Here is a 57,126-nt window from a genome sequence, read left to right on the forward strand (position 1 = left end):
AACAGGCAGGGCAGTTTGTATTACCGGCCCGAAGGGAGCGAAGTTATCCCCGCTGCGTGAAGCCGAGACCACAGAAGTATGGAGTTAAAAAAACCAATAAAAACAATGCCAGTCAGGCTTAACTGACAGGCATTACCCGAACGGGAGCTTTTTTTGTGCCTGAACAAGGTGCTCTGCTTATTACTCTTCGGTGAGCGATCTGACGCTCAGCACGGGGGCGGCATCTATTTCATCGGCATTCATCATGACGGAGATCCGCTGTAGTGAAGAGAGCAGCAGACTTTGCTCCCAGGCTTCGAGAGCATGAAATCGCTGGACGAAACGCTCCTGCAGTGGTGTCGGTGCCTGGGCCAGTAGCACACGACCGGCATCAGTCAGGGTGGCATGCACTTTGCGTTTGTCGGTCTCGCTGCGAATACGCTGCACCAGCTGACGGTTTTCCAGCCGATCCATGATGGTGGTGGCGGTGGCCTGGCTCATATTGGTGTGATCTGCCAGTTGCCGCATGGAGATCTGCCCCAGCTCATTTATTCCTTTGAGCAATAACAGTTGGGGTGAGGTGAGGCCAGCTTCTTTGATCAAGCGCTTGGAGTGCATATCGATAGCTCGAATAATCTGGCGCAGCGCAACCAGCACTTCATCATGTTTTTCCATGGGTTCTGAATCATTGCGGGGATTGAAAGGAGCAAAATTTTGCTCCTGACCGATCAAAAGGTCAATGTCGTTATTACTCTAATGGTTTATGTTCAAAGTAATTTTGTGTTAGGTTAGCCGACTCTTCGCAGTGTTAGACCTGACATTTTAGGAATAGACCATGATGAACGAGCTTGATATGAAGACCCTGGTTAATGGGTTGAAAATAGTAAGAGTTCGCTATGAACTGCCAGATACCTCGGCTTTTGTACGCTATCAACCCGCTTATGAAGAAGATCCCAACACCCTGAAGGTACACCACTATGATGGTGAACTGCCGCTCTCCTGTAGTGAGACGGGTCATTTCAACCTAAAGGAGTTGGTGAACGAATTGCGCTATGCCTATGTGCTGGTTCACCTCTTTCCTGACGAGAGTGCGATGAACTTCTACCTGACCGGTCTTGATACCGGACTGGCCCAACTGGAGTTTATCGGTGGCTCTTATGACTTCAACCGGCTCTGGATCACCAGTGGCATCTCCAATGTCGGCGTGCCGATGGCCATTTTCCTCGGCAAGCGCCACGCAGTGAATGGCCAGCCTTCGGTCACCCTGGTGGATCATCGTGAGCTGGCCACCGGCAAGCTGGTCTATCGCGCCATTGGTGGTGCCGGTGATCATGTGGGTGAAGAGTTTTTCAACAACGACTAAGGAGGCCCGATGATAGCAACCAAGGGGCTACTGAAAGGCCTCAACCCCACAATGGCCATGACGGCCCTCACCGTGATCACTCTGTTTCTGCTGTTTGGCGTATTTGTTCCCGAGACCGCTGCGACCTGGTTCACCGGTGCCAAGGACCAGATTATTGCCGGGTTCAAGTGGTACTACATTTTGCTGGTCGCCCTGTTCCTGTTCTTCGCTATCTACCTGATGTTCAGCCGTTTTGGCAGCATCCGGTTGGGTGACGACGACCAGGTACCGGAGTTCGGTTACTTTGCCTGGTTCTCCATGCTCTTTAGTGCCGGTATGGGGATTGGTCTGGTGTTCTGGAGCATTGCCGAGCCAATGAACCACCTGCAGGGCAATCCCTTTATCACCGAAGGAATGACCCCGGAAGCAGCCCAGGTTGCCATGCGCCTCACCTTCTTTCATTGGGGGCTGCACCCTTGGGCCATCTATGTGATCGTTGGCCTGTCGCTGGCCTTCTTCAGTTATCGCCGCAAGTTACCACTGGCGATCCGCTCGGTGCTCTACCCGATCCTCGGCGATCGCATTTACGGCTTCTGGGGCCATGCAGCCGACGTACTGGCGGTGTTTGGTACTGTATTCGGGGTGGCTACTTCCCTTGGCCTTGGCGTGGCACAGATGAATACCGGTCTGAATCAGATGTTTGGCATGGCGGTATCGCAGTCGAACCAGCTTTGGTTGATTGGCGGGATCAGTCTTATCGCCACTCTGTCGGCGGTCTCTGGTGTGGGGCGCGGGGTCAAGCTGCTCTCCGAGCTCAACATCTGGCTGAGCGTGTTCGTCCTGGCGCTCTTTCTGGTGCTGGGGCCCACAATTTATATCCTCAACTCCTATGTGCAGAACATTGGTGATTACCTGCAAAACATCGTCAAATTGAGCTTCTGGACCAACTCAGAAGCCAACGGCACCTCGGCCTGGCAGTCGAGCTGGACGGCGTTTTACTGGGGCTGGTGGATCGCCTGGGCGCCGTTTGTCGGCATGTTTATCGCCCGTATCTCCAAGGGGCGAACCATTCGTGAGTTCGTGCTCGGCGTGTTGTTGGTGCCTTCATTGCTCGGCATGTTCTGGCTTACCGTATTCGGCGGTACGGCGATGAATCTGGAGCTGTTTGGCGGTGGCGGTGTGGTCGCTGCGGTTAATCAGGATGTCACCCTGGCGCTCTATCAGACGGTGGAGTTGCTGCACTGGGGGACCTTGGGCTGGATTGCCAAAGGGGTGCTGACCTTGCTGATTTGTACCTACTTCATTACCTCCAGTGACTCGGGCACCCTGGTCATCACCACCTTGCTCTCCATTGGCGATCAGGATCCACCTGTGTTGCATCGGGCAATCTGGGGTTTGGGGCAGGGGCTGGTCGCGGCCATTTTGCTGCTCTCTGGTGGATTGGCGGCCCTGCAGGCGGCCAGTATTATCGCCGCGTTGCCTTTTTCGGTGATCATGCTGGCGATGTGTTACTCGCTGATGTTGGGGCTCAAGCAGGAGAGCCAGCGCCAGTTTGAGTACCGCCAGAATCTGAAGCGCCACGATGGCTCATCCCATATGAGCCTGCTGGATCGCATTGGTCCGGCATAACGGCAGCACCAAGGGGCGCCTCTTCATATGTAAACGTGAGATGTAAACCTGGATGCAAAACGGCCGCCCTGGCGATGCTCTCCTTGCGGAGCTCATCATCAGGGCGGCCGTCTGTTATGGGGCCGATGTTACTCTTCGATAAAGGTCCACTCATCCTTGACCCGACTGATGGCGTCGGTGCGTTTTTTGGCCAGCTGCTCCTTGATCTCTTCCCCTTTAAAACCGGCGGCCACTATCTCTTTCACCGGCACCGCTTGAGCGGCGGCCAGCGCCTCGGCCACATAATCGGGTTCGGCGTAGACCCGCTCCTCAAAACCGGTGCGACCATGGAAGTCGGCGCGGCAGGTATCAAGTAACTGCGCAAAACGCTCGGGGCGACGCCAGGCATCAGCCTTGTCGAACACCTTGAGCAGGGTGGCTGGCTTGAGTTCGAACGCGATATGGAGCTGGGTGTGCAGATCGCTTACCAGCAGCGCCAAATCCCGGCACTCGTTGGGTACCCGGAACCGCTCGCACAAGGCGCGGATCAGTGGCAGCCCCTTCTGGCCGTGACCATGATGGCTTGGCCAGAACTCTTTGGGGGTGATCCCCTTGCCAAGGTCGTGGCAGAGGGCGGCAAAGCGCACCGTCAGCTCGGGGGAGATCCGGCACGCCTGCTCCAGCACCATCAGGGTGTGGATGCCGGTGTCGATCTCCGGGTGCCACTTGGCCGGGGCGGGGACGCCAAACAGGGCATCAATCTCGGGGAACAGCGCCTTGAGGGCGCCGCATTGGCGCAACACCTCGAAGAAGATCTGCGGGGTCGGTCCCAACAGCACTTTTTCCAGCTCCTTCCAGACCCGCTCCGGGGTGAGGTGGGCCAGCTCGCCAGCGGCCGTCATCTCGCTCATCAGGGTGAAGGTTTGTGGCGCGATGGCAAAGCCCTGAGCGTGGAAGCGGGCGGCGAAGCGCGCTACCCGCAGGATGCGCAACGGGTCTTCGGCAAAGGCGGGGGAGACGTGGCGTAGCAGCCGTTTTTCCAAATCCTCAATACCACCGTAGGGATCATGGAGCTGGCCCTGATCATCCTCGGCGATGGCGTTGATGGTGAGGTCCCGGCGCAGCAGATCTTGCTCCAGGGTCACATCGGGGGCTGCATGACAGACAAAACCGGTGTAGCCCTGCCCCTGTTTGCGTTCGGTGCGGGCGAGGGCATACTCCTGCTGGGTTTTGGGGTGGAGAAACACCGGAAAGTCGCGACCGACCTGGGTAAACCCCAGCGCCAGCATCTGCTCCACGGTGGCGCCGACCACCAGATGATCCCTGTCGCCCTGCGGCAATCCCAGCAGGCGATCCCGCACTGCGCCCCCAACCAGATAAGTCTGCAAACCGTCTCTCCCGTCATCAATCGTGGGGCCGAGTATATCGTCTTTGTTACCGCTTTGCTGCTTGACCACCACCAGCCGCGCGGCTTTGACTTGGGCGTGACGAGGCCGTACGCTGCCGCCCCAGACAGCTGGCTCTGTGCTGTGGGATGGTGTTATTCCCGCGCTGGCCAGATGAGCCGAAGGAACCGCAGAGTTCCCCTTATATCAACGACATGAGAACAACGTGAATCAATCAACCTTCGCAAGCCGGGTGCTGGAGTGGTATCAGCTCCATGGCCGCAAGAGTCTGCCCTGGCAGCAGGAGAAGACCCCTTATCGGGTCTGGGTCTCGGAGATCATGCTGCAGCAGACCCAGGTCGCCACAGTCATCCCCTATTACCAGCGTTTTATGGCGCGCTTCCCCGATGTGGTGGCGCTGGCTGATGCCCCCGTCGACGAGGTGCTGCACCACTGGACCGGCCTTGGCTACTACGCTCGGGCCCGTAATTTGCACAAAGCGGCCCAGCAGATCTGCGATCACCACCATGGCCTCTTTCCCGAGCAGTTTGACGAGGTGATGGCCTTGCCGGGCATTGGCCGCTCCACCGCCGGCGCCGTGCTGTCGCTCTCCCTCGGACAGCCCCACGCCATTCTTGATGGCAATGTGAAGCGGGTGCTCACCCGCTGGTTGGCGCTGCCGGGCTGGCCCGGCCAGAAGCAGGTAGAAAACGAGCTGTGGGAGATCGCCATCCGGTTAACTCCCAAGCTGGGCGTGGCGCACTACAACCAGGCGATGATGGATATCGGCGCCACCATCTGCACTCGCAGCAAGCCCGCCTGCGATCGCTGTCCGGTGCGGGCCGATTGCCAGGGCTTGTCGCAAGGCAACCCCACCGCCTACCCCAACAGCAAGCCCAAGAAGAGTATTCCGGCCCGCGACGGCATCATGCTGCTGATCCGCCATGGCGATGAGCTGTTGCTGGAGAAGCGGCCGCCACAGGGGATTTGGGGCGGGCTCTACTGCTTCCCGCAGGTGGCCTCGCTAGCCGAGGTGGACGGTCTGCTGGCAAGTCTGGGGCTGGCGCACCACGGTTATCGGGAACTGGCCGGTTTTCGCCACACTTTCAGCCATTTCCACCTCGATATTCAGCCTTTGCTGATCGAGATAGATAGCGCACCGGCGCTGCGGCTCATGGAAGGCGATCACCGACTCTGGTATAACTTACGCCATCCTGCCGAGGTAGGGTTGGCGGCCGCCACTGCCCGTCTGCTCGCCTATCCAGAGTTACAACAATAGAGGTCAACATGAGCCGTACTGTATTTTGCCAACGTCTGAAAAAAGAGGGCCCGGGCCTGGATTTTCAACTCTATCCCGGTGAGCTCGGCAAGCGTATTTTTGACAACGTCAGCAAGGAAGCCTGGGCCGAATGGCAGAAGAAGCAGGTGATGCTGATCAACGAGAAGAAGCTCAACATGATGAATCTTGAGCATCGTCAGTTGCTGGAAAAAGAGATGGTCAGCTACCTGTTTGATGCCGGTGAAGTAGAGATCGACGGTTATACCCCTCCCAGCCAGTAAGCCGTGCAGCTGTGATACATGTGAACAGGGGCAGGCATTGCCCCATGTGACTGTTGGCGATGATACTTCTTCCAGTTTGCAATAAATGAATGATGGGCGGCGTGTCCGCCCGTTTTGAGGATCTTATGGGCCGAATTTTTTGGCTGCTGTGTACCTTGTTGTTTCTCTCTGCCTGTTCGTCTTCTCCCAAGCCCAACGGGAGCGAGGGTGAGGATCTGGTCAACGGCAAGGACATTCGCGGTTTTGAACACATGATTAGCGCACTCTCCCATAACGTGAACGAAATATGGGGGCGGGAGGCGCTGTTTGCCGGCAAGTTTGACTATGTCAAATACACGGATCAGTACAAAAGCCGGGCGCATATCGACTTTTCCAGTGGTCATATCATGGTGGAGACGGTATCCAGTGTCGATCCGCGGGCTCATTTACGCCGCGCCATCATTGAGACCTTGCTGACACCGGATGACCCGGCGGAAGTGGATCTCTACTCTGACCGTGAAATCGTCCCCGGTGGCGAGCCGTTCCTTTATGGTCAGGTGCTGGACAATCTGGGTCAGCCGATCCGTTTTGACTGGCGTGCCGAGCGTTATGCCGACTACCTGCTTAGTACGGCAATGAAAAAGCGTACCTTGGGGATCCGCACCATCTTCTTCGTGGATATTCCGATGGTGGCAAACCATGAGGATAAGCGGGGCTACAAGTATGCAAGCATCATTCGTGATGCATCCCGTAAATATAAGGTGCCCGAGAGCCTGATCTATGCGGTGATCAAAACAGAGAGCAGCTTCAACCCCTATGCGGTGAGCCACGCTAACGCTTATGGCTTGATGCAGGTCATTCCTGCCACAGCAGGACGAGATGTCTACCAGCGGGTCAAGGGCAAGAGTGGTCAACCAACCCGGGAGAACTTGTTTAATCCGGCCTACAACATTGATGTCGGCACCGCTTATCTACATTTGCTGCAGACGGTCTATCTGGTGGATATCGAGGATCCCCGTTCCCGTCGCTATGCGGTGATTTCAGCCTACAACGGTGGTGCTGGCGGGGTGCTCAACACCTTCTCGCGGGATCGCAAGGCTGCGCCTGGCAAGATAAACCGGCTCTCGCCAGAAGCTGTCTACCAGGTGCTGACCGAGCAGCACCCGAAAGCAGAAGCGCGGCGTTATCTTTACAAGGTTGATCAGGCCGAGAAAGGCTTCAAACGCTCCTATGTTGGACGTGCCGGTTAACCAGAGCCAATGCAAAAGGGCGCTTGATATCAAGCGCCCTTTTTACGTCTGGCCTAATTGCAGGTTGTTGCGCCTTATTTGGCGATAAAGCCGCCCTTGGTCTGCGGGGCCGCGCCCACTTTATCCAGGGTTTTCACTTCCACTTCGGTCTTGTTCCAGCTGTGGTCCACTTCACCACGGATGCGGATCAGATCATCCGGGCCCACTTCGGTACCGCGCCACACATCCTGATCCACTTCGACCTCCACTTCACCACTGGCATCGCGGAACAGGTAGTTTTCGCCGCCAAGATGCTTGACCAGTTTTCCTTCCAGCGTGGCCCAGCTGTCATCGGCCAGATCTTTCAGTTGAGCGACGGAGACCTTGTTCTGCTCTTGCGGGCCGGTATAGGCCGCCATGGCAAAAGAGGAGACAGACATCAGGGTCAACAGTCCGATTACGCTTGCGCTTGCCTTGTTCATTTCATACTCCTGTCGTTGGTATGAGGGCATTGTGCCGCGCGGGACGTGAAACAAGCGTGAAAGCGAGTAGGGAATGTGATTGTCTGTTTTGTGAGCGCAAGCGATTTCATCGGTGATGGAACATGTGTGATTTCATCTGGAACTGTAATCTGTCGCCTTCACCAGAAGTCAGTGGTGGCAGACTCTTCCCATGCTTGTCGCCATTCGAGGGGAAGTCCGCAGGTCTCACCTGCTTAATCGAAGAGCATAACAATATGAAAAAATGGCTTGTTTGTTTATTGGGGTTAATGGCATTGACCGCGCAAGCGGCGGAGGGACGCCAGCCTTTTTCCCGGGTTGTGATGTTTGGTGACAGCCTCTCCGACACCGGCAAGATGTACAAGAAGATGCGGGGATATCTCCCCTCCAGCCCACCCTACTTCAACGGGCGCTTCAGCAATGGCCCGGTGTGGCTGGAGCAGCTGGATGACGAGCGTTTTCCCGGTCTGGTCGTGGTCAACGAGGCGGAAGGCGGTGCGACGGCGGTGGCCTATAACCATCTGGGCGCCCTGAACGGCTGGCTCGGTTTCTGGTCCTGGGATCCCAAATATCAGGTGATCAACAATCTCGATTACGAGATCGATCAGTTCCTGAAAAAGGACAAGTTCCGCCCCGATGATCTGGTGGTGATCTGGGTCGGTGCCAACGACTATCTGGCCTATGGCTGGAACACCGAGCGGGATGCTGATCGGGTGATCGATACCATCCGGCTGGCATCCAACCGGTTGGTGCTCAACGGCGCGCAGCAGATCCTGCTGTTTAACATCCCGGATCTGGGGCAGACCCCGTCAGCCCGCAGCATGAAGGTGGTGGAGAAAGTGCGCCATGTGGCCAGCTACCACAACCAGCGGCTGCAGAACCTCACCCGCGAGCTGGCCCCCCTTGGCATCGTGAAGCTGTTCGAAGTGGACAAGCAGTTTGACGAGATGATGCGCGATCCCCAGCTGTTCGGGCTGAGTGACACAGAACACGCCTGCTACGGTGGCGGCTATACGTGGAAGCCGTTCTCCGGCAGCGCCGCCGAGGTGGCTGCGACCCCGGCTTTGAGTGTCTCCGAAAGAGTGGCTATCGCTGGTAACCCGATCCTGGCGCAGGCGGTGGTAAGTGGGCAGGCAAAAGGGCGCGCAGCGACCCTCAACTGCGATGAGCATATGTTCTGGGATCAGGTGCATCCGACCAAGACGGTGCACAAGGTATTGAGCCAGCGTGTTGCTGACTTTATCGATCAGCACTACGAGTTTGTTCGTCACTGATATCGCTTCGGGCCAGCATGCTGCTGGCCCTTCTTCTATGTTGAGCTCTCATCTGTGCATCTTTTTGCGTCATACTCAGTTCAAATAACAAACATTTGTTGCTGTTTTTGTAACATGGTTGCGTTAGAGTGTTGTTTGTTAATTGATATCAGTGACTTGAAAATAGGCTAACGTTGATATGCTGCGATCGCTTTTGGGTGGTTGCACCTATAAGACGAGGTGATATCAATCAACCTCCTCCTACATAAAGTTGCAGAGGCTCAAACATGAAAAAATCATTGATTACCTTGCTAGTTACCGGCTTGCTGGCGGCCAATGCCCAGGCTGCCGGTCAAGACAACACCTGGTATGGCGGTGCCAAACTGGGTTGGTCCAATTTTTATGGCATTGATGAAAGCAACAGTTTTACCCTCGGTAATGAGACCAATGATGCCCTGGGGGCTGGTGTATTTGCCGGCTATCAGGTTAACAAGAACCTGGGTATCGAGTATGGCTTCGATTATCTGGGTAAATACAAATATGATGCCCGCTCTGCCACGGGGGCTGTATTTCAAGATGAAGTTCAGGCTCAGCTAATCCATTTGTCCTTGAAGCTGGGCTTCCCTGTAACTGATAGCCTTGACCTGTACGGACGTATCGGCGGCGGTTATGCTGCTGCTAACAGTGACCTGAAAGGGGGGGATGGCCGGTTCAACTTTGTCAGCGCTCTGGGTGCTGAATATGCCTTCAATCGTGATTGGGCCGCCCGTCTTGAATATCAATACACCACTCCGTACGGCAGCCGAGACAATACCGGGTTGCGTATGGACAATGGCCTGCTCTCTGTGGGCGCCGTCTATCGCTTTGGCCAGGTCGCGCCGGTTGCTGCTGTGCCTGCTCCTGTACCGGCACCCGAGCCGGTGATGGTTGAGAAGCAGTTCACCCTGAGCTCCGATGTGCTGTTCGACTTCAATAAAGCAACCCTCAAGCCGCAGGCCAGTCAGGCGCTGGATACCCTTTACAGCCAGATTGAAGAAGCGCGGCCCAAGGATGGTGTGGCAACCGTGATCGGGCATACCGACCGTATCGGCTCTGACGCCTACAACCAGAAATTGTCCGAGCAGCGTGCCCAGACCGTTGCCAACTATCTGGTTGGTAAAGGGATCCCGGCCGCCAAGATCAATGTGGAAGGGCGTGGTAAATCCTCACCGGTTACCGGCGACAGCTGTGTCAGCAAGTCCAAGCGTGAGCTGATTGTCTGCCTGGCACCGGATCGTCGCGTTGAAGTGAAGGTGGAAGGGGTTGCCGAGGCTCAGCAATAATCTGCTGAGCCAGCTCCTTACGGGGCGGTGACAAGGCCGCCTCGTTGTTCGTGAAATGCAAAAAGGCCAGTCAGATTATCTGACTGGCCTTTTCATTGAGCTGGGCAAGGCATTCGGGGGGCTGCTGGATCAGGACGGCAGCGGCATTACCCGATTACGACCGAGCTCCTTGGCCTTGTAGAGCAATTTATCGGTGCGCTCCACCAGACAGTCTGCGTTCTCTTGGCGATTAAACTCACCTACCCCGAATGACGCTGTGATGTGATCGATGCGGCGGCCCGATTTACGATCGAGGATCGACATCCGCTCGACGGCGCGGCGCATGCTCTCCGCCATCTGTCTGGCCAGGGCAAGAGTGCGATGGGGGACCAGCATGGCAAACTCCTCCCCGCCGATCCGATAAGCGCTAACACCCTCCTGACAGGCATCTCGCAGTCGCTTGCTAAACGCACGCAGTACCTGATCACCCAGCAGGTGGCCATATTCGTCATTGAAATTTTTGAAGCGGTCGATATCGGCGAGGATCAGCGAGAAAGGCTGCTGGCTGCGGATCAGTCCCTCAATCTCGAGATCGAAAGCACGCCGATTAAGCAGGGAGGTCAGTGCATCCTCATTGGCCAGCTTGCGGGTTTCGTTGAGTGCCTCGCGCAGCTCTTTGATCTCTTTTTCAGCATTACTGATCTGGTTGCGAAAGTGCATGGTCGACATCCGCACATCCCGTGATTCGCGCACCAGATCCCGCAGGATAGCCATGGTGTCTTCCAGGCTCAACCCTTGCTCATCGATCTGGCTGAGTCGGCCAAAACTCTTGTCGAGCATCTCCTGAAACATCCCGGTATCTGAGATGGCATCTTGCATGGAGTGACCGATTTCATTGGCCATGGCAGCCAGATTGAGCTTTATCGCCTCGATTTGTTTCTCATCCTGGTCGGCGAGATGCTGATGATAGAGCCGCTCACAGGTGACCAGAGAGCAGGTACCCTGCTGTTTGACGGCGAGATCAATGGCTTTATTTAGCTCGGGCATGCTGGCCGAGACATAGCTGTACCACAGGTGGTAATTGTCCGGCGTCGTGGGTATCTGGTACTTGATCATCAAGGGAACCGCCTGTTTGAGATAGGCGGCGGATTGGGCAAAAGTATCCTTACTCATGAGTTATTGGTCTCATCATGCCAGCAAACTTGATTCAGTATGACAGAGAGATTGGCCAAAAGGCAGTCGATGGATGCCATTCGCCCCCCCCTTCGATATAATGTCTGGGTTACTACCTACCCTAAGGCCTGCTTATGTCTCAAAAAGATCCTTTCCTCCAACGCGAGGCCGAAAAATACGAAAATCCCATCGCCAGTCGCGAGATGCTGCTGGAACTCATCAAGGGCCACGAAAAGCCCATGTCTCGGGAAGAGTTGGCCAAGGCCCTCAAGCTGACCGATGAAGAGCCGCTGGAAGCGTTGCGCCGTCGTCTGCGTGCCATGGAGCGTGATGGACAACTGGTATTCACTCGTAACCAATGCTACGCCTTGCCGGATCGTCTGAATCTGGTCAAAGGCACTGTACTTGGCCACAAAGATGGTTTCGGTTTTCTGCGCCCGGAAGGTGGTGGACCTGATCTCTTTTTGAACAACCGCGAGATGCAGCGCCTGATGCATGGCGACTATGTGCTGGTGCAACCGACCGAGATTGACCGCAAGGGTCGTCAGGAAGCGCGTCTGGTGCGTCTGCTCAAGTCCCGTGAGGCAGACATTGTCGGCCGTTACTTCGTCGAAAATGGCGTTGGTTTCGTGGTGCCGGATGACAGCCGTATCGGTCAGGACATCATCATCCCGGAAGGTGAGAATAAAGGTGCTCGCCAGAGCCAGGTGGTGGTGGTGCGCATCAATCAGCGCGCCACTTCCCGCAGCAATGCGGTCGGTTCTGTATTGGATGTGCTGGGCGAAAATATGGCACCTGGGATGGAGATTGAGATCGCCTTGCGTACTCACAGCATCCCGCATACCTGGCCTGAAGAGGTGACCAAAGAGGTTGCTGGCTTGGGCGAGCAGGTGCCAGAGAAAGCCAAAGAGGGTCGTATCGATCTGCGTGCATTGCCGCTGGTGACCATAGATGGTGAAGATGCCCGTGACTTCGATGATGCTGTCTTCTGTAAAGCCAAACGCAGTGGCGGCTGGCGCCTGTGGGTTGCCATTGCCGATGTCTCTGCGTATGTGAAGCCTGGCACAGCGCTGGATGCCGAAGCCTATCAGCGCGGCAACTCCGTCTATTTCCCCGAGTTCGTGGTGCCCATGTTGCCGGAGGTGCTCTCCAACGGTCTGTGCTCCCTGAACCCGCAAGTTGACCGTCTGTGCATGGTGTGCGAGATGACTATCTCCGCATCTGGCCGCATGTCCGGTTACAAGTTCTATGAAGCCGTGATGAACTCCCACGCGCGGTTGACTTACAGCAAGGTCGCCGCGATTTTGGATGGCGATGCGAAACTGCGTCAGCAATATGATCCGCTGGTGGGTCATATCGAAGAGCTCAACACGCTCTACAAGGCGCTCAAGCATGCCCGTCATCAGCGCGGTGCGGTGGAGTTCGAGAGCGAAGAGACTCGCTTTATCTTCAACGCCCAGCGCAAGATCGACCAGATAGTGCCACTGGTGCGTAACGACGCCCACAAGATCATCGAAGAGTGCATGATCCAGGCGAACGTGGCCGCGGCCCGTTACATCGAAAAGAACGAAGCCTCAGCCCTGTTCCGGGTGCACGATCGTCCGGGCGAAGAGCGCCTGACCGGTTTCCGTGACTTCCTGGCCGAGTTGGGCCTGGAGCTTAAGGGTGGCCTCGAGCCCGAGCCGAAGGACTTTGCCGAGCTGGCTGCCAAGTTTGAAGGGCGCCCTGACGCGGAATTGCTCTCCACCATGCTGCTGCGTTCCATGCGTCAGGCCATCTATCAGGCTGACAACATCGGCCACTTCGGGCTGGCATTGAAGTCCTACGCTCACTTCACCTCGCCGATCCGTCGCTACCCCGACCTGATCCTGCACCGCGCCATCAAGTATCAGACGGCCAAGGAGCAACAGGGCAACCTGCGCAACAAGTGGACCCCGAGCGGTGGTTATCACTACCAGCTGGAAGAAGTGGACCCGATGGGTGAGCACTGCTCCATGACCGAGCGTCGTGCCGACGATGCAACTCGCGATGTGGCCGACTGGCTCAAGTGCGAGTACATGCTGGATCATGTGGGTGACGAGTTCGATGGCGTGATTGCCAGCGTCACCGGTTTTGGCTTCTTTGTTCGCCTGGCCGACATCCACATCGATGGTCTGGTTCATGTCAGCACCCTCACCAACGACTACTACCAGTTTGATCCCCTGCACATGCAGCTGATCGGCGAGAACTTCCGCCGTCGCTACCGTTTGGGTGACAAGGTGCGCGTCAAGGTGATGGGCGTCAACCTGGATGATCGCAAGATTGACTTCGTGATGGTGGAAGCGCCACTCACCGGCAAGGATGGCAAAGAGGTGGTGCGCAAGCCTGCCAAGGCTGGTCAGCGTCACGATAAACGCAAAGAGGGTAAGGATAGCGGCAAATCCGACAAGGGCGGCCGCGCCAAACCGAGCAACAGACGACCGAGCAAAAATGCTCGCGATAAGGCCAAGAGCACGAAATGAGTACTGAACTGATCTACGGCATTCACGCTGTATCTGCGCTGCTTGAGCGCACCCCGGAGCGTTTCATCGAGGTGTGGGCCCTCAAGGGACGCGATGACGACCGGCTGCAACCGCTGTTGACCGAGCTGGAATCCCTCGGTCTCAAGGTGCAGGGCGTGAACCGCAAGACCCTTGATGACAAAGCGGAAGGTAACAATCACCAGGGCATTATGGCCAAGGTGATTGAGGCCCCCAAGCTGGCCGAGCACGATCTGGCCAGCTTGCTGGACAGCCTGGTAGAACAAAAAGCCCAGCCTTTCCTGCTGGTGCTGGATGGGGTGACCGACCCGCATAACCTCGGTGCCTGCCTGCGCAGCGCCGATGCGGCCGGAGTCCATGCGGTGATCGTGCCGCGTGACAAGGCCAGTGGCCTGACGTCGGTGGTGCGCAAAGTCGCTTGCGGCGCCGCCGAAGTGGTGCCGCTTATCCAGGTGACCAACCTGGCCCGCAGCCTGCGTGAGTTGCAGGATCGCGGTGTCTGGCTGGTTGGTACTGCGGGTGAGGCCGATCACGACCTCTATCAGGCTAAGTTGACTGGCCCGATGGCATTGGTGATGGGTGCTGAAGGCAAAGGGATGCGCCGCCTGACTCGCGAACATTGCGATGAACTGGTTAGCATTCCGATGGCGGGGGCGGTATCCAGCCTCAACGTATCGGTGGCCACTGGCGTTTGCCTGTTCGAAGCCGTGCGTCAGCGTCGCAGCTAGTGTCATGATGACCGACAGACCCCCCTTTAGTTGGGAGCAGGTCACTGAAGAGCAGGAGGCCACGCGCCTCCTCTCTTTTGCCCGCTCGCTGACCCTTGCCCCCAGATCCTGCCTCTGGCACGCCGGTGACAGCACGGATCTGCTAGTCAGGGTGGAGCAGGGGCTGCTGCGGGCCAAGGTGGTGCTGGCGGATGGGCGCGAGTACATCAAGGAGTTTTACTGGGAGGGGGACGAGTTTCTCGACTTCCATCACCTGCTCAGTGGTGAGCCCGCGCGCTATAGCGTGGAGGCGCTGGAGCCCTGCCGCCTGCAGATCTTCCAGCTGACGGATCTGCGCCAACTTCCCTGTTGGCCTGGCTGGTATCAGCACTTGCTTGCCGTGCAACTGCGTATCAAAGAGGAGAAAGAGCTGCTGCTGTTGACCGGGAGTCCGCAGGCTCGCTACCAGCACTTCTTGCAATGTTTCCCCGGGCTGGCCGCCAGAGTGCCGGATCACCAGATTGCTGCTTATCTTGGCATCACCCCCATCAGCCTGAGTCGCATTCGCAAGCGGTTGAAAGTGCTTAACAATGAGTAGTGTCGCCACCAGATTTCAAACATCCCACACCGTTCGTCTCGGCATCACGCCTGCCGGTCAGCCTGAGCCGCATTCGCAAGCGGTTGAAAGTGCTTAACAATGAGTAGTGTCGCCACCCGATTTCCAACCTCTCACAGCGTTGGTTTCGGCATCACGCCTGCCGGTCAGCCTGAGCCGCATTCGCCAACGGCTGAAAGAACTTAACCAAGGTTAATGCCAGCGCAGATCCGCCCGATTATGCTGGCAGGCCGAATTGATAAGGAGTTGCCAATGAACTGGATCCTGAAACCCTGGTCCGAGCTGACCACTGATGAGTTGTACGAGTTGCTGGCACTGCGGGCCGAGGTGTTCGTGGTGGAGCAGACCTGCCCCTTCCAGGATCTGGACGGGTTGGATCGCCGCGAGGGGGTCTGGCACCTGCTTGGTTATCAGGGTGAGCAGCTGGCCGCTTACGCCCGGATCATGGCGCCCGGTATTGTTGATCAGGGCGGCGATGAGAGTGGTGTCGCCATCGGTCGGGTAGTCACCTCGCCCAGAGCGAGAGGGGGCGGTCTCGGCCATCAGTTAATTGGTGAAGCGGTGAACGCGTGCGAGGCGCGCTGGCCGGCCCACAGTATCTGGCTCGGCGCCCAAGCCCATCTGCAGGGCTTCTACGGTCAGCACGGCTTTGTGGCTGAAGGGGAAGGTTATATCGAAGACGATATTCCCCATATAGGGATGCGCATGCTGTTGAAAGCCCGTTGCTGAGCTGGAGTTTCCACCACAAAAAAGCTACAACGTATTTGTGAATAATATGTAGTCGGTCTAATGATAATTCCCTGCTGCTTTTGCTCAGGGAGTTTTTTATCTCATATTTTTATAAAGTAATAAGTTCATCGAGTATGGCACAGATTTATTGTGGTATTTGTCATTACTGAGGGTGTTCTTCTTGTCGTGTTAACACCTCTTTTTTACTCATTTAATTTGCTCTCTATAGAGCCTCTTTTTTATTAAATCAAATAGTTGTACACAAAATCAGGAGTGTTACCACTGCTATCCCTTCCATTACTCACATTCAGCGCCACGCGATACTCATGATAATTAATTCATAAAAAATGACAATCCACTCGATGATATCAATGGGTAGTCATCATATGGCATGCCATTTTCAATAGTATAGCTGTACTTGACCCCTTCCTTTATTCTGTCTATCAAGGCATTTGATACATGAAAGTTAGTCAGGTTGTTTGTTTTTTACCCTGTCGTTGATGCACCACCACCTCCCGCCCCCGATGGGTCGCTTCATCAGTACTACCTGAATATTGCTAAACATGACAAAATGTAACTAGTCTGCTCGCATAAATATGTGAATTTATTTTTGTCTTTTTTCTCAAGTTACCTGATTGGGTGGTCGATAGGTTTAATTGTCGATTATTTAAGTGCACTGGTAAAAGGGTGTATCCAGGAGGGTGGTTTTTGTTAATGAGAATTATGTATATTTCTTTATTTACATATTAATTTTTCAGTCGCAAATTAATGTTGCTGATACTTGTCAGACCACAATATTTAGGTTGGCAACACACCAATTCTCTCACCATATTTCAGCCTGTGACCCGATGCGATAGCCGGAAATCGGTTAGGCCAAAGTACAAGATCTTGTCTTGTGCAAATAGGGACGCTATGCAGCTAGCGTGATGATACACAGGATGTATGTAAAAGAGTACTGAGCACTCAGATGTATCAGTATAAGGATGTGAACAATGTTAAAGAATATGTCAATAGCTCAAAAGTTAAGTGCTGGTTTTGCGATCATCGTTCTCACTATGGTGGGGGTCATCTGGTTATTGCTTGCCCAGCTTTCCCAGCTCAATAGCACGACCGATGAGATTAACGATAACCTGGTCATGTCTATTCGTCACCTCTCCCGTATGAGAATGGAACTGGGTGAGGCCAGACGTAATGATCTGGCTCATGCCCTGATGGGACCAGCTGGTTACGAAGAGAACGAACGAGATTTTAAAAAAGCGCACGATATCTTTCTGGATCGCGCCAGACAATATGGAGCTTTAACCTTCTCGACAGCAGAAGAGGAGTCTGTTTACCACGCTTCGATGCAATCTGCTGAACGCTACTTCACCCTTCATGACAACTTTGCTGCTGCGGTCAAACAAGGGGACATGGAGCTTGCAGCTCGCTTGAGGAGTGGTGAAACCCTTGATGCTTTCAATACGACGTTAGCCAATTTGCAGCGTCTGAGCGACATTAACGCAGAAGTCGCACAAAGGTTTAATGACGAGGCCACATCAGTTTACGAGGAGGGGCGCCAGTTAGGCGTCGGTATTGGTGTGCTGGTGGTACTGTTTGTAATCATGTTGGCCAACTTCCTGATCCGCCAGATCCGCAATCCGGTCATGTCCCTGCTGGATCAAACCCGCAAGGTTGCTGCGGGAGATTTGACTGCTCGTCTTGATATGACCCACTTCTCCAACGATGAGCTGGGTACACTGGCAAAAGGATTTGGTGATATGCAGGGTAACCTGCGCACCCTGGTCAGTGAAGTCTCCGGTTCGGTCGTCCAGTTGAGTTCCGCAGCTGAAGAGATCAGTGCGGTTGCCAGTCAATCCGCCAGCAATATGAATGCCCAGCAACACGAGCTGAATCAGTTGGCGACGGCGATGAACCAGATGCAGGCTACCGTGCAGGAGGTCTCGCGTAACACTAGCGATGCAGCATCATCAGCGGGAACAGCAAGTCAGCGGGCTGAACACGGTTCCAGTACCGTACAAGAGTCTATTCTGCAGATTGAGCAGGTCGCCTCTGCAATAGAGAGCACGGCTTCCGTCATCAATCAGCTGGGAGATGACAGCCGTAATATCGGTGTTGTTCTGGATGTCATTCGCGGTATTGCCGAACAGACTAACTTGCTGGCACTCAACGCGGCGATTGAGGCGGCGCGAGCTGGAGAACAGGGTCGTGGTTTTGCTGTGGTGGCTGATGAGGTCAGAACGCTGGCGAAACGAACTCAGGATTCCACTACCCAGATCAACAGCATTATTGCAGAGCTCCAACAACGGGCCGAGCAGGCAGGTGTCACCATGCAACAAAGCCAGAGCATGATGAGCGCTACCGTTGAAACTGCTCGTGATGCCGGTAGTGCGATTGCCGAGATCAGCGGTGCTGTTGGCAGTATTTCCCACATGAATATCCAGATTGCTACCGCAACGGAAGAGCAAGGGGCGGTAAGTGAAGAGTTGAACCGCAACGTGGTCAACATCAGCAACGCCTCGGAAGAGGTGGCAACCGGCGCAACCCAGATGGCTCAGGCTTGTAATGACCTGAATCACTTGGCCACCCAACTGCACGAAATGGTCGGTCGCTTCAAAGTGTAAGCTGTTGGTATTAACAAAAACGGCCATCCCGAGGGATGGCCGTTTTGCTATGGCAGGGAAAGCGCGCCGTGATGATTACTTCTTTTTCTTCTTTGCGGTCTTCTTCTTGCCATCTTTTGGCTTTTTCTTCTTCACCGGCACCCGCGCTTCTTTGTGCTTGGGACGCAGGGAGTCGATCACCCGGCGCTTGAGGCGCTCTTCGGTGTAGCGTTCGATCTTGGCGACGATGGCCATATCGTGGGCTTCGACCAGACTGATGGCGCAGCCACGGTTGCCAGCGCGGCCGGTGCGGCCGATCCGGTGGACGTAAACGTCGGTGCCATAGGGCATGTCATAGTTGATGACATGGCTGACGTTGGGCAGGTCGATGCCGCGGGCGGCGACATCGGTGGCGACCAGGAAGGGGACTTCACCGGCGTGGAACTTGCGGATCGACTCGACGCGCTTGCTTTGCTCCATCTCGCCACGGATCCAGGCGCAGGAGATGCCTGCGGCCTGCAATTGACCAGAGAGCTCAGCCAGACGCTCACGGGTTCTGACGAAGACAATCGCCTTCTGGGTTTCCGGATCTTTGAGGATATGGATCAGCAGGGCCAGCTTGTGGGCGGCGTCATCGGCCAGATGCACCCACTGGGTGATCGGACGGCGTTCGCTGCGCGGCGGCTCGGCGTGCAGCTCGACCGGGTTGTTGAGGATCTCGTTGGCGAATCGCTCCAGACCCGCCCCTTCCAGGGTGGCGGAGAACAGCATGGTGTGCTTGCGGTAGCGCGCTTCGGCGACGATGCGGTTCACATCCTTGATAAAGCCCATGTCCAGCATACGGTCCGCTTCATCCAGCACCAGTACCTCGATGTCGTGGCTCTCGAACTCCTCTTTCTCGATGTACTCGAGCAGACGACCCGGGGTGGCGACTACGATATCGGTGGTCTTGGTCAGGGCAGGCAGTTGCTCATCATGGCTGACGCCGCCGATGATGGTCTCGATGCTGAGGTTGGTGTGGGCTGCCAGCGCCTTGGCGTGGGCGGTCACCTGCAGTGCCAGCTCGCGGGTCGGGGTCAGGATCAGCATACGGCACGGGCCCGGCTTGCGGCGCGGGAAGTCCAGCAGATGCTGGAGTGCCGGCAGCAGGAAGGAGGCTGTCTTGCCGGTACCGGTTGGAGCGGATGCCAGAATATCGCGGCCGTCCAGGGCTGGCTCCAGCACCATCTGCTGGATGGTGGTGGGGCGGGTGAATCCCATCTCGGCCAAGGCCCGGTTGAGGGCGGGATTCAGGTCGAAATCATCAAAGGACTGGCTCATGGCAATACTCGGTCATTAAGGAAACGGCAGATTATAGGCGATTATCTCGTCGGCTCCTATGGCGAGTGTGGCTTAGCCGCTATAATCGCCCACCATTTTCACTGATGACGGGGGCCAGATGGGGCGTAGCCGCGGATTTACCTTCAAACAGTTCCATATCAACCACGATCGTTGCGCCATGAAGGTGGGTACCGATGGCATTTTGCTCGGTGCCTGGGCGCCGGTCGAAAAGGCGCGCCGGGTGCTCGATATTGGCACCGGCAGTGGTCTGATCGCTCTGATGCTGGCTCAGCGCAGCATATCTGACTGCTTCATCGATGCAGTGGAGCTGGATAAGGATGCAGCGGCCCAGGCAAGAGAGAACGTGGCGACATCGTCCTGGGCCGAGCGAGTCGCGATTATCGAGCGCGCAATTCAGGATTATCAGGGTGAACCCTACGATCTCATCGTCTCCAACCCCCCCTATTTTGTGGCAGGCCAGTCATTTAGCGATCCGGCGCGGGCGCTGGCTCGCCATACCGGCGCCCTCGACAGCCACGGATTACTGGCGGCCTGCAATCGTTTGCTGAGCCCGAACGGGCAGGTGGCGCTGGTGCTGCCGACGGCGATGGCCGATGAAATTTTATGCATCTCGGCGAATTATGATCTGCATGGGATTTGTTATACAGCTGTTATCACCAGAGAGGGTAAAGCGGCAAATCGCGTTTTATTGCTACTTGGCAGAGGATTAAACAGGTGTGAGAGGGGGGAGATTGTGATCCATTCTGCTGATGGAGGCTATTCCGACAGATATATCCATCTGACCAGCCCCTACTATTTGAAGATGTAAATTTCGTCTTGAACTATTTTTTCACGCCATTATGCTGGTTCCAGATCGAGCGCCCGCTCCAGACCAGCTAAAACCACTGGTTGTGATGAAAAAACACGCGGGGCTCTTTTTTTATCCCCCCTGAACACACCCGGTCAGTGACCGATAAAAACTATAACAAGCAATAATTTACAAGACAGACGAGGTTCAACTTGACGAAATCACTCACATTGTCCGATGTACTCGGATTAGGGTTTATGACCTTCGCCTTCTACTTGGGCGCTGGCAATATCATTTTCCCGCCGTTGGCCGGTTACATGGCCGGTGAGCACCTCTCTCTGGCGATGTTTGGCTTCCTGGTCACCGCCGTGGGCCTGCCCCTGGTGACCATTCTGGCCGTGGCCAAAGCTGGCAATGGCTGGGCTGGCATGACCAAACTGCTGCCTACCGGTATCGCCACCGCGCTGGCCGTTGCCATCTATATCATCATTGGCCCGGCCTTTGCTGCGCCCCGTACCGGTCTGGTTGCCTACGAGATGGGCCTCAAGCCTTTTATCGGTGACATGGGCCAGGCGGGTCTGGCTGCCTACACAGTGGTCTTCTTCGGCATCGCCATGCTGGTCTCCATGAACCAGGGTAAGCTGATGGACGCCATCGGCAAATACCTGACGCCGGTTCTGATGCTGCTGCTGCTGACCCTGGCTGTCGGGGTGTTCGTGGCGCCGCAGGGCACCATGCCTGATGCGTCCGGTGACTATCAGAACAGCCCGTTCGTGAAAGGGATCCTGGAAGGCTACAACACCATGGATACTCTGGCGTCCCTGATGTTTGGCGCCCTGATTGTCGACCTGCTGCGCAAGAAAGGCATCAACGACTACAAGAGCCAGTTCAAGTATCTGGCGATTGCTGGCCTCATCTCTGCCATTGGTCTGTGCGTGGTGTACGTTTCCCTGTTCCGTCTGGGTAATACCGCTGCTGGCGTGGCAACCGATGTCAGCAACGGTGGTGCTATCGTCAACGCCTACGTGCTGAGTCTGTTTGGTCAGCCCGGCCAACTGATCCTGGCCGCCATCATCACCCTGGCGTGCTTCACTACCGCAGTGGGTCTGATCTCCGCCTGTTCCGATTTCTTCCATAATCTCACTGGCATGAGTTACAAGAAGCTGGTGGTGGTGCTGGGGGTGATCTGCGCCGTGGTTGCCAACGTCGGTCTGAGCCAGTTGATCAGCCTCTCCATCCCGGTGCTGGTTGCTATCTATCCGGTTGCCGTGGCATTGGTGCTGGTCACTTTCCTGAAAGGCTACTTCGGTCGTCCTCGTCTGGTGTTCCGTGCGGTGCTGGTGGTTGCCTTCCTGTTTGGTTGCCTGGATGGTCTGGGTGCTGCCGGTATGAAGATGGATGCGTTTGCCTTCCTGCCGCTGTTCGACAAGGGCCTCGCCTGGCTGATGCCAACCCTGCTGGCCTGCGTGGTAGGCATGGTGGTCCGTCCGACCGAGAAACTGGCCGCCGAAGCTGCCTGATCACCTGATGTGATGTTGCCAAGAGCCTGCCCCGTGCAGGCTCTTTTGTTTTCAGCCAGTCTCGCTGCTGCACTGCGGTTGGCACCGCCGTGACGGAGATCGTACCTGACCAGCCGCTGCTACCCGCTTGCGTCCTTTCCACTCCTCCACTGCCTGTTCTCACCTCTCGTCCTGCACGCCCGGGGCGCTATCCGCTGCTGGATAGCCGAGTCGTTCGGTGATTAATTCTGCTTTGGTAAATTGTTTCAAGATATTACTTGGTGATTGAGATCGAACTCCTCTTCTTTATGCTAAAGGTGGCGCGCCTCATCCGGTCTGCGGGCCGCATGGGCGCCAGAGGTATTGTTACCGGTTATCTGCCAGGCAGTGGGTGCAATCAATAACAAGCTGATAAAGGCAGATGAGGTTGGGTTTGACGAAATCATTGAAGTTGTCCGATGTATTCGGATTGGGGTTTATGACGTTTGCTTTCTATCTGGGGGCAGGCAATATCATTTTTCCGCCGCTGGCCGGTTTCATGGCCGGTGAGCATCTGCTGGCCGCCATGTGCGGCTTTTTGCTGACGGCGGTGGGCTTGCCGCTGATCACCCTGATTGCGGTGGCCAAGGGGAGCTCGGGGGGCGGCGCGGGCGGCTGGACCGGGATGACCCGCTATCTGCCCGCCGGGGCGGCGACGGCGCTGGCCATCACCATCTACATCATCATGGGGCCCGCCTTCGCCATTCCCCGCACCGGTCTGGTCGCCTACGAGATGGGGCTCAAGCCCTGGCTCGGGGATGCCGGTCATGAGGGGTTGCTGATCTATACCCTGAGTTTCTTTGCGCTGGTGATCCTGGTGTCGCTCGATCGGGGCAAGCTGCTCGATGCTATCGGTAAGTACCTGACTCCGGCCCTGATGGCGATGCTGCTCATTCTGGCAGTCGGGGTCTTTATGGCGCCGCAGGGCACCATGCCCGATGCCAGCGGTGAGTACATCAGTGCGCCGCTCACCAAGGGGATGCTGGAGGGGTACAACACCATGGATACCCTTGCCTCCCTGATGTTTGGCGCCCTGATCATCGGTTTGCTACGCCAGAAGGGGATAGAGGATTATCGCAGTCAGTTCAAATACCTCACCATTGCGGGTTTGATCTCGGCGGTCGGGTTGTCGGCGGTGTACGTCTCGCTCTTTCAGCTGGGCAACAGCGCCGGTGGGGTGGCGAGCGATATCAGTAATGGCGGCGCCATCGTCAATGCCTATGTGCTGAGCCTGTTTGGCCAGCCGGGGCAGTTCATTCTGGCCGCCATCATCACCCTGGCCTGTTTTACCAGTGCGGTGGGCCTGCTCTGTGCTGGCGCAGACTACTTCCACGACCTGACCGGCTGGGCCTATCGCAACTGGGTGCTGCTGCTGGGGGCGCTCTGCGCGCTGGTGGCCAATGTGGGGTTGAGTCAGCTGATCAGCCTCTCCATTCCGGTGCTGGTAGCCATCTATCCGGTTGCCGTGGCATTGGTGCTGGTCACTTTCCTGAAAGGCTACTTCGGTCGTCCTCGTCTGGTGTTCCGTGCGGTGCTGGCGGTTGCCTTCCTGTTTGGCTGCCTCGATGGGCTGGGTGCTGCCGGCATGAAGATGGATGCGTTTTCCTTCCTGCCGCTGTTTGACCAGGGCCTCGCCTGGCTGATGCCGACCCTGCTGGCTTGCGTGGTAGGCATTGTGGTCCGCCCGAGCGAGAAACTGGCCGCCGAAGCTGCCTGATCCCGAGTCCATTGAATAGCAAAGAGGCCAGCATCTGCTGGCCTCTTCTGTTGTTGCGTTGGTGATCTTCTAACGATTTAACGGTTCAGATTTGTGGGGCTACCGGTTTTGGTTTTCCCTCCAGCCCATACCAGTGGCTGCTGATGCGTCCTGCATGCCACTCGAGGGTACCCCATGGATCCTTGGCTTCCCAGCGCGGGAAGTTGATGAGCACCCGGTTATCCTCGTACTTGTAGAGGGAGGTGCTGATCTGTATATCCGACAGGATCAGCAGCAGGGCCCAGCAGATGAAAATCCATTTCAATGCTTTCCACATAGGGTTACTCGAAGCAGATTTCGATGGTGGCGCGGCCGTAATCTGATTCGAACGGCATCATGATCTTGGTGCCATCGGCCCGGTGGGTGATGGTGTGATTGGGGCCGGAAACGATGATAGGGGTTGCCATGTCAAACTCGTAACCCTTCTCACCCAGCATCCGTTTGGCGCCACCGGTTACCATGTTGGTGATCTCGCCCACCATGTCGGTCACTTCTTCGTTGATGGTGGCGGGGGCTTCACCCAGCATGCGGCGCATGATCTCCAGCGCCAGACCCTTCTCGAAGCTGATGGAGAGGGAACCACGGGTTTGCGGGCCGACCATGCCGATCAGGCCGGAGACGTCGCCGCGTGCCAGCTCATCCATCTTGCGTTTCGGTTTGCCCGGTTTGAGTTCCAGTTGTGCCATGGTCGAGAGCACATTGAGCAGGGATAGCAGGAACGGATTTACAAAATCAGCCTTCATGATGACTTCCTACAGTGGGCGTACAGCGAGCACATTGGCCATGTGCCTCTATTGTCTTATTGGTAATAGTAAAACCATGCAAGTGGGCCTGCTCGGAAAACGCGCTATCGATCGCCGTATCGTGAAGCTCGACCACATCCCCGCACTCATCGCAGATCAACAACTGCATCGGGTGAGCGTGATCGAAGTGGCAGCAGAAGATAAATGCGTTGAGAGATTCCACCTTGTGAGCAAAGCCCTGTTCGAGCAAAAAATCGAGCGCCCGATAGACGGTTGGCGGCTTGGCATTGGCTTCGGTTTGTTGCAGTTGGGCTAACAAATCATAGGCGCTGATGGCGTTGCCGTGTGCCGCCAACAGGCTAAATACCTGACGTCGGGTCGGGGTGAAGCGGATCCCTCGCTGTATACAGAGTCGCTCGGCTCGTTGTAAAAGTTGGTCTTGATTCATGATCGCGCAGATACCCTTTCTATTAGCCGGATACTATCACAGGGCTTCGCATGGCGCGGCGACAAAATTCATTTTCTGGGGCTGCTTCACGTTGTGATAAAATCCGCCCCTTTCTTTAGCCAACCCGGATGATTTTTATGCAGGCGCAGCGTTTTTCCATCGCCCCCATGCTGGACTGGACTGATCGGCATTGCCGTTACTTTCATCGACTGATGAGTCGCCAGACCTTGCTCTATACCGAAATGGTGACCACCGGCGCCATCATCCACGGCAAGGGGGATTATCTGGGTTACAGCGAGCAGGAGCACCCTATCTCCTTGCAGCTGGGTGGCAGCAATCCGGCCGATCTGGCCCATTGCGCCAAGCTGGCCGAGGAGCGTGGCTATGACGAGATCAACCTCAACGTCGGCTGCCCCTCTGATCGGGTGCAGAACGGCCGTTTTGGTGCCTGTCTGATGGGTGAACCGGCGCTGGTGGCTGACTGCGTCAAGGCGATGCGCGATGTGGTCGATATCCCGGTGACGGTGAAGACCCGTATCGGTATCGACGATCAGGACTCCTACGAATTTCTGCAGGCCTTCATCGAACAGGTGCGCGATGCCGGTTGTGACACCTTCATAGTCCATGCCCGTAAGGCGTGGCTGAGCGGCCTGAGCCCCAAGGAGAACCGCGAGATCCCGCCGCTCGATTACCCCCGCGTCTATCGGGTCAAGCAGGATTACCCCGAGCTGACCATTGCCCTCAACGGCGGCGTCACCTCCATGGAGCAGACTCTCGAGCATCTGCAGCATGTGGATGGCGTCATGATGGGGCGCGAAGCCTATCAGAACCCCTACATTCTGGCGCAGGTAGATAACCTGGTGTTCGGCCAGAATAACGCGGTGCCGAGCCGCCACGAGGTGGTGCGGATGATGCTGCCTTACATCGAGCAGGAGCTGGCTAAGGGTAACTACCTTTCCCACATGACTCGCCATATTCTGGGGCTGTTCCAGAACATGCAGGGAGCCCGCGCCTGGCGCCGTCACCTGAGTGAAAACGCCTGCAAACCGGGCGCCGGTATTCAGGTGGTGCTGGATGCCATGGCCAAAGTGCCGGAGTTTGCCAGCAGCGAGACCGCCGAATAAGCCGCTTTGCCAGGGCAAGAACCATAAAAAGCGCGTCAGTTGACGCGCTTTTTTGATCGCTGTCGCTTCAATATCTGAACTGGTTGATCAGCCGCGAGAGATCCTGCAGTCGCTCTACCAGCAGGGTGATGCCATCGAGGGCCTGCCTGCTGTTGTCAGCTGTGTGGCTGGCCAGTTGGTGGATCTGGTGCACCCCTTCATCGAGCGTCGCCGTGACGTCGGCCTGCTGACTCACCGCCTGGGCGATCTCGTCGCTGGTGCGGGTTACCTGCCCCAACATTTGGTTTATCTGGGTGAGCACGTCGGCGGTGGTGCCCGCGTGCTGCTGGCAGCGCACCGAAGTCTGTGCCCCTTGTGTCATCCCGTCCGACAGCTGTCGTGTAGTCTGTTGCAGCGCCTGGATCATCTCGTGGATCTCGCTGGTCGAGGCTCGGGTCTTCTGGGCCAGCGCCCTCACTTCGTCCGCCACCACGGCAAAACCGCGCCCCTGTTCGCCCGCCCGGGCGGCCTCGATGGCCGCATTGAGAGCGAGCAGGTTGGTCTGGTCAGCGATTTGGCTGATTACCTCCAGAATGCCGCTGATCTTCTGGCTGTCGCTGGTGAGCTGTGCCAGCACCGCGTGGTTGGCATCCAGCTCCTGATGGAGTTGGTTGACGGAGGATTGGGTGGTCGCCAATGCTTGCAGCCCCTCGGCAGAGACCTGCTGCACCTCTATGACCAGATTGCTCGCCTCATGGGCACTGTGTGCCACATCGCGAATGGAGTGGCTCAGCTCGGTGATGGCGGTGGCCAGCTGCTCACTGTGGGCGCGTTGCTGCTGCAGGTGAGTATCGATGGTCTGGATATTGCCCCGGTCATCTTCGGCCGCCTGCAGGATCTGCTGGTTGGTGTCGGCGCTGCGCCCGACCACGGCCTTGAGCTCGGCCTGCTTCATCCGCAGGGCCAGTTCGACGGCAGCCAGGGTGTCGCGCCGTCGGGTGTAGAGCACCTGACAGAGACGGGTTCCCTTGTCTTGATCGGCAAGGGTAAGCAGGTGAGCCAGCCGCTGCTGCAATCGCCAGCCGTGGGTTGCCTGTGCCAGCAGCAACAGGGTTGTGGGCAGCAGCCAGAACAGGTTGCCGGTGGCAAAAGTAGCAAGGGTGGTGAGCAACGCAGAAGCGGAGAGCCAGAGGGTCAGCTGACCCGGTTCAATGTGAAACCGACTCAGCCAGGGAAGCGCTTTGCCGCTGCGCAGCAGGCCATAGAGCTGCTCGGCCCAGGCCACATCGCTGGCGGCGGGTTTGGTGCGTACCGACTGGTACTCGACGATCTCCTTCTGGGCATTGAGGATCGGGGTGACGTAAGCGTTTACCCAATAGAACTGACCGCTTTTGGCGCGGTTCTTGACCAGCCCCATCCAGCTTTTGCCCTGTCGCAGCTGCTGCCACATGTCGGCGAAGGCAGCCTTGGGCATGTCGGGGTGACGCACCAGATTGTGGGGTACCCCTTCCATTTCGGTAGCACCATACCCTGCCACATCACAGAAGTGCTGGTTGGCATAGGTAATATGGCTGGCGGGATCCGTGGTCGAGATGAGTGAGATATTGTCGGGGAAGTGTATCTCCCCCTCCTGATGGAGTTTGGTCATGTGTCGTTCCTGAAAAAGCCAACCAACTGATAAATATGTTTTTTATTGTTGTTTTCAGTTAATCATTCTAAGGCTCTTTAGTGCCCCGAACTTGGCTTAGGTCAATTAATCAACACAATGAATTGATGAAGTGAGGGTCAGCTGGCCGGTGCGAAATCATGAATTTCACCGGTTCTCGGTTTAAAGCGCGGATCGCCATCTTTGTAGCTGCGCACCAGCTGCATGGTCTGGCAGAAGCTGGCCTGTTTGTCGTACTCCTGACGGGCCAACTCGATGGCGCGCTCGGCACGGCGCCGCTCCATCTTGTCAGACTTGCGATCGCTGAACTGTTGCTGCTGGTGCAGCATCCAGCCGACAAACTCTTGCTGGCATTTTGCTTCGTTATTGGCCTGCACAGGCAGGGTCCACAACAGGGGGAGCAGTAACAGATAACGCATGTTCAACCGATGATCAGAGGGGGGATTCACTAGAAGGGCGGCATTTTATGCCTAAAACTTGAGCATGAACAGTATCCAATAAGAGGGCCGCCCGCAGGCGGCCCTCTTTGGTTTCAGCCTTGGTTACCAGCTCAGTGTTTGACGAGATAGAGCTGGCGGCTGTAAGCCACATCTTCCGGGTTGTTGATGGGATAGCCCTTGAGCCATGGCTTGATGAGACGGGCATTGGTGTACTGGTAGATGGGGGCGATGGGGGCCTGATCCAGCAGGATCGCCTCCGCCTCGCCAAACAGCTTGCTGCGGCTGGTAGCATCCTGAGTGCTGGCCGCCTCTGCCAGCAGCTGGTCATAACGGGCATTGGCAAAGCCTGCCATGTTGCCGCTGTGACGGGAGCCCCACAGGCCGAGGAAGGCGGAGGGGTCGTTGTAGTCGGCGACCCAGGAGGAGCGGATCACCTCGAACTGACCGCTCTGGCGGCTGTCGAGATAGGTTTTCCACTCCTGATTGGTCAGCTCGACCTCAGCGCCCAGCTTCTGCTTCCACATGCTGGCGATGGCCAGTGCCATCTTCTTGTGAATTTCCGCGGTGTTGTAGAGCAGAGTCAGCTTGAGCGGCTTGTCCGGGCCGTAACCGGCCTCCTTGAGCAGGGCCTTGGCCTTGCTGTCCAGCGCCGGTTGGCTGCTGGTGGAGAGCAAGTTGGCGGCAGGAGTGAAGCTGGCGGTCACATCCGGGGTGAAGTGATAAGCCGGTTTCTCGCCAGTGCCGAGCACCTTGTCGGCGATCAGGGCGCGGTCGATGGTGTAGGAGAGCGCCTTGCGCACCCGCACATCGTTCAGTGGCGCCTGTTTGGTATTGAAGGCGTAGTAGTAGGTGCCGAGCTGATCCGGAGTGTAGACCTCATTCGGGATCTGCTGCTTCAGCTTGTCGTACTGCTCCTTGGGGAAGGATTCGGTGATATGCAGATCGCCAGCCAGGTAGCGGTTGGTCGCCGCGCTCTCCTGATTGATCGGCATGAAGATCACCTTGGTCAATACGGTATGGGCCCGATCCCAGTAATAAGGGTTGGGGGTCAGCTCCAGCTTCTCGTTGACCACCCGGTTGTTCAGCACAAAGGCACCGTTGCCCACCAGTTTGCCGGGCTGGGTCCACTGGTTGCCGTACTGCTCGATGCTGGCTTGATGGAGCGGCGACAGGCTGGGGTGACTTAGCAGGTTAAGGAAGTAGGGCACCGGCTGGGAGAGGGTCACCTGCAGGGTGTGGTCATCAAGGGCCTTGACCCCGAGCTCGCTGGCAGGCAATTTGCCAGCCACGATCTCGTCCACCTTGTCGAAACGGGCCAACTGGGCAAACCAGGCGAAGGTGGCGGCCTCTTTCGGGTCGACCAGCTTGCGCCAGCCGTAGACGAAGTCGCCGGCCTTGACCGGATCGCCGTTGGACCAGTGCGCATCCGGGCGCAGATGGAAGGTAAAGAACTGGTTGCCCTTGTTCTCCCAGCTAGCCGCCACCCCTGCAACCGGTTTGCCATCCGGCCCCTGGGTTAGCAGTCCCTCGAACAGATCCCGCAGCACCTGCAACTCCGGCAGGCCGACCAGCTTGAGCGGGCTCAGGCTCGCAGGTTCATCCTTGAGGTGGCGAACGACAATTTGTTCGGCGGCGAGTTGTGTTCCGGCGGGAATATCGGCAGCCTGAACAGCGGCGCAGCCCAACAGGGCCAGCAAGGGGCTCCATCCTTTCATGGGTCGGATCCTTCAAATAGTGTGAAGCGGGGAGAAAACTCGGCGATAAAATGTCGCCGACAGATGGGGAATCATGATATCCCGTTTACTGGTCTGGCCGCCAGCATTTGGCTCTCAACCCCAGTCGGGGATGCGGGGGGCATGCGGGTCTCTCTGCAGTTCAATGTGGCAAGGAGTATCAAACGATGAAAGCATGGTTATTGCTGGCCTGTATGTTGAGCCAGGGCGCCTGGGCGTTGGCCCCGTGCCAGCGCGAGACGGCGGTGGGCAACTGGTGCGAGATCGGCATCGATGCCTTGCACCCGACTCAGGGGGGCGTCGGCCAGATCCAGGTCGATGAGACCCAGGCCACATTGGCGGGCATGAGTGCAAAGCAGCTCGACAAGTTAATGAAAAAGAAAGAGATCCCCGTGGTGATTGCGCCGGATGGCGGCTACTGGCTAGTGGATCGGCATCATCTGACCAAAGCGTTGTGGCAACAAGGCGTCACAGAGGCCAGGGTCAAGGTGATCGGTCGCCTGCAGGATAAAGACAATTTCTGGAGCCAGATGCAGAACAACCACTGGGCCTGGCTCAAGGATGAAAAGGGGCAGCCGCTGACCCCGGAGCAGTTGCCGACCAGCATCGACAAGCTGTCTGATTATCCCTATCGCACCCTGGCCGGACTGCTGCAGGATGCGGGCTACTTCAGCAAGGACAAGCAGGTCTATTTCGTCGAGTTTGCCTGGGCCAGCTGGCTCGGCAAGCAGATGCAGTGGATGCCGGTGGACAGCGCTAATCTGGCGGCCCGGTTGCAACAGGCCAAACGGCTTGCCTGCGGCAGCGATGCCAAGGATCTGCCCGGTTATCCCGGCAAGCAGTGTAGTCAATCCAAAACGGTGCAGTGACCGGATGAGCTATGACGGCATCTCATGCATGCCAAAGATGAAAGAGGGCGACCCCGGGGTCGCCCTTCTGCTGTCAGCTTGTTCGTGCTGGTTGGCGGTGGTCACTCATGGTGCTCAGCCCAGCGGGCGGCCGCCTGCTCAAGCAGGGCGACTTCGCCTTGCTGGATCAGCGGCAACAGGGCGTTGACCTGTTGATCCGGCCAATCCCACCAAGCGAGGGCCTGAAGCCGGGCAATCTCCTCCTCGTCAAAGCGCATCCGCACCACCCCGGCCGGGGTGCCCGCCACCATGGCATAGGGCGGTACATCCTGATTGACCAGCGAGCGGGCGGCGATGATGGCACCATCGCCGATGGTGACACCGGGCATGATCATCGCCTCCATGCCGATCCAGACATCGTTGCCGATGCGGGTATCACCGGCGGGGCGGTAGCTGCGCTTGAGCGCTGCCAGATCGGCGAACGGATAGGTGCTGATGAAGGCGGTGTTGTGGGTGTGGTTGCCCCCCATGATGATCTTCACCCCGGCGGCAATCTGCACATAGTCGCCGATATGGAGCCGGTCGATATGCCACAGCGGCTCCCAGCCGGTATCGGGATGGCGGCTGAAGCGGTCGCCATGGAGGTAGCGCACCGCCACCTCCTCGAAGGGGCCATCCCAGGCACCCGAGTAGTAGCTGTGCTGCCCCTTGAGGCAGATATTGGGGTTGGTCACCGTCAGGTGCAAGTATTCGACCTGCGACCAGTGTTGGCAGGTGTTCATGTTGGTACTCCTTTGCTGAATGGATTGGTTGCGTGCGGGTGAGCGCAGCTAATAGATCCAGACCAGCATGCGGGGCACGCAGAGCAGGGAGCAGCCCAGCATCTGCGGGAGGCGAGGTCGCATTGTGGTGTGCTCCAAAGAAGGGGAAAGGGCATGATCATAAGGTCGGGCGTCCGGTTTGCCAAGGCTGCGGAGAGATCCTGCACTAACCCTCTGGTTGATATTTATTCTCAATTAGCCATGATAACACTCCCACAATGACGGACCCGGGAGCGCGAGATGACACCGCAAAGTTGGCAACGATACATGCTGGAGGCTGATCGAGCCTGGCAGGCCGGTTCGCTGGGGGCGGCGATCTGCTTTTATCAGCAGGCGCTGGGGGATGTTTACGAGATGACCCAGGTCGAGTTGACCGAGCTGGCCACCATGCGGGTCGCCACCTGTCACCGGCTGGCCGATTTCTGGCGGGCGATGGATGAGCCGACTTACGAGTTGCGCTACCTGAAGCTCGCCGCCGAGCTGGTCACGGCGCTGGTGCCACAATGCCCGAACCGGGAGTGCGAGGCACTGATCAGCGAGCTGGGTTGCTGTCGTGGTGCCTTGCTCGCCTTCCTCAAGCGCCACCCCAATCCGGAAATTGCCCGGCTGATCCAGCTACAGGACAAGGTGCAGGGCTGCGAGCTGATCGGCCGTTTTCGTCTTAACTGACTGGGGCTGAGTTGCAGCTCAGCTCCGCCGTTTGAGTTTCTGGGCGATCCGTTGCTGCGCCTCTTCCCCTTGCAGTGCCTGCGCGAAGGCGCGCGCCTCCAGATCGATGACAAAGTGTACCGCCTGTTTGAGCTCCTGTTTCAGCAGCGCCTTGCTCTTTTGCAGCGCCCTGGGCGGCTTGGCTGCCAGCTTTAGTCCCTGCTCACGGGCAAAGGAGAGCACTCCATCGGCAGCTACCACCCGGTTGGCCAGCCCGAGCCGCAGCGCTTCCTCTGCATCGATCGCTTCGGCCAGCAGCAACAGCTCCGCCGCCTTGAGGTGACCCACCAGACGCGGCAGCAGCAGGCTGGAGGCAAACTCCGGCACCAGCCCCAGCTCGACAAAGGGGAGCTGCAAGCGGGCGTTATCCCCTAGATAGACCAGATCGCAGTGCAGCAGAATGGTGGTGCCAATCCCCACTGCCGGGCCGCCAACGGCGGCGATCACAGGTTTGGGGAAATCCGCCAGGGTGTGGAGGAACTGCAGGATAGGGTCGTCGGGCTCCAGCGAACTCTTGCCCATAAAGTCGGCCAGGTCATTGCCCGCAGTGAAACAGTCGTGCTGCCCCTGCAATAACAGGACATGCACCTCGTCATCGGCCGCCGCCTCTCGCAGCGCCGCCACCAGTTGCTCATACAGCTCGGTATTGAGGGCGTTGCGCTTGTCGGGGCGGTTGAGGGTCAGGGTGAGCAAGCCATCCTGCTGCTCGGCAATGAGAATGGGGGCCATGTCTAAATCCTTGTTATTGAAAGGTGCAAAAAAGGTTGCCGCTGGGGTAACCTTGCTGCCGTTTAACAACATCATAAAAGGATTTCAACCATGTTTAAACGTGCGTTTTATTCTCTGCTGGTACTGGGTATGACTGCGCCAGCACTGGCCAAGGTCGAGGCGGTTGATGGTTATGTGCGCCTGCTGCCGCCGGGCTCCCCCAACACCGCCGCCTTTATGGTGCTCAAGAACGATGCCGATCAGCCGGTCAAGCTGGTAGCGGCGGCCTCTGCTGCGGCTGGGCGTGCCGAGTTGCATACTCACCTGCACGAAAATGGCGTGATGAAGATGCGTCAGGTCGAGAGCATCGAGATCCCGGCCAAGGGCGAGGCGGTACTCAAACCGGGCAGTTTGCACATCATGCTGTTCGAGGTGGGTGCTCTCTCCGAGCAGGCTCCCATGCCGCTGACCCTCACCATGGACGATGGTCAGAAGCTGGATCTGTCACTGCCGGTGAAGCCGATTGAGCCGATGGCAGGCATGAAGCATATGAAGCACTGACATTTGTCGTCGTTTGTTCAGGATTCCCGCTGGGTATTTTGGCTGCACCGAGTAAAATAGTGCCCTTTCCATGTATGCAAGAGGAAGTGACGTAATGAAAAAGACGCTGATTGCCGGTGTTGTATTGGCTCTGTGCAGCCAAGGTGCCATGGCCGCTAACGACTGGCGTTTTGCTGCCGGTGCGGATGTATGGTCTTCTCAGGGTAGTGGTCAGGCCTATAACCGCAGCACCAACTACGATGACAACTACAACTGGAACGGCTATCTGCAGCTGGAACACGGCATCATCTTCCTGCCGAACGCCAAGTTTGAAATCTCCGATTTCAGCACCTCCGGTGGCGCCTTCAAAAACGACCTGACCGCCTACGATCTGAGCCTCTACTACCGTCTGTTCAACAACGATCTGTTCAAGATCGATCTGGGCATGACCGGCCGTCACTACGATGGTGAGCAGGTAACCTGGGGTCGCCAGGGTTATAAAGAAGATACCCTGATGGCCTATGCTGGCAGCGAAGTGAAGATCCCGGGTACCGGTTTCGCCTTCTTCGGCGACCTGCGTACCCACGATGCGGACAACTATGACTACCGTCTGGGTGGTTCTTACAAGTTCTCCTCCATGCCGATCAAGCTGCGCGCTGGCTGGCGTGAAGCCAAGGTCGACTTCGACAACATCGATCAGTCTATCGACGGCTGGTTCATGGGCGGCGAATTCACCTTCTAATCGGATTGTCATCCGGTTGCGGTCGTCAGAGAAAGCAGAAACAAAAAGCGCGCCAAATGGCGCGCTTTTTTTATCTTGGCAAGGGGGCGGGATTAACGGCCCAGCTTGGCCTTGAGCATGGCGATGATGTCGCCAATGGCCACTTCCTGCTTCTCGCCGGAGCGGCGGCACTTGTACTCCACCACACAGTTGTCGAGGCTGCGATCGCCGATGACGATGGCGTGCGGCACACCCAGCAGCTCCATGTCGGCGAACATCACGCCCGGGCGCTCTTTACGGTCGTCGAACAGCACATCCACACCAGCCGCTTTCAGCTCGGCGTAGAACTGCTGAGCCTGCTCGGCCACGCGCTCGGATTTGTGCATGTTCATCGGCACTATGGCCACTTCGAACGGGGCGATGGCGTCCGGCCAGATGATGCCGTACTGGTCGTTGTTCTGCTCGATGGCGGCAGCCACCAGACGGGAAACCCCGATACCGTAGCAACCCATCTCCATGGTGACGGACTTGCCGCCTTCGTTCAGCACGCTCGCCTTCATCGCTTCGGAGTACTTGGTGCCCAGCTGGAAGATGTGGCCCACTTCGATACCGCGCTTGAGCAGCAGCTTGCCCTGGCCGCACGGGCTCGGGTCGCCTTCTACCACGTTGCGCAGGTCGGCAACTTCATAGGTAGCGATGTCGCGATCCCAGTTGGCACCGGTCAGGTGGAAGCCGGTGTCGTTGGCGCCGCAGACGAAGTCCGCCAGATGGGCAGCGCTGCGATCGACAATGATGCGACCGGCAAAGCCGACCGGGCCGATGGAGCCTGCATCGCAACCGGCGGCAGCTTTGATCTGCTCGTCGTTGGCGAAGGTCAGCGGGTTGGCAACGCCAGAAAGCTTCTCGGCCTTGATTTCGTTCAGCTCGTGGTCGCCACGCAGTACCAGCGCGATGACCGCCTGCTTGCCGTGCTCATCTTCCTCTGCCAGTACCAGCAGGGTTTTGGCGATGGCGGTCGGCGCCACGCTCAGGAAGGCGGCGACTTCGTCGATGGTGTGGACGGCCGGGGTGGCAACCTTGGTCAGGGCTGCGGTAGCGGCAGCGCGCTCGCCAACGGGCGCCAGCGCTTCGGCCATCTCGATGTTGGCGGCGTATTCGGAGCTGTCGGAGAAGGCGATCAAATCTTCACCGCTCTCGGCCAGTACCTGGAATTCATGGGAACCGGTACCACCGATGGAGCCGGTATCGGCCTGCACCGGACGGAAGTTCAGACCCATGCGGGTGAAGGCAGTGCAGTAGGCGGCGTGCATCCGCTCATAGGTATCGATCAGCGAGGCCTTGTCGATGTGGAAGGAGTAGGCATCCTTCATCAGGAACTCGCGGCCACGCATCACGCCGAAACGGGGGCGCACTTCGTCGCGGAACTTGGTCTGGATCTGGTAGAGGTTGAGCGGCAGCTGCTTGTAGCTGTTCACTTCGTAACGAACCAGCGAGGTGATCACCTCTTCGTGGGTCGGGCCCAGCACGAAGGGGCGGTTGTGGCGGTCGGTCAGGCGGCACAGTTCGGGGCCGTAGTCATCCCAGCGGCCTGACTCTTGCCACAGCTCGGCGGGTTGTACCACCGGCATGGAGACTTCGATGGCACCAGCATTGTTCATCTCTTCGCGAACAATGTTCTCGATTTTTTTCAGTACCCGCAGACCGGTTGGCAACCAGGCATACATGCCGGAGGCCAGTTTACGGATCATCCCGGCGCGCAGCATCAGCTGGTGGCTGACAACTTCAGCGTCGGAGGGGGTTTCCTTGAGAGTGGAAAGCAGATATTGGCTGGTACGCATCGCGGTAGACCTTAGCTAAGACGGGCGCTGGGCCCTGGATAAATTCAAGGGCGGAATTTTAACAGGCTGGGCGTTGCGGCCCAAGGGCTAAATTTAACGCAGCCCTGAAAGGTAACAGGGCTCGGCAGATGGCCAGGCGCCACCACCATTACAACACGCAGGCTTTTTATGCCTGCAATTTGGCCGGATCTCCGCTAAACTCTGCCACCTTTTCTTGATGGGCATGGCTGTGCCGCGTCCATCACCCCCCATTTTTGTATTTTTGGAGCCGCTCATGCCGTTAGTGGGACATCAACACCAGATCGAGATCCTGGAACTGACCGACAAAGGAGATGGCAAAGGACGCCTGTTCGATCGCCCCCTGTTTGTCGAAGGTCTGCTGCCCGGTGAGCAGGCGCTGGTGGAGCTGACCGAGGTCAAGCCGAACTATCTGCATGGCAAGGTCACCGAGCTGCTCCAGCCCTCTGCCGATCGGGTTGCCGATTTCTGCCCCAACACCGAGTGCGGTGGTTGTCAGGTGCGCCCGCTGGCCTATCCGGCCCAGCTCAAGCTCAAGCAGGCGCTGGTGCAGAGCGCACTGGAGCAGGTCGGGCTGGGGGAGACCAAGGTCAACCCGATCCTCGGTATGGAGAGCCCGTTCGCCTATCGCAACAAGGCCCAATACGCGGTGCGTGGCTGCGAAGCCGGTGCCGAGATCGGCTTTTATCGCAAGCACTCCCATGACCTGATCACTGCCGATGACTGCGCGGTGCAGGATTCACTGCACGTAGAGCTTAATGCCCGGGTGCGCAACTGGATGCGCGAGCATGACATCGCCGCCTATGACGAAGTGAACCACACCGGCTGCGTGCGCAACCTGATGACCCGTAAGGGCTTCAAGAGCGGCGAGCTGATGGTGGTGCTGGTGACCCTGGGTGACGCGCTGCCGTTCGAAGCCGAGCTGCTGGCTGCCCTGAGCGATCTGCCGATCACCACTCTGGTGCAGAACATCAACGATGAGCGCACCAACCGCATTCTGGGCACCACCAACCGGGTGCTGCTGGGCGAAGGGGTGATCCGCGACAAGATCCACGAACTCGAGTTCGAGATCTCGCCGCTCTCCTTCTTCCAAAACAACCCGACCCAGACCGATGTGCTCTACTCCAGCGCCCTCGAATATGCCGAGCTGACCGGCAATGAGACGGTGTTCGACATCTATTGCGGTATCGGCACCATCTCCCTGTTCCTGGCTGGCAAGGCCGCCAAGGTGGTGGGGATCGAGTCAGTGGAGAGCGCCATCAGCGATGCCCGTCGCAATGCCGCCCTCAACGGCATTGAGCACACCGAATTCCACGTTGGCAAGGCCGAGCAGCTGATGCCCGAGCTGCACGCTCAGGGCGTGACCGCTGATGTGGTGGTGCTGGATCCGCCCCGCAAGGGTTGTGACAAGGCGGTGCTGCAGACCCTGGTGGCTATGGCGCCCCGTCGGCTGGTCTATGTCTCCTGCAACCCGCAGACTCTGGCCCGCGATCTCGCCTGGCTGGTCAAGCAGGGCTTCGTGCTGGACGAGGTCCAGCCGGTCGATATGTTCCCGCACTCTATGCATGTCGAGGCTGTCGCTCGCCTGAGTTTGCCCGCCAAGGCGTGAATCATCACCTGACACTCGCCCATAAAAAACGACGCCAATTGGCGTCGTTTTTTTGTATCTGCAATCCGGGGTAGACCGGTTAGCTGGCGCTCTGGCGCACCTCGCTGGCGATCTGGTCGAGCAGCTGTTGCCAGCCCTGACCCAGTTCGTTCACCAGCGCGTTGTAGCCATCGGCCGGCAGTACCCGCTCCTGACGGAAGGGGGCATCGCGCAGCACGGTGCCATCTTCCGCCAGCAGGCGCCAGCGGCCGCTCAACACGGCGCTGCCGTCATGACGGCCCTGAAAGCGCTCCACCAGAATGGTCAGCACCGGCCCCTTGCGGGCGCCATCCTGCCGTACCACCCAGCCCGGCAGCCGGGTCGAGAGGCCATTGAGGGTGAGCTGGTTGAGCTGATCGTCCAGCGAGCCAGCCCAGCGGTGATACTCGGTGAAGTGCAGCTCTTGCCCTTCCAGTTGATAGACCAGGCTGATCCGGTCGAGCTGACTGGCGAGGCTGATCGGGCGCAGCACCAGCTGGTGCTGCGGTTTGGCCGCTGCGGCGACCTGCTGCGGGCTGTCGGCATCGAGCGAGTAGTAGTGCAGGCTCGGTTGGCTGTTGCTACAACCCGCCAGCAGGCCCAGCAGGGCCAGCGTCAGGATCTGTTTTTTCATTGTTTGCCTCGCTTGGGCTCAGGGTCCGATGGATGCGCGCGATCGAAGATCAGCGAACTGGGCTGCTCGTTGAGGGAGTGCACCAGCGGCTGCAGTTCACGCATCAACTGATTGAGGGTCTGCACCGACTGACGCAGGTCCTGATTGGTCTGTGACTGGGCATCATAGGCCTGCAAGGTCTCCTGCAGCTGCTTGAGGCTCTCGTTAAGCGATGCCGGTAGCTGCTGGGTTGCATCCTTGGCGGTGAGCTTGTTCAGGTTGGCGCTGACCGCACCGATGTTCTTCAGGGTGCCATCCAGAGTGGAGAGTGACCCGTTGACCTTGGCCAAGGTGGTCGCCATATCCATGTCGACAAACTTGTCGAGGATGGTGTTTACCTTGCGCTCAATCTGGTCCAGTCCGCCTTGTACTGTGGGGAAGACCTGATAGCCGGCCAGCTTGGCCTGCTCGAAGCGTGGTGCATCCGGGTAGAAGTTGAGATCGATGATCTTGCCGCCGGTCAGCAGGCTCGAGGTCTTGAGGCTGGCACGCAACCCCTCCTTGAACTGCTTGCCGAACAGGGCGCGCCACTGATCCTTCTCCGCCTTGGCATAGCGGTGGGAGAGGCGTTGCACTTCGATGCGGGCCAGCACCGGGATCTGGCGGCTCTTGAAGATCTGCACGCCCTTGTCCTCGATGAGGTAGGGGGCAGAGATGACGGTACCGACCCGAATGCCACGATACTGCACGGCGGCGCCCGGGTGCAGGCCACCCACGTTGTCATCGAACAGGAAGACGTAGTCGATGAACTGATCCAGACTACCGGCCAGCACGCTCGCCTCATCCTGGAACAGGGTGAAATTTTCCATCTTGGTAACGGGTTCACCGGGCGACCAGCCGGGTGGCAGACCCATGGTGATGCCGCCGTCGAGCAGGCTCTCCAGTGAATCCATCTTCACCTTCATCCCTTCACTGCTCATGGAGACTTCGAAGCCCGGCGTCAGCCAGAAGCGGGAGTTGCTGCTGACCAGAATGTCATAAGGGGCATTGATGAAGATTTGATACTGCATCTCGCTCTTTTCTGGCAGGAACTTCGCTTCTTCCACCTGACCTATGGTGAAGCCCTGATAGTTGATGGGCGAGCCTTCGCTCAGCGCGCGGGTGTCGCGACTGTTGAGGGTGAGGCGCAGTCCCTTGGCATCAAGGGAGGCGAGCGGCGGTTTGTCGAGCATGGCGTACTCGTCCAGTGCCCGCCCTTTCTTGCCGGTGGAGAGTTCGATATAGGCACCGGAGAGCAGGGTGCCGAGGCCGGAGACCCCTTCACGACCCACCCGTGGCTTGACCACCCAGAACTGGCTGTCACCGCGCAGCATGCCTGCCGCAGCATTGCTTAGTCGCCCCCGCAGCACCGCGTGGCTGTAGTCATCGCTCAGTTCGACCGCTTCAATTCGGCCGACATCGACCTCGCGGGAGCGGATCACCGTCTTGCCCGCCACAATGCCTTCGGCAGTGGCGACTGTCAGGGTGAAGCTGGGGCCCTGGGAGTACCAGTGCTGGAACAGCATCCAGAGACCGATGAACAGCGCCAGCAGAGGCACCATCCAGATTGCGGCAGCAGAGCTCATAAAATCAGAGCCCGGTTTCCACCTTTTTTTACGCTCATTCACGTTCGGGGTCTCCTTGTTGTAAATCCCAGATCAAGCGGGCATCGAAACTCATGGCGGCGACCATGGTGATCAATACCACGCCTGCAAATGCAACGGCCGCAGGGCCAGGATAGATAGTCATCAGATTGTCGAGCCGGATCAGGCCAGCGAGGATGGCGACCACGAAGACGTCGATCATTGACCAGCGTCCGACAAATTCAGTCATACGATAAAGTTTGAGCTTGCCTAGCGGCGAGGCGGCATGGCCGCGCTGCACCATATAGCAAAGCCAGAATAGCGCCACTATTTTTACCAGCGGCACCACCACGCTGGCGAAGAAAATGACGGCTGCAATCGGGTAGGAGCCCATGGCCCACAACAGCACCACACCGCCAAGAATGGTGGAGGGACTGTCATCACCGAGAAACACCGTATTCATGATGGGATAGAGGTTGGCGGGTACATAAAGAATGGCGGAGGTAAACAGCAGTGCCCAGGTGCGGTTGAGGCCGCCGGGTTTGCGCGCATGCAGGTGACCGCCGCAGCGGGCGCAGCTATGGCTGCCCACCTCGCTCAGGGCGCCACAGATATGGCAGCCCACCAGGCCCGATGCCAGCGCGCCCGCTTCAGGATCGATTTCGCGCGGCTCGGAGGGGCCGAACAGCCGCTGCCATAGCCACATCCGGTCCAGTGAGGAGATCATCTTGATCAGCAGCAGGGTGTAACCGACGAAAGCCCAGAACGACAGCCCCATCTTGATGTCGGCCATCCCCATCAGCTTGACCAGCGAGATCAGTACCCCCACCAGAAACACATCCACCATCAGCCAGGATTTGATCCGGCAAAGCAGGCGGCCGAGAGAGCGCAAGGCATTACTGTGGAGATCTTTATCGATACGCCACAGCACCAGCATGATGGAGCCCATGTAGACCAGCGGCAAACCGATCAGGGTCACACTGAGCACGGCGCCGAGAAACAGATAGCCCTCATCCACCAGGGTGGTGATGCTCTGCAGAAAGGTCATCTCCTGGCCGATCCCTTTGGCCGAGAAGGACATAAAGGTAAAGGCGTTGGCGAGCACGAACATGATAAGTGCAGCGAAGCCGTAGGCGATGGGGCGCCGCTCCTGCTGTGGCAGGTGACGACTGAGCGTGTGTCCGCAACGGGGACAGCAGCTGGCCTGGCCTACCTCGAGCGGTGTGGCCGGTATCAGCAGATCACACTCTTCGCAGGCAGTGGCATCATGGACATAGGTGGTGTGGTGTTGGTGTGAAACCGGATGCAAGATAAAACCCCAGATAAGGCACGTAATAGAGCCAGAATTGGCAATTATCGCAGTTGTACTGGTCAGCGACCAGCCCCCGGAGGCCGCTATTGCTGGTGGGAGTGAGAATGACTTTGACAAGCCAGTGGCCATTTAGCACAATCAAACGCCACTTTTTTCTGCGGGACAATAACTTATGACAACTGAATCCCCAAGCTACTCCACCATTGAGCAAGCCTTTTCCCTTGGTAACGGGCAAGATTCCGCCCTTAACTGGTTGCGTAAGAATCGCAGTCAGGTTGCCATTTTTCTGGTGAGCGGCATCAAGCTGGAAGGCACCATCAGTGGCTTTGACCAGTACAGCGTGCTGTTGACCGATGCCCATGGTAATCAGCAGCTGGTCTACAAGGCCAAGATCTCCACCATCGCCATGCACTCTGGCCGTCCGCCGGTGAACATCCAGCGCGCCCGCAAGCCTCGTGTCTCCATGGCGCCGCGTCCCCATAGTGCCCCGGGCCGTTATGATGACAATCAGGGCGGTGGTAACAACGAGTAATCGTCTGCCCCGACCTGCCCGTTGACGCGCCCTGCGTCAGCGGCTGACGTAACCGGCTCTCATTTTCAATCCTGTCCCGTATGGGAGCTGGTTCCGCTTATCGCCCCTTGCAGGGCGATATCTGTTTCTGCATCACTCCGTTAGTCCGATCGGCTTGCCCTCTTTGACCATACAGGTCTGCATTCCTGCGGCTTTTCCTGCCTGTACCCCGATGCCGGTATCTTCAAACACCAGACAGCCTGGCGGTGCGACTCCCAACTTGCTGGCGACCAGCAGGAAGGTATCCGGGTTGGGTTTGTGCAACTCCACGTCGTCAGCAGTGACGACGACGGAGAAGTAGCGATCCAGCCCGGTATTGCGTAGCACTGCTTCGGCGTTGACGCGGGGCGAGCCGGTGCCGATCCCCATCGGGATGACACCGTGATAACGCTCGACCAGTGCCTGCATGGCCGGGAAGACTGTGGCCTTGTGCAGGTTGGCGACATAGTGCTCGGTTTTGCAGCGGGTCACGGCGAGTGGATCGAGGGGGATCTGTTGCTCTTGCGCGACCAGCAGGGCGATCTTGCGGCTCGGCATGCCGCCCAGTTCATAGAACCAGTCGGCATCGAAGTGAAAGCCAAACTCGCGGGCGGCATGCTCCCAGGCGGCGAGGTGCAGTGGCATGGAGTCGACCAGGGTGCCATCAAGGTCAAAGACCAGGCCTTGGAATCCGGAAAGGGTCATGGTGCGGAGTCTGTCTTGGAAATAAGGGGGCCCATTTTAGCCAGTGACTCCCCGGCTTGCCATCACCTAACGGGTGAGAAACGCTTGCCCCCACATTTGCGCTTGAAAATAGACGGGGGTGAGCTTGGCAGGAGCGAGTTGGTATTTGGGGGCAAGTTGCTCCAGCAGGGCCCAGTTGCCCTGTTCATAAGTGCTGGCTAGCTGGAACAGGTGAAACAGTGGCCCTTCGTGCAATTCGATGGCCCGCTTCACACTTTTTGGCAAGTGAGCCATCAGCGGCTCCGACAGCATGGAACCGTCGAGCACCAGCCCCACCAGAAAGGCCCAGCTCGCCTCGGCTTTGCCCAGCGCGGTGAGGGCAATCAGCTCACAGAAGCGGGCGCGGGCAATGGCGATCCGGGTGCAGGCCTCCGGCATATGCTGGCTCATTTTGGCCAGACCATTGATCAGCACAAACTTGCGGATCTCCTGCTCCCCTAGATAGGAGAGGGCACGGGATACCGAGGTGATGGGGCTGGCGTGATCAAAACCGGGGGAGTTGACATAGGTGATCAACTGGCCGGGCAAAGAGGTGTCTTGCTCGAGCAAGCGAGCCACTTGGGAAAAAGAGAACTCCTCGTGGCAGATAAGCTGGAGGATCTGCTGCACCAGCACCATGTCGGGTTTGTTTGCTCGCTGGTTAACCAGTTCGGGGCGAGCGAGAAAGCCACCGGCAAAGAAGTCGACCCCGCTCTCTCTGAGGGGGAGAAAGTCAGCCCAGGTTTCGATATTGAGCGCCATCCGCTTGTGTTCGGTGGGTTGGCAGATCCCCTCTTCTCCCATCCAGAACACCAGCATGCGACTGGCACCGAGCCAGCGTGGATCCCGGTTGGCACCGTGTACGGCCAGTCGGCGTCGGCAGTCACGCCACTGTTCCAGCACCGGAAACGAGCTTGGTAGCCGTTCGTTCGACGCTTCAACCAGCGGGATTGCATCCTGATCCAGCAGCAGGGGGCGCTGTTCATCGAGTTGTTCGTGGGTGAACGGCACCAGATATTGACGCCCCTGCGCCAGCAGGCGGCAATGTTGCGCCAGTGAAGGCCATTCGGCCGGTGAGCTGAGCTGATAGTCGATGCCGTAGGCCACCAGAGCCAGGCGACGATTGAAGATGGGGTAACGACGCAACAGCATGGGATCACCGATAGGCCAGAGTGCGTGCCCTCCCTTGTGCTTTGGCGTGGTAGAGCGCCTGGTCAGCTTGCTCGATCAGGGTCTGCCATGCCTCGTGCCGGGAGGGGACCAGATAGCTAAAGCCTATGCTAACGGTAATGAAATCAGCAACCCGCGAGGCGGGGTGAGGCAGTTTTAATTGAGCCAGTTCGCTATGGATCAGTGCCGCCAGCTGCTCTGCTTCACCGGGCTGGGGCGCGCACAGCAGGATGACGAACTCCTCCCCGCCGTAACGGGCGACCAGATTGGTGCAGCGTCGCTCCGCATCCCGTAGTACCTGGGCCACCTGTTGCAGGCAGAGATCCCCTTTGGCGTGGCCGAAGTGGTCGTTGTAGGCCTTGAATTGGTCGACATCGATCATCAGTACCGCCAGCGGGTTCTGGGTGCGCCTTGCCCACTCCCACTCCCGTTGCATGGTGATGTTCCACTGGCGGCGGTTGGCGATGCCGGTGAGGGGATCTTCCAGCGAGAGCAGGGAGAGGCGGTGGTTAGCCTCTTCCAGCGCCCGGTTGGTATTGGCCAGTTGTATGGTGCGTTCGGTGACTCTCGCTTCCAGCTGGTGATTGAGCTGCTCCAACTGATCCTGGGTGCGCTGGCGGATCAACAGTTGTGACAACATGGCGGCGTACTGTTTGAATATCTCGCTCTGATAGGCTTTGAGTGGTCGGTGCCACAATAGATTGTCGGCGGCAATCCAGCCGATGGGGGTAGCGCCATCCCACAGCGACACCATGGCGTTCCAGCCACGTCCCACCTGCTGCTGTTCGTAGTAGAGGGGGGCATCTTCCAGTACCAGTACGTAGTCTTTGCGCTTTAGCGCCTCCTGCACGGTGGGATGCTCCGGGATGGGGCTGATGAACGCATGTTCGTCGACCAGCTCACCCTCTTCACTAGTGCCCCAGGTGCCGTGCATGGTCTTGCCGTCGGGCGCGATCAGGAAGATGGCGACCCGGTCAAACTGCAGCTCCTGCCGCGCCAACAGCACAGCATCCCGCAGCAGCTGGTTTTCGCTGCGGCTACGGGAGAGGGTGATACAGACCATGTGCAGTGCTTGCAGCATGTTGAGGAAGGAGCCTTGCAGCGCTTGGCTCTGCACCAGATCGGTCTGGGTATGCTGACGTTGCACCCGCTCCTGGTCCACCTGACTGGAGAGCAGGTGGTTGCTCAGTTCTGCGGTCAGATAGTGGATAAGGAGCTGGATCCCTTGGTGCTGACGGGAGGAGAGGCGGTCGATGCGGCGGTGGGTCTCCAGATAGATGACCCCTTCCAGCCTCAGGTGCCGTTTGAGGGGAAAGCAGGCGCGTAGCCTGGGCTGAACTGATATGGCGTTTTCGTCTGGATTTGATGGTTGGTGGATCTGCTCGATCACCAGCTGTCCCTTGTCTAGAGCCTGGTCGATGAGGTGGTGGGGCAGGGGTAATTGTGCGAGATGGGCAAGATCCAGGGTGGTCAGCCCCTGATCCAGCTGAAAGCTGTAGAGCTGGGGCTCGGGGGTTTTTAGCCACAGATAGAGGCATTCGGCATCGGTTTTTTCATGAATGGTGGCGAGGCTCACTTCGCACAGTTGGGCGAAGTTGCTGAAGTGTTCCGGATCCCATGCCTGCATACCAATGTCCATATCCTTTGGGTTGTGCCCAAACGAGTATAAACTTCTTTTTTGTTGATTAAAATGTCAGAAAGGAGAGGTGGCGCACATAACGGTTGCTTTCAGCGCTGTTGGTGGAAACATTCACTGCATTTTCTGCCAATCGTGGCGAGAACTGTGCGCTGTGGCGGTGTGTATGGCAGCTTGCAGGGCCGGATGCGGGGCAAAGATGCGGGGCAAAAAAGAGAGCCCGCACGATGGCGGGCTCTCGGGCAGATCGGAGTACTCTGCGCGGCTTATTCTGCCTTGGGGGCTGCATCCGCTGGCGTTTCACTGCTATCGGCCGGTGCGCTTTCGGCAACCGGTGCTTCTGGTGCCGGGCCCGGGACCAGCGCGACCGCCGGTTTGGCGATGAGGGAGCGGGTCTCTTCCACCGCTTCACTCAGCTTGACCTCGATAACCTGACCAAGCTCGTAGATCACCTCGGTCTTGTCGAGATAGACGCGGCCGTTGTCCCAGTTGCACTCCAGCCGATCCTTGTTGTCGAGAATGTGGCGGGCAGGCATGAACACCACGGCACCGTTCTCCTGCAGGCGCAGCTTGAGACCGGCCCGCATCACGTCGATGATCTCGGCGTTGAACAGCTGATCGGTGCCGGCGGCAGCCTTGAGGTAACGGACATAGAGCCAGTCGCCGATATCGCGCTCGACCCTGCGGTGCAGGCGGCGGCATTCGGTCAGGTGCTCGGTCAGCTCTTCGCTTGGGCGCTCACCCGGCGTCTTGCCAGCGATGACCGCTTTGAGCAGGCGATGGTTGACCATGTCGCCGTATTTACGGATCGGTGAGGTCCAGGTGGCGTAAGCATCCAGTCCCAGACCGTAGTGAGCACCCGGCTCGGCGGACATCAGCGCATAACTCTGGAAGCGGCGGATCTTGCCATCCAGCCAGCGGGTGTCGAGGTTGTCGATCCAGCGGCGCAGGGCACAGAAACCGGAGAGGCTGGCGATTTCGTCGCGCTCGAACGGAGCTTCGGCGGTTTGCAGCAGTTCGATGGCGCCATCGAGGGACTCTTCATCGAAACCTGTGTGGACGTTGAAGATACCGTAACCGACGCTCTTGCCCAGCACACGACCGGCGCAGATGTTGGCCGCGATCATCGACTCTTCGATCATCCGGTTGGCGATGCGGCGTGGCTCAACGTGGATGGCCAGTACTTCACCATTCTCGCCCAGCTCGAAGTCATAGTCGGGACGATCCGGGAACACCAGCGCGTGCTCGGTGCGCCACGCGATACGCGCCTCGGTCATGGCTTTCATCAGCGGCAGCTGAGCCATTACGCCAGCGTCGATGGTCAGTTCTGTGCCATGCTCGGCCCAGTCGGAGACCTCGTCATAGTTGAGACGGGCATGGGAGACGATGCGGGCAGCGAAGAATTCGGTATCTTCCAGCAGCAGGCCATCTTCGGCTATCAGCAGGCGGGCGCAGAGTGTATTGCGCTCCTCGCCCTCTTTCAGGGAGCAGAGCTCGTCGGAGAGGGTACGCGGGATCATCGGTACGTTGCGGCCCGGCATATAGACGGTGAAGGCGCGCTTGGCGGCTTCTTTGTCCAGCTCGCTACCTTCAGCTACATAGGCAGTCGGGTCGGCGATAGCGACCAGCAGCTCCCAGCCGTTGTCGAGTTTACGGATCGACAAGGCGTCATCCATATCCTTGGTCTTGGCGCCGTCGATAGTGAAGAAAGGCACATCGGTCAGGTCGGTGCGGGGCAGCTCCTGCTCTTCGATCACCTTCCACTCGGGCAGATCTGCTGGTTCAATTTGAGCCAGATTGTGGCGCGCCAGCACCACCCACCAGGGCACGTTGTGATCTTCTTCGGCGGAAATTTTCTCAATGATTTCGGCCGAAAAGTTGCCGTCACTCAGGGCATGACGCTTGAGGGTGGCAACCACCCAGTCCCCTTCCTTGAACTCTTTCTCATCCAGGCCCTTCTTGGCGCGGGCCTTGATAGCATCCTTGATCAGCGGGTGATCAGCGACCACGTTGAGGCGGTCACGGAACAGCTTGACCCGGGCCACAAAACGGGTGACCGACTGCTCCAGCAGGGTATCCGGCTCAGCTACTTCCTTGTCTTTTTCAGTGCGGATCAGGGCGCTCACCCGGTCTCCGTGCATCACCTTTTTCATGTAGGGAGGCGGGACGAAATAGCTGGTTTTCTCATCGACCTCCAGAAAGCCGAAGCCCCGATCCGAGGCGCGGATCACACCCTCTTTTTTGGGGATGTTTTCGCGGATTTGTTGCTTGAGCTGGGCCAGCAGCGGATTGTCTTGGAACATAAGTGAGGAACCTGAAGTGGATAACCTGGGTGGAGACCTGATGAAGGATCGCCCAGCACTATACGTTTTTAGCCCTCCAAAGCCAAGGCGAATGGCCTGTTCAGCGTGGTTTCAACTGTGAACGGGCGTGGTCGATCAAGCCAAGTGACAACTGCTTGTGAATGCCTTTTTCCAGCACCCAGCGGTGCCAGTAGAGCCGTTCCGTCAGAACATGGTCGGGACTGAGGTTGACCAGCGAACCGGCGGCCAGCTGGCCTCTGATCTGCAATTCGGGGATCAGGCAGTAGGCCAGTCCCTGCTCGGCCATGGCGACGAAGGCTTCCGACGAATGGACGGTATGGCAGGGATAACCGCCTGGCGCCAGCCCGAAGTGTTCACGCATAAAGCTGATATGCATATCGTCGCGCTGATCGAATGCCACCGCCGGTGCCTTGGCCAGCGCCTCACGGGTCAGGCCGTGAGGGAAGTGGCGAGCCACAAAGGCGGGGCTGGCGGTGAGCAGGTAGTGCATCTCGCCCAGCTCGTCGACACAGCAACCGGCTAAGGGGTGGGCATGCAGGCTGACTGCGCCGAAGGCTTGCCCTTCCCGCACTTTGTCGAGGGTGCGATTTTCGTCATCGACCAGCAGGTTCAGTTCGATAGGGTGCTGCTCCAGCAGCGGAGCGATGGCGGGCAAAAACCAGGTAGCCAGGCTGTCGGCGTTGACGGCGATGCTGATCCGGATCGGCCCCTGCGGCTCGACAGGGGCCAGCTCGCCAGCCAGTTCGAGCTCCAGCTGATGCACCTGACGGTAGTGGGCCAGCAGTTTCTGGCCGAGCGGCGTGGCCTGCAATGGCTGGCTGCGAATGAGCAGCGGCTCGGCAAACTGCTGCTCCAGCTGTTTGATCCGCTGGGAGATGGCCGACTGGGTGATATGCAGTGACCTAGCTGCGCGATCGAAGTTTTGCTCCTGCAGCACTGCATCCAGCGCCCGCAGCAGTTTGTAGTCCAACTCTTTCATCGTCTCTTCTCCCGTTGCATCAGGGCCGACTCTACGTCAGTCGGCAGGGGACAACAATGGGCGGTGGAATGGGCGTTGCGCTGCGATTTTTGACAGTAGTAGTCAGGCCATTGAGGGGGGATACTGCCAAATGCCGCAGGGGGTAGCCCTGCGGGATCATAGCGATATGTTTATCCCGGGTCGGTTCTCCCGGGATTTTTTATAGCTGGGCCGCCAACTCGTGCGAGCGATAGCGAGCAGTTTGATAGTGCCCGATGAGCGGCTGCGAGACCGCCTGGGCAAATCGCTCATCAAGATAAAAGCGCAGACCTACCCCTTTGACTGCGCCCAACCCCACCGCTTGACGATGGCCAAGACGAGCCATTGGTATGCCGAGGCGACGGAAAATGCGCTCAGCGGGCAGGCTGGCTACGCCAACCAGCTCTTTGATTCCGTTGGCTGTAGCAAAGGCATAGACTTCGCGAAGGAGTACGCAGGTCAGCTCGCTAACACCATTGGTCATGCGCGGAGCGCGGGCCGCATCGATAGCCAGACGGGTGAGTTCCCAGACATCGGCAGTGCGTGGTGCGCTTTCACCGGCAAGGGCGGTGGGAAAGATGGTGGGCAGCATATAGGCGCTGGCACAACTGAGCAGACGAATGCAGGCGCAGACCCCTTGTTCATCTTCGATCAGTACCCAGTGGGTGTCTGGCGTGTCAAAGCTGTCGCGTTCCAAACCGTGATAAGACTCGACATCCCAGCCTAGCCGGTCAGAAAAGACGCGATTTCGAAATTGATAGAGTTCGTTCTCTACGGCGTTTCGTGGATGATCTCTCAATTTTCCTTTGAAAACCAACATTATGAACTCTCTCTCTGCCTGTTCGCCGTTATAATCAGAAGCTTGGCCAGGGGGGCTAGCATATGAAACAAGAGCAACTGTTTGAGTATCTGGAACATTTCACTTCGGTGACGGATGGTGACCGTCTTGCCGGATTGATTGGTCGTTTCACGGTCGATATGGGTTATGACTATTACGGCTTTACCCTGATCATTCCGATGTCGATGCAAAGACCCAAAGTGGTGCTGTTTAATCAGTGTCCTGTCTCCTGGGTACAGACCTATACCGATAACAACATGCTGGCGTGCGACCCTGTGATTCAGCTGGCACGCAAGCAGACGCTGCCTATCTACTGGAATCGCCTCGATGAGCGGGCCAGTTTTCTGCAGGAGGGGACCATGGACGTGATGGGTCTGGCAGCCGAGTTCGGGCTGCGCAACGGCATCTCCTTCCCCCTGCACGGTGCCGCCGGGGAGACCGGTATCCTCTCTTTCATCACCTCCGAGCGGGCTTCGAGCGATCTGTTGCTGGAGTCCTCGCCGATCCTCTCCTGGATGGCCAACTACATCTTCGAGGCGGCAATCCGGGTTGTGCGCCTGAGGGATTCGGATCAACATGCCGCCCTGACGGATCGCGAGACCGAATGCCTGTTCTGGGCCAGTGAGGGGAAAACATCGGGGGAGATCGCCTGCATTTTGGGGATCACCGAACGCACGGTGAATTACCACCTCAATCAGGTCACTCGCAAAACCGGCTCAATGAATCGTTATCAGGCCATTGCCAAGGGGATTAGCAGTGGCATTTTGCTGCCGAATCTTGAGCATGTAGTGGTCACCAACTTCCCCAAGCTGATGCAATAGAACCTGCTGATTTTCGGGGCTGAGGGGCTGACTCTCAATTGTCAGATCCTGCTATTGACTATTGGTTTCGGATGGGGCTTCGCACCGCTGGAATGAGTCCGGAACATTAGCAAAATGAATCAATCAGTAAATCAATGAATTTCTAAGAAGGAACTGCCATCGCTATAGTGCCGCTCATTCATCACTTCGGACGGTACTCTCCATGATGCTCGCAACGACACTGCAAGGCTTTACCATCGGTCTTGCCATGATCATCCCCATCGGTGCCCAGAATGCCTTTGTGCTGAGCAGGGGCATCCATCGCAATCACCATCTGCTGACTGCCACGCTCTGCAGCTTCTGCGATCTCACCCTGATTGCCATTGGCGTATTTGGCGGGGCCAATGTGCTGGCTGCCAGCCCCATCGGCATGGCACTGCTCACCTGGGGCGGCGTGCTGTTTCTCGGCTGGTTTGGTGGCCGATCCCTGCTCAGTGCCTGGCGTGGTAAGGGGGAGGGGCTTGCCGACTCTACCCAGCGGATGGGGGCCAAGAGCGTGCTGGCGATGACGCTGGGGGTCACGCTGCTCAATCCCCACGTCTATCTCGATACCCTGATGCTGCTCGGCTCCCTTGGCAGTCAGGTGAGCGAGTCCCTGCGTCCGGCCTTTGCCGCAGGCGCCATGCTGGCCTCGCTGGTGTGGTTCTACTCACTGGCGCTGGGGGCGGCGGCGCTGGCACCCTGGTTGGCTCGGGGTAGGGTGCAGCGGGGGATTGATCTGCTGGTGGGCATCATCATGTTGACGCTGGCGCTGCAGCTCGCCACCGGTGGTTGATGGGGGCGTTGGATATTTTTGCTGCTCGGCGTCATAAAAATTAATCACGACGCCTGTTTTTGGCATATTCCTCTGCTAAATTGCCCACCCTTGTGGCTCGCCAGATACCAATCAGGAAAACTCAGTGAATAGAACCATGAAACTGGGCGTCATCGCCTCCATCGTGCTGCTGTCTGCCTGTGGTGCAGAGAAGCAGGAACAGCCCGGTGCCGTTTCGCTGCGCTTGATCCAGACCTCCGATATCCACTCCAATGTGCTGGGTTATGACTACTACCAGAACAAGGAGGATCGCAAATTCGGTCTCTCCCGCACCGCACTGCTGATCCGCGCCGCCCGTGCCGAGAACCCCAACAACCTGCTGCTCGACAATGGTGACCTGATCCAGGGCTCGCCGCTGGCGGACTACATTTTCGAGCAATCGGGTTCAGGCTATCTCGACAAGCAGGCCCATCCGGCCATCAAGGCGCTGAATGAACTGGGTTATGACGTGGGCAACCTCGGCAATCACGAGTTCAACTACGGTCTCGACTATCTGGGCAAGATCATCAAGGGGGCCAACTTCCCCTACGTCAACGCCAATGTGTTCGATGCCGGTTCGTTCAAGCGCGATGGCAACGGCAAGATCGACTGGAGCGGCAACCAATTTACCCCCTATCTGCTGCTGGATCGTCAGGTGAAGGATGACAAGGGGCAGCCGCAGATCGTCAAGGTGGGCATTCTGGGGCTGACTCCGCCGCAGGTGTTGCAGTGGGACAAGCGTCATCTGGAAGGCAAGGTAGTGGTGGCCGACATGGTCGAAACCGCCAACCACTATATACCCGAGCTGCGCGCCAAGGGGGCCGATGTGGTGGTGGTGGTCGCCCACACGGGGATCAATGCCGGCAGTTACGAAGCCATGATGGAAAACGCGGCCTGGCATCTGGCCAAAGTGGAGGGGATCGATGCCTTGATGCTGGGTCATGCCCACAAGAACTTCCCCGGCGACTTCCCGGATCTGCCGCTGGTGGATAACCAGGCGGGCACCTTGAACGGGATTCCCACCGTGATGCCGGGCTTCTGGGGCAATCATCTGGGGATCATCGATCTCAAGCTGGAGCAGGTTGATGGCAAGTGGCAGGTGAAGCAGAGCCAATCAGCCTTGCGCCAGATTGACTCCAGCGAAGGGAGCAAGGTGGACGAAAAAGTGGTGGCCCTGGTCAAGGCGGATCACGACGCGACCAACCAGTGGCTGGATCGCCCGCTCGGCAAGATCACCTCCTCCATCCACAGCTTCTTTGCACTGGTGCAGGATGACCCCTCGGTGCAGCTGGTGAGCGATGCCCAGCGCCAGCATGCCGAGCAGTTGCAAAAGGATGGCCTGCTCAAGGAGTCCTATCCAATCCTCTCTGCTGCTGCCCCGTTCCGCGGTGGCCGCAACGGCATTACTGACTTCACCTATGTGACGGCGGGGGATATCTCCCTGCGCAACGTCTCCGACCTCTACATCTATCCCAACACCCTGCAGGTGGTCGAGGTGAACGGTGCCACCGTCAAGGAGTGGCTGGAGATGAGCGCCGGTCAGTTCAACTGGGTTGATCCGGCCAAGGGCGAGGTGCAGTGGCTGGTGAACGAGAAGTTCCCCACCTACAACTTCGATGTGATCGACGGGGTCAATTACGAGGTGGATATCACCCAACCTGCCCGTTACAACAAGGAGGGGGAGAAGGTGAGCGACGGTCAGCGGATCAGCAACCTGACCTTCAACGGCAAGCCCATCGATCCGGCCCAGAAGTTCTATGTGGTGACCAACAACTATCGCGGTAGCGGTGGTGGCCACTTCCCGGGCGTGGATGGCAGCAGTGTGGTGCATGAAGATCCCTTCGAGACGCGTGAAGTCGTGGCTCAGTATCTGAAGTCACACTCTGCCAGCAATCCGCAAGGGTTCAGCCCAGCTGCAGACAACAACTGGCATATGAAGGCGCTGCCTGCCGGAGTGGATGTTCGTCTCTACTCATCACCCCGTGAAGAGGCCAAGGCGCTGGCGGGCGAGGATCTGGCCTATCAGTCCACCCTGCCGATGGATGACGAGAAGCACCCGGGCTACGCCATCTACCGTTTGGTTCGCCAGTAACTCGCCGATGGCCGGGCGGTTTGCCCGGCCCGCAGAAAAGCAAATGCCAGTCCGTTAACGCGGACTGGCATTTTTTTGCGCCGGGCTCGGCGGGGGCTGGCTACACCCGGAACTGGGAGAGCAGACGTTGTTGCAGCAGGCTGGCCTGATGGAGGGAGGAGGCGAGTTGCAGGCACTCCTGTGCCTCCTGTTCGCCGGTTCTGGCCTGCAGGCTGATCCCCGAAACCTTGTCGGAGGAGTGACTCAGGGTGTGTGACAGCTGACCGGTCGCAACGGCCACCTGTTGCACCATGTCGGCCAGCTGGTCGATGGCGCCTTCCACCTTGAACAGGATCTGCTTGGTGTTCTCGGAGTCCTGCATGCCGGACTCTACCGTCTTGAGGTTGCGCTGCATCATCAGGTAGGCGGTCTCGGTCTGCTGCTGGATACTGCTGATCACCTGGCTGATCTCGGCGCTGGAGGTGGCGGTGCGATTGGCCAGGGTGCGCACCTCGTCCGCGACCACCGCAAAGCCACGGCCCATCTCCCCCGCGCGGGCCGCTTCGATGGCCGCATTGAGGGCCAGCAGGTTGGTCTGCTCCGAGATACCGCTGATGGTGGAGATGATCTGGCCAATCTGGCCCGCCTGCTCCTTGAGGGAGTTGATGGCGATGGCGCACTCGCTCACCTCCTGCACCACCCGCTGCATGCCCGCGCTGGCAGAGGCGACGTATTGGCTGCTTTCGGTGGTCAGCTGGCGCACTTCGTTGGCATTGCGGGCCGCCATGCTGCAGTTGTCCGAAATGGTGGTGGCCACCTGCACCATCTGTTCACTGTCATGGTGCAGGGACAGCGCATGTTCGGCGGTCTGGCGGCTGCTTTGGCTGATCGCTTCCACCCGGTTGACCGAGGTATGGACGTGTTCACTGATGTGCTGGTTGTTGTCCATGGTAGAGCTGATCATCTTCTGCAATTTCTCGATGAAGCGATCCACGCTGTTGGCCAGCGAACCTATCTCGTCATCCCGCTGCAGGTTGATGCGGGCGTTGAGATCCCCCTCGCCGGCGGCGATATCCTGCATCCGTTTGTCCACTTGCAGCAGCGGGGTCACCAGCTTGCGGGTCAACCAGAGACCGCAGAGGGTCACCATGATCAGGCTCAGCAGCAGGCCACCCAGCAGCAGGGTACGGGTTTGGCTGATGATGCCGTTGAGCTGGGCGACCTGATCCTCGACGGTGGCATCGCCGCTCTCCTCGATGGCAACCAGCTGTTGTCGCAGCTCATCGGCACTGGCCTCATAGATGGCTTGCTGCGCCTGATAGCTGCCGAGCGCCTCGATCCACTGCCCCATCAGTTGCTGATGTTGGGCCAACAGGGCGCGATACTGTGTCGCCAGCGTCTTGCCGGCAAACTCCCCGGTGCCCTCGATATCGAACAGCCCGGTGCCGAGCATGCTGTCGATCGCTTCATGGTAGAAATCGGTCGCCTCTTTCAGCTCGGCCTTGATCGCCTCCGTTACCCCCTGTCTGCGCATCTTCTCCAGCGCATAGAGCTGGCGCAAAAAGCCGATGTTGGACTCCATGCCGCCATCGGCCGCTTCCCAGCGGGTGGAGAGGCCGCTGTTCCAGCTGATGCTCTGGTCGGGGGATTGGGTCAGCGCTTCTACCGCGCCATCACCGATCACCTCCAGCTGGGTCGAGAGACGGGCCATCAGGTCGGCGTTGTGATGCAGCGCCTGATCCACCTCGGTATAGGCGTGATAGAGCGCCAGCAGCTTCTCTTGCTGCTGTTGATAGGCCTGCTTGTGCTGATCCATGGTGGCAAGGGCTGCGCCATCAATGAGCTGCCCCTGGCTGACCCGGGCCAGCGCATCATCGGTCGCCGCCTTGGCGGCATCGAGTTCGGCGCGATTGAGCTGCGTGCCGTTTTGCATCTTCTGGATGTGGAGTTGCTGATTGCCCAGCTCTATGGAGCCCTCCATGGCGCCGTCGGCGGTCTGCCAGGCAGCCCCCAGTACATAGGAGAGCAGATTGGCCAGCCGCTGGCTGCCATACCAGCCCACGACCCCCATGCCCAGCGTGCAGCTGAGCAAGATGGCAAGACCCAGATTGGAGGTGGTAACAATTTTCATGTGATGGCCTTCCTTGGTATCGACATTGGCACCAGTTTCGGTTCCGAACGGGTTTAGTGTAGCGGTTTATCCCCCGGCCATAACCCGGTGCTGTGTTGGAACATCCCGTGCTCTGGCTGCACGCAATCAAGCATGGTGGCAAATTGGATAAAAAGCCGCTCTGACCACGCGGGTGTCGCAGCCCTATGCTGGATACTTATCCAGTTATTCTTTATGCTATGAGCCAATTTACGAATAGCTGTGTTGGTGAGGAGAGAGCCGTGATTGGTCGCTTGAGAGGCATTGTCATTGAAAAACAGCCCCCCGAGGTTTTGCTGGAAGTGGGCGGGGTAGGCTATGAGGTGCAGATGCCGATGAGCTGTTTCTATGACTTGCCGGAAATCGGCAAAGAGGCGGCTATCCACACCCATTTTGTGGTGCGAGAAGATGCCCAGTTGCTCTATGGTTTCAATCACAAGCAGGAACGGGCGCTGTTTCGCGAGTTGATCAAGACCAATGGAGTCGGTCCCAAGTTGGCGCTGGCCATTCTCTCCGGCATGACTGCCAGCCAGTTCGTCATCTGCGTCGAACGGGAAGAGATAAGCTCGCTGGTCAAGTTACCGGGAGTCGGCAAGAAAACCGCCGAGCGGCTGGTGGTAGAGATGAAGGATCGCCTCAAGGGGTGGGTTAGCCACGATCTCTTCTCGCCAGCCATGGTGGCCCTGCCTGCCGGGACATCCGAGTTGCGTGCGCCAGACGCCGCAGATGAGGCGGTCAGCGCACTGATTTCGCTCGGTTACAAACCGCAGCAGGCGAGTCAAATCGTCAGCAAGATCGCCGTCGATGGGATGTCGGTAGAAGAGATCATCCGTGAATCCCTGCGTAGCTTGTGAGGTAGTTGATGATTGAAGCAGACCGCCTCATTTCGGCAAGCGCCGAGCGCGAGGATGAGATTATCGATCGGGCGATTCGTCCCAAGAAGCTGGCTGACTATACCGGTCAGGATACTGTCTGTGCGCAGATGGAGATCTTTATCGAAGCGGCCAGGCAACGGGGCGAGGCACTTGACCACCTGCTGATTTTTGGCCCGCCGGGGCTGGGCAAAACCACCCTTGCCAACATCGTTGCCAACGAGATGGGGGTCAATATCAAGACCACCTCAGGCCCGGTGCTGGAAAAAGCAGGGGATCTGGCGGCGCTGCTCACCAACCTTGAACCGAACGATGTGCTGTTTATCGATGAGATCCACCGTCTCAGTCCGGTGGTAGAGGAAGTGCTCTATCCCGCGATGGAGGATTACCAGCTCGACATCATGATCGGAGAGGGCCCCGCCGCCCGCTCCATCAAGCTGGATCTGCCGCCGTTCACCCTGATCGGCGCCACTACCCGGGCCGGCTCTCTTACCAGTCCGCTGCGGGATCGTTTTGGTATCGTCCAGCGGCTGGAGTTCTACAACGTCAAGGATCTGACCGATATCGTCTCGCGCAGTGCCCGTTGTCTGGGGCTTGAGATGACCGAGGATGGTGCTATCGAGATCGCGCGTCGCGCCCGCGGCACGCCGCGAATTGCTAACCGCCTGTTAAGGCGGGTGCGTGATTTTGCCCAGGTGAAATCCGATGGCCGGATCGATGGCCCCATCGCGG

At 58.1% G+C, this 57,126-nt stretch carries 51 protein-coding genes (1 of these 51 only partly in view); 27 read left to right on the plus strand and 24 right to left on the minus strand.

Annotated features, from left to right (window positions below; all coding sequences use genetic code 11):
* Positions 1 to 180: 180 nt before the first annotated feature.
* Complete coding sequence (locus tag BN4575_RS06480) at positions 181 to 654, minus strand: MarR family winged helix-turn-helix transcriptional regulator (RefSeq protein WP_042019425.1); 474 nt, start codon at positions 652 to 654, stop codon at positions 181 to 183.
* A gap of 160 nt (positions 655 to 814) precedes the next feature.
* Here BN4575_RS06480 and BN4575_RS06485 point away from each other — a divergent pair, with 160 nt between their 5' ends.
* Both BN4575_RS06485 and BN4575_RS06490 read left to right on the plus strand, forming a co-directional pair.
* The gene (locus BN4575_RS06485; RefSeq protein WP_068977601.1) at positions 815 to 1,342 is read left to right on the plus strand and encodes a hypothetical protein; all 528 of its coding nucleotides are present in this window, start codon (positions 815 to 817) and stop codon (positions 1,340 to 1,342) included.
* Between the two features lie 9 nt (positions 1,343 to 1,351).
* Complete coding sequence (locus BN4575_RS06490) at positions 1,352 to 2,950, plus strand: BCCT family transporter (RefSeq protein WP_042019428.1); 1,599 nt, start codon at positions 1,352 to 1,354, stop codon at positions 2,948 to 2,950.
* Between the two features lie 128 nt (positions 2,951 to 3,078).
* Here the strand turns inward: BN4575_RS06490 and BN4575_RS06495 are convergent, their stop codons facing one another.
* Positions 3,079 to 4,317 carry a multifunctional CCA addition/repair protein gene (locus BN4575_RS06495; RefSeq protein WP_068977602.1) on the minus strand — a complete coding sequence of 413 codons (1,239 nt, stop codon included), beginning with the start codon at positions 4,315 to 4,317 and terminating at the stop codon, positions 3,079 to 3,081.
* Positions 4,318 to 4,540: 223 nt separating this feature from the next.
* On the opposite strand from BN4575_RS06495, the gene mutY reads away from it, so the two are divergent.
* The 3 genes from mutY (at position 4,541) to mltC (ending at position 7,103) form a co-directional block, all read left to right on the plus strand.
* Positions 4,541 to 5,593 carry an A/G-specific adenine glycosylase gene (mutY, locus tag BN4575_RS06500; RefSeq protein WP_068977603.1) on the plus strand — a complete coding sequence of 351 codons (1,053 nt, stop codon included), beginning with the start codon at positions 4,541 to 4,543 and terminating at the stop codon, positions 5,591 to 5,593.
* 8 nt (positions 5,594 to 5,601) lie between these two features.
* Entirely contained in the window at positions 5,602 to 5,874 is a 273-nt protein-coding gene (locus BN4575_RS06505; RefSeq protein WP_042019433.1) for an oxidative damage protection protein, read from the plus strand.
* A 125-nt stretch (positions 5,875 to 5,999) separates the two neighbouring features.
* Complete coding sequence (mltC, locus tag BN4575_RS06510) at positions 6,000 to 7,103, plus strand: membrane-bound lytic murein transglycosylase MltC (protein ID WP_068977735.1); 1,104 nt, start codon at positions 6,000 to 6,002, stop codon at positions 7,101 to 7,103.
* Between the two features lie 74 nt (positions 7,104 to 7,177).
* On the opposite strand, the gene BN4575_RS06515 is transcribed toward mltC, so the two are convergent.
* On the minus strand, positions 7,178 to 7,564 hold the full coding sequence (locus tag BN4575_RS06515; protein WP_068977604.1) for a YgiW/YdeI family stress tolerance OB fold protein: 387 nt from the start codon (positions 7,562 to 7,564) through the stop codon (positions 7,178 to 7,180).
* Between the two features lie 254 nt (positions 7,565 to 7,818).
* Here BN4575_RS06515 and BN4575_RS06520 point away from each other — a divergent pair, with 254 nt between their 5' ends.
* Positions 7,819 to 8,856, plus strand: coding sequence for an SGNH/GDSL hydrolase family protein (locus tag BN4575_RS06520; RefSeq protein WP_068977605.1), 1,038 nt, complete (start codon positions 7,819 to 7,821; stop codon positions 8,854 to 8,856).
* A 266-nt stretch (positions 8,857 to 9,122) separates the two neighbouring features.
* Complete coding sequence (gene ompA, locus BN4575_RS06525; protein ID WP_068977606.1) at positions 9,123 to 10,157, plus strand: porin OmpA; 1,035 nt, start codon at positions 9,123 to 9,125, stop codon at positions 10,155 to 10,157.
* Between the two features lie 129 nt (positions 10,158 to 10,286).
* On the opposite strand, the gene BN4575_RS06530 is transcribed toward ompA, so the two are convergent.
* Positions 10,287 to 11,309 (minus strand): GGDEF domain-containing protein, encoded by a 1,023-nt coding sequence (locus BN4575_RS06530; protein ID WP_068977607.1) that lies wholly within the window; start codon positions 11,307 to 11,309, stop codon positions 10,287 to 10,289.
* A gap of 134 nt (positions 11,310 to 11,443) precedes the next feature.
* On the opposite strand from BN4575_RS06530, the gene rnr reads away from it, so the two are divergent.
* The 5 genes from rnr to BN4575_RS06555 all read left to right on the plus strand — a co-directional run bounded on the left by rnr (position 11,444) and on the right by BN4575_RS06555 (position 18,501).
* Positions 11,444 to 13,810: a ribonuclease R gene (rnr, locus tag BN4575_RS06535; protein ID WP_068977608.1), complete on the plus strand. Its 2,367-nt coding sequence runs from the start codon at positions 11,444 to 11,446 to the stop codon at positions 13,808 to 13,810.
* Positions 13,807 to 14,556 carry a 23S rRNA (guanosine(2251)-2'-O)-methyltransferase RlmB gene (gene rlmB / locus BN4575_RS06540; RefSeq protein WP_068977609.1) on the plus strand — a complete coding sequence of 250 codons (750 nt, stop codon included), beginning with the start codon at positions 13,807 to 13,809 and terminating at the stop codon, positions 14,554 to 14,556. Before rnr ends, rlmB begins: the two co-directional genes overlap by 4 nt.
* A 4-nt stretch (positions 14,557 to 14,560) precedes the next feature.
* The gene (locus tag BN4575_RS06545; protein ID WP_068977610.1) at positions 14,561 to 15,133 is read left to right on the plus strand and encodes a Crp/Fnr family transcriptional regulator; all 573 of its coding nucleotides are present in this window, start codon (positions 14,561 to 14,563) and stop codon (positions 15,131 to 15,133) included.
* A gap of 270 nt (positions 15,134 to 15,403) precedes the next feature.
* Complete coding sequence (locus BN4575_RS06550) at positions 15,404 to 15,880, plus strand: GNAT family N-acetyltransferase (RefSeq protein ID WP_068977611.1); 477 nt, start codon at positions 15,404 to 15,406, stop codon at positions 15,878 to 15,880.
* 992 nt (positions 15,881 to 16,872) lie between these two features.
* Positions 16,873 to 18,501, plus strand: a complete 1,629-nt coding sequence (locus tag BN4575_RS06555) for a methyl-accepting chemotaxis protein (RefSeq protein ID WP_068977612.1) — start codon at positions 16,873 to 16,875, stop codon at positions 18,499 to 18,501.
* Between the two features lie 75 nt (positions 18,502 to 18,576).
* On the opposite strand, the gene srmB is transcribed toward BN4575_RS06555, so the two are convergent.
* Positions 18,577 to 19,800 (minus strand): ATP-dependent RNA helicase SrmB, encoded by a 1,224-nt coding sequence (gene srmB, locus BN4575_RS06560; protein ID WP_042019443.1) that lies wholly within the window; start codon positions 19,798 to 19,800, stop codon positions 18,577 to 18,579.
* A gap of 118 nt (positions 19,801 to 19,918) precedes the next feature.
* Between srmB and BN4575_RS06565 the strand changes: the two genes are divergently transcribed.
* From BN4575_RS06565 to brnQ (BN4575_RS06575), 3 genes are all read left to right on the plus strand, one after another.
* Positions 19,919 to 20,629 (plus strand): tRNA1(Val) (adenine(37)-N6)-methyltransferase, encoded by a 711-nt coding sequence (locus tag BN4575_RS06565; protein ID WP_068977613.1) that lies wholly within the window; start codon positions 19,919 to 19,921, stop codon positions 20,627 to 20,629.
* Between the two features lie 191 nt (positions 20,630 to 20,820).
* Positions 20,821 to 22,128: a branched-chain amino acid transport system II carrier protein gene (gene brnQ, locus BN4575_RS06570; protein ID WP_083221008.1), complete on the plus strand. Its 1,308-nt coding sequence runs from the start codon at positions 20,821 to 20,823 to the stop codon at positions 22,126 to 22,128.
* 457 nt (positions 22,129 to 22,585) lie between these two features.
* Complete coding sequence (gene brnQ, locus BN4575_RS06575; protein ID WP_068977615.1) at positions 22,586 to 23,863, plus strand: branched-chain amino acid transport system II carrier protein; 1,278 nt, start codon at positions 22,586 to 22,588, stop codon at positions 23,861 to 23,863.
* 85 nt (positions 23,864 to 23,948) lie between these two features.
* Here the strand turns inward: brnQ (BN4575_RS06575) and BN4575_RS06580 are convergent, their stop codons facing one another.
* Genes BN4575_RS06580 through zur form a run of 3 tightly spaced genes read right to left on the minus strand, consistent with a single transcriptional unit; the run spans position 23,949 to position 25,093 of the window.
* Complete coding sequence (locus tag BN4575_RS06580; RefSeq protein WP_042019447.1) at positions 23,949 to 24,179, minus strand: hypothetical protein; 231 nt, start codon at positions 24,177 to 24,179, stop codon at positions 23,949 to 23,951.
* A 4-nt stretch (positions 24,180 to 24,183) separates the two neighbouring features.
* Positions 24,184 to 24,645 (minus strand): chemotaxis protein CheX, encoded by a 462-nt coding sequence (locus BN4575_RS06585; protein ID WP_016351979.1) that lies wholly within the window; start codon positions 24,643 to 24,645, stop codon positions 24,184 to 24,186.
* Complete coding sequence (zur, locus tag BN4575_RS21195; RefSeq protein WP_083221010.1) at positions 24,635 to 25,093, minus strand: zinc uptake transcriptional repressor Zur; 459 nt, start codon at positions 25,091 to 25,093, stop codon at positions 24,635 to 24,637. Before zur ends, BN4575_RS06585 begins: the two co-directional genes overlap by 11 nt.
* A gap of 137 nt (positions 25,094 to 25,230) precedes the next feature.
* On the opposite strand from zur, the gene dusA reads away from it, so the two are divergent.
* Positions 25,231 to 26,217, plus strand: a complete 987-nt coding sequence (gene dusA, locus BN4575_RS06595) for a tRNA dihydrouridine(20/20a) synthase DusA (RefSeq protein WP_068977617.1) — start codon at positions 25,231 to 25,233, stop codon at positions 26,215 to 26,217.
* Between the two features lie 67 nt (positions 26,218 to 26,284).
* Here dusA and BN4575_RS06600 read toward each other — a convergent pair whose 3' ends face one another.
* The 3 genes from BN4575_RS06600 to BN4575_RS06610 form a co-directional block, all read right to left on the minus strand.
* Positions 26,285 to 27,844 carry a methyl-accepting chemotaxis protein gene (locus BN4575_RS06600; protein ID WP_068977618.1) on the minus strand — a complete coding sequence of 520 codons (1,560 nt, stop codon included), beginning with the start codon at positions 27,842 to 27,844 and terminating at the stop codon, positions 26,285 to 26,287.
* A 137-nt stretch (positions 27,845 to 27,981) separates the two neighbouring features.
* Positions 27,982 to 28,281 carry a hypothetical protein gene (locus BN4575_RS06605; RefSeq protein ID WP_068977619.1) on the minus strand — a complete coding sequence of 100 codons (300 nt, stop codon included), beginning with the start codon at positions 28,279 to 28,281 and terminating at the stop codon, positions 27,982 to 27,984.
* Between the two features lie 131 nt (positions 28,282 to 28,412).
* On the minus strand, positions 28,413 to 30,017 hold the full coding sequence (locus BN4575_RS06610) for a peptide ABC transporter substrate-binding protein (protein WP_068977620.1): 1,605 nt from the start codon (positions 30,015 to 30,017) through the stop codon (positions 28,413 to 28,415).
* 185 nt (positions 30,018 to 30,202) lie between these two features.
* On the opposite strand from BN4575_RS06610, the gene BN4575_RS06615 reads away from it, so the two are divergent.
* On the plus strand, positions 30,203 to 30,904 hold the full coding sequence (locus BN4575_RS06615; RefSeq protein ID WP_068977621.1) for a ParB-like protein: 702 nt from the start codon (positions 30,203 to 30,205) through the stop codon (positions 30,902 to 30,904).
* Positions 30,905 to 31,005: 101 nt separating this feature from the next.
* On the opposite strand, the gene BN4575_RS06620 is transcribed toward BN4575_RS06615, so the two are convergent.
* The gene (locus BN4575_RS06620) at positions 31,006 to 31,665 is read right to left on the minus strand and encodes a CatB-related O-acetyltransferase (protein ID WP_068977622.1); all 660 of its coding nucleotides are present in this window, start codon (positions 31,663 to 31,665) and stop codon (positions 31,006 to 31,008) included.
* A 279-nt stretch (positions 31,666 to 31,944) separates the two neighbouring features.
* On the opposite strand from BN4575_RS06620, the gene BN4575_RS06625 reads away from it, so the two are divergent.
* Complete coding sequence (locus tag BN4575_RS06625; RefSeq protein WP_068977623.1) at positions 31,945 to 32,373, plus strand: DUF2753 family protein; 429 nt, start codon at positions 31,945 to 31,947, stop codon at positions 32,371 to 32,373.
* Between the two features lie 18 nt (positions 32,374 to 32,391).
* Here BN4575_RS06625 and BN4575_RS06630 read toward each other — a convergent pair whose 3' ends face one another.
* A complete protein-coding gene (locus tag BN4575_RS06630; RefSeq protein WP_068977624.1) occupies positions 32,392 to 33,141 on the minus strand; it encodes an enoyl-CoA hydratase-related protein in 750 nt (249 codons plus the stop codon).
* Between the two features lie 90 nt (positions 33,142 to 33,231).
* On the opposite strand from BN4575_RS06630, the gene BN4575_RS06635 reads away from it, so the two are divergent.
* Entirely contained in the window at positions 33,232 to 33,681 is a 450-nt protein-coding gene (locus BN4575_RS06635) for a copper chaperone PCu(A)C (RefSeq protein WP_068977625.1), read from the plus strand.
* A 94-nt stretch (positions 33,682 to 33,775) separates the two neighbouring features.
* Positions 33,776 to 34,402, plus strand: coding sequence for a TIGR04219 family outer membrane beta-barrel protein (locus tag BN4575_RS06640; protein ID WP_068977626.1), 627 nt, complete (start codon positions 33,776 to 33,778; stop codon positions 34,400 to 34,402).
* 92 nt (positions 34,403 to 34,494) lie between these two features.
* Here the strand turns inward: BN4575_RS06640 and BN4575_RS06645 are convergent, their stop codons facing one another.
* On the minus strand, positions 34,495 to 36,219 hold the full coding sequence (locus BN4575_RS06645; protein WP_068977627.1) for a proline--tRNA ligase: 1,725 nt from the start codon (positions 36,217 to 36,219) through the stop codon (positions 34,495 to 34,497).
* A gap of 274 nt (positions 36,220 to 36,493) precedes the next feature.
* Here BN4575_RS06645 and rlmD point away from each other — a divergent pair, with 274 nt between their 5' ends.
* Positions 36,494 to 37,846, plus strand: coding sequence for a 23S rRNA (uracil(1939)-C(5))-methyltransferase RlmD (rlmD, locus tag BN4575_RS06650; RefSeq protein ID WP_068977628.1), 1,353 nt, complete (start codon positions 36,494 to 36,496; stop codon positions 37,844 to 37,846).
* 79 nt (positions 37,847 to 37,925) lie between these two features.
* Here rlmD and BN4575_RS06655 read toward each other — a convergent pair whose 3' ends face one another.
* Genes BN4575_RS06655 through BN4575_RS06665 form a run of 3 tightly spaced genes read right to left on the minus strand, consistent with a single transcriptional unit; the run spans position 37,926 to position 41,408 of the window.
* A complete protein-coding gene (locus tag BN4575_RS06655) occupies positions 37,926 to 38,498 on the minus strand; it encodes a PqiC family protein (protein WP_068977629.1) in 573 nt (190 codons plus the stop codon).
* Entirely contained in the window at positions 38,495 to 40,144 is a 1,650-nt protein-coding gene (gene pqiB / locus BN4575_RS06660) for an intermembrane transport protein PqiB (protein WP_068977630.1), read from the minus strand. The genes BN4575_RS06655 and pqiB overlap by 4 nt, the downstream gene beginning before the upstream one ends.
* Positions 40,137 to 41,408, minus strand: coding sequence for a PqiA/YebS family transporter subunit (locus BN4575_RS06665; RefSeq protein ID WP_068977631.1), 1,272 nt, complete (start codon positions 41,406 to 41,408; stop codon positions 40,137 to 40,139). The genes pqiB and BN4575_RS06665 overlap by 8 nt, the downstream gene beginning before the upstream one ends.
* A 175-nt stretch (positions 41,409 to 41,583) precedes the next feature.
* Between BN4575_RS06665 and hfq the strand changes: the two genes are divergently transcribed.
* Positions 41,584 to 41,943: an RNA chaperone Hfq gene (gene hfq, locus BN4575_RS06670; RefSeq protein ID WP_042019475.1), complete on the plus strand. Its 360-nt coding sequence runs from the start codon at positions 41,584 to 41,586 to the stop codon at positions 41,941 to 41,943.
* Positions 41,944 to 42,075: 132 nt separating this feature from the next.
* Here hfq and BN4575_RS06675 read toward each other — a convergent pair whose 3' ends face one another.
* The 6 genes from BN4575_RS06675 to BN4575_RS06700 form a co-directional block, all read right to left on the minus strand.
* A complete protein-coding gene (locus BN4575_RS06675) occupies positions 42,076 to 42,666 on the minus strand; it encodes an HAD family hydrolase (protein ID WP_068977632.1) in 591 nt (196 codons plus the stop codon).
* 66 nt (positions 42,667 to 42,732) lie between these two features.
* Positions 42,733 to 43,836, minus strand: coding sequence for an EAL and HDOD domain-containing protein (locus BN4575_RS06680; RefSeq protein WP_068977633.1), 1,104 nt, complete (start codon positions 43,834 to 43,836; stop codon positions 42,733 to 42,735).
* A gap of 4 nt (positions 43,837 to 43,840) precedes the next feature.
* A complete protein-coding gene (locus BN4575_RS06685) occupies positions 43,841 to 45,481 on the minus strand; it encodes a GGDEF domain-containing protein (protein WP_068977736.1) in 1,641 nt (546 codons plus the stop codon).
* A 275-nt stretch (positions 45,482 to 45,756) separates the two neighbouring features.
* On the minus strand, positions 45,757 to 47,793 hold the full coding sequence (locus tag BN4575_RS06690) for an exoribonuclease II (RefSeq protein ID WP_068977634.1): 2,037 nt from the start codon (positions 47,791 to 47,793) through the stop codon (positions 45,757 to 45,759).
* Between the two features lie 100 nt (positions 47,794 to 47,893).
* The gene (locus BN4575_RS06695; protein WP_068977635.1) at positions 47,894 to 48,793 is read right to left on the minus strand and encodes a LysR family transcriptional regulator ArgP; all 900 of its coding nucleotides are present in this window, start codon (positions 48,791 to 48,793) and stop codon (positions 47,894 to 47,896) included.
* Between the two features lie 199 nt (positions 48,794 to 48,992).
* A complete protein-coding gene (locus tag BN4575_RS06700) occupies positions 48,993 to 49,631 on the minus strand; it encodes an acyl-homoserine-lactone synthase (protein WP_068977636.1) in 639 nt (212 codons plus the stop codon).
* 62 nt (positions 49,632 to 49,693) lie between these two features.
* Here BN4575_RS06700 and BN4575_RS06705 point away from each other — a divergent pair, with 62 nt between their 5' ends.
* The 3 genes from BN4575_RS06705 (at position 49,694) to BN4575_RS06715 (ending at position 53,394) form a co-directional block, all read left to right on the plus strand.
* Complete coding sequence (locus BN4575_RS06705; RefSeq protein WP_042019486.1) at positions 49,694 to 50,470, plus strand: helix-turn-helix transcriptional regulator; 777 nt, start codon at positions 49,694 to 49,696, stop codon at positions 50,468 to 50,470.
* Positions 50,471 to 50,675: 205 nt separating this feature from the next.
* A complete protein-coding gene (gene lysE, locus BN4575_RS06710; protein ID WP_068977737.1) occupies positions 50,676 to 51,284 on the plus strand; it encodes an L-lysine exporter in 609 nt (202 codons plus the stop codon).
* Between the two features lie 136 nt (positions 51,285 to 51,420).
* Complete coding sequence (locus BN4575_RS06715) at positions 51,421 to 53,394, plus strand: bifunctional 2',3'-cyclic-nucleotide 2'-phosphodiesterase/3'-nucleotidase (RefSeq protein ID WP_068977637.1); 1,974 nt, start codon at positions 51,421 to 51,423, stop codon at positions 53,392 to 53,394.
* 100 nt (positions 53,395 to 53,494) lie between these two features.
* On the opposite strand, the gene BN4575_RS06720 is transcribed toward BN4575_RS06715, so the two are convergent.
* Entirely contained in the window at positions 53,495 to 55,504 is a 2,010-nt protein-coding gene (locus BN4575_RS06720; RefSeq protein ID WP_068977638.1) for a methyl-accepting chemotaxis protein, read from the minus strand.
* Positions 55,505 to 55,764: 260 nt separating this feature from the next.
* Here BN4575_RS06720 and ruvA point away from each other — a divergent pair, with 260 nt between their 5' ends.
* Positions 55,765 to 56,376, plus strand: coding sequence for a Holliday junction branch migration protein RuvA (gene ruvA, locus BN4575_RS06725; RefSeq protein WP_042019493.1), 612 nt, complete (start codon positions 55,765 to 55,767; stop codon positions 56,374 to 56,376).
* Between the two features lie 8 nt (positions 56,377 to 56,384).
* On the plus strand, positions 56,385 to 57,126 hold the 5' portion of the coding sequence (gene ruvB, locus BN4575_RS06730; protein WP_042019494.1) for a Holliday junction branch migration DNA helicase RuvB. The gene runs 269 nt beyond the window's last position; the window shows 742 of its 1,011 coding nt (coding positions 1-742); its start codon is at positions 56,385 to 56,387; its stop codon lies off the right edge, out of view.

This window comes from Aeromonas sp. EERV15 (genome assembly GCF_900079845.1).
Lineage (GTDB): Bacteria > Pseudomonadota > Gammaproteobacteria > Enterobacterales > Aeromonadaceae > Aeromonas > Aeromonas sobria.

Coding starts and splice junctions, on each gene's coding strand:
- BN4575_RS06610 (WP_068977620.1), bottom strand. CDS start 30,017: ATGAAAGGATGGAGCCCCTTGCTGGCCCTGTTGGGCTGCGCCGCTGTT.
- brnQ (WP_068977615.1), top strand. CDS start 22,586: ATGACGTTTGCTTTCTATCTGGGGGCAGGCAATATCATTTTTCCGCCG.
- lysE (WP_068977737.1), top strand. CDS start 50,676: ATGCTCGCAACGACACTGCAAGGCTTTACCATCGGTCTTGCCATGATC.
- BN4575_RS06625 (WP_068977623.1), top strand. CDS start 31,945: ATGACACCGCAAAGTTGGCAACGATACATGCTGGAGGCTGATCGAGCC.
- BN4575_RS06580 (WP_042019447.1), bottom strand. CDS start 24,179: ATGTGGAAAGCATTGAAATGGATTTTCATCTGCTGGGCCCTGCTGCTG.
- BN4575_RS06545 (WP_068977610.1), top strand. CDS start 14,561: ATGATGACCGACAGACCCCCCTTTAGTTGGGAGCAGGTCACTGAAGAG.
- BN4575_RS06705 (WP_042019486.1), top strand. CDS start 49,694: ATGAAACAAGAGCAACTGTTTGAGTATCTGGAACATTTCACTTCGGTG.
- zur (WP_083221010.1), bottom strand. CDS start 25,093: ATGAATCAAGACCAACTTTTACAACGAGCCGAGCGACTCTGTATACAG.
- BN4575_RS06680 (WP_068977633.1), bottom strand. CDS start 43,836: ATGCTGTTGCGTCGTTACCCCATCTTCAATCGTCGCCTGGCTCTGGTG.
- BN4575_RS06635 (WP_068977625.1), top strand. CDS start 33,232: ATGTTTAAACGTGCGTTTTATTCTCTGCTGGTACTGGGTATGACTGCG.
- BN4575_RS06515 (WP_068977604.1), bottom strand. CDS start 7,564: ATGAACAAGGCAAGCGCAAGCGTAATCGGACTGTTGACCCTGATGTCT.
- BN4575_RS06620 (WP_068977622.1), bottom strand. CDS start 31,665: ATGAACACCTGCCAACACTGGTCGCAGGTCGAATACTTGCACCTGACG.
- BN4575_RS06640 (WP_068977626.1), top strand. CDS start 33,776: ATGAAAAAGACGCTGATTGCCGGTGTTGTATTGGCTCTGTGCAGCCAA.
- BN4575_RS06485 (WP_068977601.1), top strand. CDS start 815: ATGATGAACGAGCTTGATATGAAGACCCTGGTTAATGGGTTGAAAATA.
- rlmB (WP_068977609.1), top strand. CDS start 13,807: ATGAGTACTGAACTGATCTACGGCATTCACGCTGTATCTGCGCTGCTT.
- BN4575_RS06565 (WP_068977613.1), top strand. CDS start 19,919: ATGGGGCGTAGCCGCGGATTTACCTTCAAACAGTTCCATATCAACCAC.
- dusA (WP_068977617.1), top strand. CDS start 25,231: ATGCAGGCGCAGCGTTTTTCCATCGCCCCCATGCTGGACTGGACTGAT.
- ompA (WP_068977606.1), top strand. CDS start 9,123: ATGAAAAAATCATTGATTACCTTGCTAGTTACCGGCTTGCTGGCGGCC.
- rnr (WP_068977608.1), top strand. CDS start 11,444: ATGTCTCAAAAAGATCCTTTCCTCCAACGCGAGGCCGAAAAATACGAA.
- BN4575_RS06505 (WP_042019433.1), top strand. CDS start 5,602: ATGAGCCGTACTGTATTTTGCCAACGTCTGAAAAAAGAGGGCCCGGGC.
- rlmD (WP_068977628.1), top strand. CDS start 36,494: ATGCCGTTAGTGGGACATCAACACCAGATCGAGATCCTGGAACTGACC.
- BN4575_RS06480 (WP_042019425.1), bottom strand. CDS start 654: ATGGAAAAACATGATGAAGTGCTGGTTGCGCTGCGCCAGATTATTCGA.
- BN4575_RS06645 (WP_068977627.1), bottom strand. CDS start 36,219: ATGCGTACCAGCCAATATCTGCTTTCCACTCTCAAGGAAACCCCCTCC.
- BN4575_RS06715 (WP_068977637.1), top strand. CDS start 51,421: ATGAAACTGGGCGTCATCGCCTCCATCGTGCTGCTGTCTGCCTGTGGT.
- BN4575_RS06520 (WP_068977605.1), top strand. CDS start 7,819: ATGAAAAAATGGCTTGTTTGTTTATTGGGGTTAATGGCATTGACCGCG.
- BN4575_RS06530 (WP_068977607.1), bottom strand. CDS start 11,309: ATGAGTAAGGATACTTTTGCCCAATCCGCCGCCTATCTCAAACAGGCG.
- BN4575_RS06675 (WP_068977632.1), bottom strand. CDS start 42,666: ATGACCCTTTCCGGATTCCAAGGCCTGGTCTTTGACCTTGATGGCACC.
- srmB (WP_042019443.1), bottom strand. CDS start 19,800: ATGAGCCAGTCCTTTGATGATTTCGACCTGAATCCCGCCCTCAACCGG.
- BN4575_RS06700 (WP_068977636.1), bottom strand. CDS start 49,631: ATGTTGGTTTTCAAAGGAAAATTGAGAGATCATCCACGAAACGCCGTA.
- hfq (WP_042019475.1), top strand. CDS start 41,584: ATGACAACTGAATCCCCAAGCTACTCCACCATTGAGCAAGCCTTTTCC.
- BN4575_RS06630 (WP_068977624.1), bottom strand. CDS start 33,141: ATGGCCCCCATTCTCATTGCCGAGCAGCAGGATGGCTTGCTCACCCTG.
- BN4575_RS06490 (WP_042019428.1), top strand. CDS start 1,352: ATGATAGCAACCAAGGGGCTACTGAAAGGCCTCAACCCCACAATGGCC.
- BN4575_RS06605 (WP_068977619.1), bottom strand. CDS start 28,281: ATGCGTTATCTGTTACTGCTCCCCCTGTTGTGGACCCTGCCTGTGCAG.
- BN4575_RS06695 (WP_068977635.1), bottom strand. CDS start 48,793: ATGAAAGAGTTGGACTACAAACTGCTGCGGGCGCTGGATGCAGTGCTG.
- mltC (WP_068977735.1), top strand. CDS start 6,000: ATGGGCCGAATTTTTTGGCTGCTGTGTACCTTGTTGTTTCTCTCTGCC.
- BN4575_RS06655 (WP_068977629.1), bottom strand. CDS start 38,498: ATGAAAAAACAGATCCTGACGCTGGCCCTGCTGGGCCTGCTGGCGGGT.
- BN4575_RS06600 (WP_068977618.1), bottom strand. CDS start 27,844: ATGACCAAACTCCATCAGGAGGGGGAGATACACTTCCCCGACAATATC.
- BN4575_RS06720 (WP_068977638.1), bottom strand. CDS start 55,504: ATGAAAATTGTTACCACCTCCAATCTGGGTCTTGCCATCTTGCTCAGC.
- BN4575_RS06555 (WP_068977612.1), top strand. CDS start 16,873: ATGTTAAAGAATATGTCAATAGCTCAAAAGTTAAGTGCTGGTTTTGCG.
- BN4575_RS06550 (WP_068977611.1), top strand. CDS start 15,404: ATGAACTGGATCCTGAAACCCTGGTCCGAGCTGACCACTGATGAGTTG.
- BN4575_RS06615 (WP_068977621.1), top strand. CDS start 30,203: ATGAAAGCATGGTTATTGCTGGCCTGTATGTTGAGCCAGGGCGCCTGG.
- BN4575_RS06585 (WP_016351979.1), bottom strand. CDS start 24,645: ATGAAGGCTGATTTTGTAAATCCGTTCCTGCTATCCCTGCTCAATGTG.
- BN4575_RS06690 (WP_068977634.1), bottom strand. CDS start 47,793: ATGTTCCAAGACAATCCGCTGCTGGCCCAGCTCAAGCAACAAATCCGC.
- BN4575_RS06685 (WP_068977736.1), bottom strand. CDS start 45,481: ATGCAGGCATGGGATCCGGAACACTTCAGCAACTTCGCCCAACTGTGC.